The organism is Flexivirga aerilata, assembly GCF_013002715.1.
In the GTDB taxonomy this organism is placed as follows: Bacteria; Actinomycetota; Actinomycetes; order Actinomycetales; family Dermatophilaceae; genus Flexivirga; species Flexivirga aerilata.
On sequence record NZ_JABENB010000001.1, the window covers coordinates 168,739 to 225,375 of the forward strand.

The 56,637-nt window shown below is 70.4% G+C and carries 56 protein-coding genes and 1 tRNA gene (2 of these 57 cut by a window edge); 24 read left to right on the forward strand and 33 right to left on the reverse strand.

The window, feature by feature from the left end; translation table 11 throughout:
• Both HJ588_RS00810 and HJ588_RS00815 read right to left on the reverse strand, forming a co-directional pair.
• Window positions 1-1,456 carry the 5' portion of a serine/threonine-protein kinase gene (locus tag HJ588_RS00810; RefSeq protein WP_171151045.1) on the reverse strand. It extends 365 nt beyond the left edge of the window, so 1,456 of the gene's 1,821 nt are visible here — the first part of the coding sequence; it begins with the start codon at window positions 1,454-1,456; its stop codon lies off the left edge, out of view.
• A gap of 60 nt (window positions 1,457-1,516) precedes the next feature.
• Window positions 1,517-1,978, reverse strand: a complete 462-nt coding sequence (locus HJ588_RS00815; protein ID WP_171151047.1) for a CBS domain-containing protein — start codon at window positions 1,976-1,978, stop codon at window positions 1,517-1,519.
• Window positions 1,979-2,086: 108 nt separating this feature from the next.
• On the opposite strand from HJ588_RS00815, the gene HJ588_RS19155 reads away from it, so the two are divergent.
• The 4 genes from HJ588_RS19155 (at window position 2,087) to HJ588_RS00835 (ending at window position 6,988) form a co-directional block, all read left to right on the forward strand.
• Window positions 2,087-3,520, forward strand: a complete 1,434-nt coding sequence (locus tag HJ588_RS19155) for an alpha,alpha-trehalose-phosphate synthase (UDP-forming) (protein ID WP_171151049.1) — start codon at window positions 2,087-2,089, stop codon at window positions 3,518-3,520.
• Window positions 3,520-4,293, forward strand: a complete 774-nt coding sequence (otsB, locus tag HJ588_RS19160; RefSeq protein ID WP_171151051.1) for a trehalose-phosphatase — start codon at window positions 3,520-3,522, stop codon at window positions 4,291-4,293. The genes HJ588_RS19155 and otsB overlap by 1 nt, the downstream gene beginning before the upstream one ends.
• Window positions 4,294-4,476: 183 nt before the next feature.
• A complete protein-coding gene (locus HJ588_RS00830) occupies window positions 4,477-5,562 on the forward strand; it encodes an ABC transporter ATP-binding protein (RefSeq protein ID WP_171151054.1) in 1,086 nt (361 codons plus the stop codon).
• Between the two features lie 184 nt (window positions 5,563-5,746).
• A complete protein-coding gene (locus HJ588_RS00835) occupies window positions 5,747-6,988 on the forward strand; it encodes a DUF4032 domain-containing protein (RefSeq protein ID WP_171151056.1) in 1,242 nt (413 codons plus the stop codon).
• 60 nt (window positions 6,989-7,048) lie between these two features.
• Here HJ588_RS00835 and HJ588_RS00840 read toward each other — a convergent pair whose 3' ends face one another.
• A complete protein-coding gene (locus HJ588_RS00840) occupies window positions 7,049-7,489 on the reverse strand; it encodes an NINE protein (RefSeq protein WP_246241732.1) in 441 nt (146 codons plus the stop codon).
• A 186-nt stretch (window positions 7,490-7,675) separates the two neighbouring features.
• On the opposite strand from HJ588_RS00840, the gene HJ588_RS00845 reads away from it, so the two are divergent.
• Complete coding sequence (locus HJ588_RS00845) at window positions 7,676-8,320, forward strand: RDD family protein (protein WP_171151058.1); 645 nt, start codon at window positions 7,676-7,678, stop codon at window positions 8,318-8,320.
• 191 nt (window positions 8,321-8,511) lie between these two features.
• Here the strand turns inward: HJ588_RS00845 and rlmB are convergent, their stop codons facing one another.
• The 10 genes from rlmB to HJ588_RS00895 form a co-directional block, all read right to left on the reverse strand.
• The gene (gene rlmB, locus HJ588_RS00850; RefSeq protein WP_171151059.1) at window positions 8,512-9,474 is read right to left on the reverse strand and encodes a 23S rRNA (guanosine(2251)-2'-O)-methyltransferase RlmB; all 963 of its coding nucleotides are present in this window, start codon (window positions 9,472-9,474) and stop codon (window positions 8,512-8,514) included.
• Between the two features lies 1 nt (window position 9,475).
• Window positions 9,476-10,915 carry a cysteine--tRNA ligase gene (cysS, locus tag HJ588_RS00855; protein WP_171151061.1) on the reverse strand — a complete coding sequence of 480 codons (1,440 nt, stop codon included), beginning with the start codon at window positions 10,913-10,915 and terminating at the stop codon, window positions 9,476-9,478.
• Window positions 10,916-10,957: 42 nt separating this feature from the next.
• Window positions 10,958-11,590 carry an MBL fold metallo-hydrolase gene (locus HJ588_RS00860; protein WP_171151063.1) on the reverse strand — a complete coding sequence of 211 codons (633 nt, stop codon included), beginning with the start codon at window positions 11,588-11,590 and terminating at the stop codon, window positions 10,958-10,960.
• On the reverse strand, window positions 11,587-12,690 hold the full coding sequence (locus tag HJ588_RS00865) for an S-(hydroxymethyl)mycothiol dehydrogenase (RefSeq protein WP_171151065.1): 1,104 nt from the start codon (window positions 12,688-12,690) through the stop codon (window positions 11,587-11,589). Before HJ588_RS00865 ends, HJ588_RS00860 begins: the two co-directional genes overlap by 4 nt.
• 95 nt (window positions 12,691-12,785) lie before the next feature.
• Window positions 12,786-13,637: a hypothetical protein gene (locus HJ588_RS00870; RefSeq protein ID WP_171151068.1), complete on the reverse strand. Its 852-nt coding sequence runs from the start codon at window positions 13,635-13,637 to the stop codon at window positions 12,786-12,788.
• 65 nt (window positions 13,638-13,702) lie between these two features.
• A complete protein-coding gene (locus HJ588_RS00875) occupies window positions 13,703-14,707 on the reverse strand; it encodes a P1 family peptidase (RefSeq protein WP_171151070.1) in 1,005 nt (334 codons plus the stop codon).
• Entirely contained in the window at window positions 14,704-15,186 is a 483-nt protein-coding gene (ispF, locus tag HJ588_RS00880; RefSeq protein WP_171151072.1) for a 2-C-methyl-D-erythritol 2,4-cyclodiphosphate synthase, read from the reverse strand. The genes HJ588_RS00875 and ispF overlap by 4 nt, the downstream gene beginning before the upstream one ends.
• Window positions 15,183-15,686, reverse strand: a complete 504-nt coding sequence (locus tag HJ588_RS00885) for a P-loop nucleotide/nucleoside kinase family protein (protein ID WP_171151075.1) — start codon at window positions 15,684-15,686, stop codon at window positions 15,183-15,185. Before HJ588_RS00885 ends, ispF begins: the two co-directional genes overlap by 4 nt.
• Window positions 15,679-16,527, reverse strand: a complete 849-nt coding sequence (locus HJ588_RS20100) for an IspD/TarI family cytidylyltransferase (protein ID WP_171151077.1) — start codon at window positions 16,525-16,527, stop codon at window positions 15,679-15,681. Before HJ588_RS20100 ends, HJ588_RS00885 begins: the two co-directional genes overlap by 8 nt.
• A gap of 8 nt (window positions 16,528-16,535) precedes the next feature.
• The gene (locus HJ588_RS00895; RefSeq protein ID WP_145225015.1) at window positions 16,536-17,018 is read right to left on the reverse strand and encodes a CarD family transcriptional regulator; all 483 of its coding nucleotides are present in this window, start codon (window positions 17,016-17,018) and stop codon (window positions 16,536-16,538) included.
• Window positions 17,019-17,293: 275 nt separating this feature from the next.
• Here HJ588_RS00895 and HJ588_RS00900 point away from each other — a divergent pair, with 275 nt between their 5' ends.
• Window positions 17,294-17,851 (forward strand): hypothetical protein, encoded by a 558-nt coding sequence (locus HJ588_RS00900; RefSeq protein ID WP_171151079.1) that lies wholly within the window; start codon window positions 17,294-17,296, stop codon window positions 17,849-17,851.
• A 102-nt stretch (window positions 17,852-17,953) separates the two neighbouring features.
• Here the strand turns inward: HJ588_RS00900 and HJ588_RS00905 are convergent, their stop codons facing one another.
• Together HJ588_RS00905 and HJ588_RS00910 are read right to left on the reverse strand one after the other, a co-directional pair.
• On the reverse strand, window positions 17,954-18,637 hold the full coding sequence (locus HJ588_RS00905; protein WP_171151081.1) for a response regulator transcription factor: 684 nt from the start codon (window positions 18,635-18,637) through the stop codon (window positions 17,954-17,956).
• The gene (locus tag HJ588_RS00910; protein ID WP_343036536.1) at window positions 18,634-19,839 is read right to left on the reverse strand and encodes a sensor histidine kinase; all 1,206 of its coding nucleotides are present in this window, start codon (window positions 19,837-19,839) and stop codon (window positions 18,634-18,636) included. The genes HJ588_RS00905 and HJ588_RS00910 overlap by 4 nt, the downstream gene beginning before the upstream one ends.
• A 218-nt stretch (window positions 19,840-20,057) precedes the next feature.
• Here HJ588_RS00910 and phoU point away from each other — a divergent pair, with 218 nt between their 5' ends.
• Window positions 20,058-20,723 (forward strand): phosphate signaling complex protein PhoU, encoded by a 666-nt coding sequence (gene phoU / locus HJ588_RS00915; RefSeq protein ID WP_171151083.1) that lies wholly within the window; start codon window positions 20,058-20,060, stop codon window positions 20,721-20,723.
• Between the two features lie 241 nt (window positions 20,724-20,964).
• Here phoU and HJ588_RS00920 read toward each other — a convergent pair whose 3' ends face one another.
• From HJ588_RS00920 to mshA, 4 genes are all read right to left on the reverse strand, one after another.
• On the reverse strand, window positions 20,965-21,900 hold the full coding sequence (locus HJ588_RS00920; RefSeq protein WP_171151085.1) for a hypothetical protein: 936 nt from the start codon (window positions 21,898-21,900) through the stop codon (window positions 20,965-20,967).
• A 348-nt stretch (window positions 21,901-22,248) separates the two neighbouring features.
• A complete protein-coding gene (locus tag HJ588_RS00925; protein ID WP_171151086.1) occupies window positions 22,249-22,992 on the reverse strand; it encodes a phosphoglyceromutase in 744 nt (247 codons plus the stop codon).
• Window positions 22,993-23,001: 9 nt separating this feature from the next.
• Complete coding sequence (locus HJ588_RS00930) at window positions 23,002-23,511, reverse strand: YbjN domain-containing protein (RefSeq protein WP_171151088.1); 510 nt, start codon at window positions 23,509-23,511, stop codon at window positions 23,002-23,004.
• Window positions 23,512-24,777 carry a D-inositol-3-phosphate glycosyltransferase gene (gene mshA, locus HJ588_RS00935; RefSeq protein ID WP_246241834.1) on the reverse strand — a complete coding sequence of 422 codons (1,266 nt, stop codon included), beginning with the start codon at window positions 24,775-24,777 and terminating at the stop codon, window positions 23,512-23,514.
• A 154-nt stretch (window positions 24,778-24,931) separates the two neighbouring features.
• On the opposite strand from mshA, the gene HJ588_RS00940 reads away from it, so the two are divergent.
• Window positions 24,932-28,006 (forward strand): AfsR/SARP family transcriptional regulator, encoded by a 3,075-nt coding sequence (locus HJ588_RS00940; RefSeq protein WP_171151092.1) that lies wholly within the window; start codon window positions 24,932-24,934, stop codon window positions 28,004-28,006.
• A 10-nt stretch (window positions 28,007-28,016) separates the two neighbouring features.
• Here HJ588_RS00940 and manA read toward each other — a convergent pair whose 3' ends face one another.
• The 7 genes from manA to ygfZ form a co-directional block, all read right to left on the reverse strand.
• Complete coding sequence (gene manA, locus HJ588_RS00945; RefSeq protein ID WP_171151094.1) at window positions 28,017-29,153, reverse strand: mannose-6-phosphate isomerase, class I; 1,137 nt, start codon at window positions 29,151-29,153, stop codon at window positions 28,017-28,019.
• Complete coding sequence (locus HJ588_RS00950) at window positions 29,150-29,980, reverse strand: alpha/beta fold hydrolase (protein WP_343036537.1); 831 nt, start codon at window positions 29,978-29,980, stop codon at window positions 29,150-29,152. Before HJ588_RS00950 ends, manA begins: the two co-directional genes overlap by 4 nt.
• Window positions 29,974-30,300: a DUF2516 family protein gene (locus HJ588_RS00955; RefSeq protein WP_171151096.1), complete on the reverse strand. Its 327-nt coding sequence runs from the start codon at window positions 30,298-30,300 to the stop codon at window positions 29,974-29,976. The genes HJ588_RS00950 and HJ588_RS00955 overlap by 7 nt, the downstream gene beginning before the upstream one ends.
• 36 nt (window positions 30,301-30,336) lie before the next feature.
• Entirely contained in the window at window positions 30,337-31,308 is a 972-nt protein-coding gene (locus HJ588_RS00960) for an asparaginase (protein WP_343036538.1), read from the reverse strand.
• Window positions 31,309-31,429: 121 nt separating this feature from the next.
• Window positions 31,430-32,167, reverse strand: coding sequence for a hypothetical protein (locus HJ588_RS00965; RefSeq protein WP_171151099.1), 738 nt, complete (start codon window positions 32,165-32,167; stop codon window positions 31,430-31,432).
• A 51-nt stretch (window positions 32,168-32,218) separates the two neighbouring features.
• Complete coding sequence (locus HJ588_RS00970) at window positions 32,219-32,563, reverse strand: helix-turn-helix domain-containing protein (protein ID WP_171151101.1); 345 nt, start codon at window positions 32,561-32,563, stop codon at window positions 32,219-32,221.
• Window positions 32,564-32,643: 80 nt separating this feature from the next.
• Window positions 32,644-33,690 (reverse strand): CAF17-like 4Fe-4S cluster assembly/insertion protein YgfZ, encoded by a 1,047-nt coding sequence (ygfZ, locus tag HJ588_RS00975; RefSeq protein WP_343036539.1) that lies wholly within the window; start codon window positions 33,688-33,690, stop codon window positions 32,644-32,646.
• A 64-nt stretch (window positions 33,691-33,754) separates the two neighbouring features.
• Here ygfZ and HJ588_RS00980 point away from each other — a divergent pair, with 64 nt between their 5' ends.
• A complete protein-coding gene (locus HJ588_RS00980) occupies window positions 33,755-35,146 on the forward strand; it encodes an LCP family protein (RefSeq protein ID WP_171151104.1) in 1,392 nt (463 codons plus the stop codon).
• A gap of 40 nt (window positions 35,147-35,186) precedes the next feature.
• On the forward strand, window positions 35,187-35,765 hold the full coding sequence (locus HJ588_RS00985) for a heme-binding beta-barrel domain-containing protein (protein ID WP_171151106.1): 579 nt from the start codon (window positions 35,187-35,189) through the stop codon (window positions 35,763-35,765).
• 3 nt (window positions 35,766-35,768) lie between these two features.
• On the opposite strand, the gene HJ588_RS00990 is transcribed toward HJ588_RS00985, so the two are convergent.
• Both HJ588_RS00990 and HJ588_RS00995 read right to left on the reverse strand, forming a co-directional pair.
• Complete coding sequence (locus HJ588_RS00990; RefSeq protein WP_171151108.1) at window positions 35,769-36,533, reverse strand: hypothetical protein; 765 nt, start codon at window positions 36,531-36,533, stop codon at window positions 35,769-35,771.
• A gap of 31 nt (window positions 36,534-36,564) precedes the next feature.
• Window positions 36,565-36,804, reverse strand: coding sequence for a MoaD/ThiS family protein (locus HJ588_RS00995; RefSeq protein ID WP_171151110.1), 240 nt, complete (start codon window positions 36,802-36,804; stop codon window positions 36,565-36,567).
• A 130-nt stretch (window positions 36,805-36,934) separates the two neighbouring features.
• Here HJ588_RS00995 and HJ588_RS01000 point away from each other — a divergent pair, with 130 nt between their 5' ends.
• From HJ588_RS01000 to HJ588_RS01040, 9 genes are all read left to right on the forward strand, one after another.
• Window positions 36,935-37,642 carry a winged helix-turn-helix domain-containing protein gene (locus tag HJ588_RS01000; RefSeq protein WP_171151112.1) on the forward strand — a complete coding sequence of 236 codons (708 nt, stop codon included), beginning with the start codon at window positions 36,935-36,937 and terminating at the stop codon, window positions 37,640-37,642.
• Window positions 37,643-37,876: 234 nt separating this feature from the next.
• A complete protein-coding gene (gene mshD, locus HJ588_RS01005) occupies window positions 37,877-38,782 on the forward strand; it encodes a mycothiol synthase (protein WP_343036540.1) in 906 nt (301 codons plus the stop codon).
• A gap of 37 nt (window positions 38,783-38,819) precedes the next feature.
• Complete coding sequence (locus HJ588_RS01010) at window positions 38,820-41,087, forward strand: RNA degradosome polyphosphate kinase (RefSeq protein ID WP_171151116.1); 2,268 nt, start codon at window positions 38,820-38,822, stop codon at window positions 41,085-41,087.
• Entirely contained in the window at window positions 41,084-42,058 is a 975-nt protein-coding gene (locus tag HJ588_RS01015) for an NUDIX domain-containing protein (RefSeq protein ID WP_171151118.1), read from the forward strand. The genes HJ588_RS01010 and HJ588_RS01015 overlap by 4 nt, the downstream gene beginning before the upstream one ends.
• A gap of 119 nt (window positions 42,059-42,177) precedes the next feature.
• Complete coding sequence (gene pstS / locus HJ588_RS01020) at window positions 42,178-43,311, forward strand: phosphate ABC transporter substrate-binding protein PstS (RefSeq protein ID WP_171151120.1); 1,134 nt, start codon at window positions 42,178-42,180, stop codon at window positions 43,309-43,311.
• A 150-nt stretch (window positions 43,312-43,461) separates the two neighbouring features.
• A complete protein-coding gene (pstC, locus tag HJ588_RS01025) occupies window positions 43,462-44,469 on the forward strand; it encodes a phosphate ABC transporter permease subunit PstC (protein WP_171151122.1) in 1,008 nt (335 codons plus the stop codon).
• Entirely contained in the window at window positions 44,466-45,398 is a 933-nt protein-coding gene (gene pstA, locus HJ588_RS01030) for a phosphate ABC transporter permease PstA (protein WP_171151124.1), read from the forward strand. Before pstC ends, pstA begins: the two co-directional genes overlap by 4 nt.
• A gap of 48 nt (window positions 45,399-45,446) precedes the next feature.
• Window positions 45,447-46,223, forward strand: a complete 777-nt coding sequence (gene pstB / locus HJ588_RS01035) for a phosphate ABC transporter ATP-binding protein PstB (RefSeq protein WP_171151127.1) — start codon at window positions 45,447-45,449, stop codon at window positions 46,221-46,223.
• A 105-nt stretch (window positions 46,224-46,328) separates the two neighbouring features.
• Complete coding sequence (locus tag HJ588_RS01040; RefSeq protein ID WP_171150723.1) at window positions 46,329-46,613, forward strand: hypothetical protein; 285 nt, start codon at window positions 46,329-46,331, stop codon at window positions 46,611-46,613.
• Between the two features lie 260 nt (window positions 46,614-46,873).
• Here HJ588_RS01040 and HJ588_RS01045 read toward each other — a convergent pair whose 3' ends face one another.
• From HJ588_RS01045 to HJ588_RS01060, 4 genes are all read right to left on the reverse strand, one after another.
• Window positions 46,874-47,518, reverse strand: coding sequence for a hypothetical protein (locus tag HJ588_RS01045; protein WP_171151128.1), 645 nt, complete (start codon window positions 47,516-47,518; stop codon window positions 46,874-46,876).
• Window positions 47,519-47,616: 98 nt separating this feature from the next.
• On the reverse strand, window positions 47,617-50,175 hold the full coding sequence (locus HJ588_RS01050; RefSeq protein ID WP_171151130.1) for a DEAD/DEAH box helicase: 2,559 nt from the start codon (window positions 50,173-50,175) through the stop codon (window positions 47,617-47,619).
• Entirely contained in the window at window positions 50,172-51,365 is a 1,194-nt protein-coding gene (locus HJ588_RS01055; protein ID WP_171151133.1) for an alpha/beta hydrolase-fold protein, read from the reverse strand. Before HJ588_RS01055 ends, HJ588_RS01050 begins: the two co-directional genes overlap by 4 nt.
• An 85-nt stretch (window positions 51,366-51,450) precedes the next feature.
• A complete protein-coding gene (locus HJ588_RS01060) occupies window positions 51,451-52,653 on the reverse strand; it encodes an alpha/beta hydrolase-fold protein (RefSeq protein ID WP_171151135.1) in 1,203 nt (400 codons plus the stop codon).
• A gap of 178 nt (window positions 52,654-52,831) precedes the next feature.
• Between HJ588_RS01060 and HJ588_RS01065 the strand changes: the two genes are divergently transcribed.
• Both HJ588_RS01065 and HJ588_RS01070 read left to right on the forward strand, forming a co-directional pair.
• Window positions 52,832-52,907: transfer RNA gene (locus HJ588_RS01065), tRNA-Lys, on the forward strand.
• A 36-nt stretch (window positions 52,908-52,943) separates the two neighbouring features.
• A complete protein-coding gene (locus HJ588_RS01070) occupies window positions 52,944-53,597 on the forward strand; it encodes a TetR/AcrR family transcriptional regulator (RefSeq protein WP_171151137.1) in 654 nt (217 codons plus the stop codon).
• Here HJ588_RS01070 and HJ588_RS01075 read toward each other — a convergent pair.
• Entirely contained in the window at window positions 53,581-54,234 is a 654-nt protein-coding gene (locus HJ588_RS01075; protein ID WP_171151139.1) for a glycosyltransferase, read from the reverse strand. The genes HJ588_RS01070 and HJ588_RS01075 overlap by 17 nt on opposite strands.
• A gap of 277 nt (window positions 54,235-54,511) precedes the next feature.
• On the opposite strand from HJ588_RS01075, the gene HJ588_RS01080 reads away from it, so the two are divergent.
• The 3 genes in view from HJ588_RS01080 to HJ588_RS01090 are tightly spaced (at most 13 nt apart) and all read left to right on the forward strand, a layout consistent with a single transcriptional unit that may run on beyond the window.
• Window positions 54,512-55,669: an LLM class flavin-dependent oxidoreductase gene (locus HJ588_RS01080; protein WP_171155237.1), complete on the forward strand. Its 1,158-nt coding sequence runs from the start codon at window positions 54,512-54,514 to the stop codon at window positions 55,667-55,669.
• Window positions 55,666-56,292, forward strand: a complete 627-nt coding sequence (locus HJ588_RS01085) for a CE1759 family FMN reductase (protein WP_171151141.1) — start codon at window positions 55,666-55,668, stop codon at window positions 56,290-56,292. The genes HJ588_RS01080 and HJ588_RS01085 overlap by 4 nt, the downstream gene beginning before the upstream one ends.
• Window positions 56,293-56,305: 13 nt before the next feature.
• On the forward strand, window positions 56,306-56,637 hold the beginning of the coding sequence (locus HJ588_RS01090; protein WP_171151144.1) for a DUF5996 family protein. It continues 628 nt past the right edge of the window; the window shows 332 of its 960 coding nt (coding positions 1-332); it begins with the start codon at window positions 56,306-56,308; its stop codon lies off the right edge, out of view.

The window sequence follows — 56,637 nt, forward strand, 5'->3', positions numbered from 1 at the left end:
GCACGGTGAGCAAGGTGGCGAGCGCCGCGACCAGCCCGTGCCAGGGCGAGGTCACCGCGGCGACGAAGCCGTCGGAGCGGCGCCGCCCCGAGCTGAACCGCCGCAACACCATCGAGGTGACGGCCTTGTCGCACCACCGCGCGGCGATCGCCCACAGCAGCACGACCACGACGCCGAGGGTCGGCCAGAGCGCGGTGACGCCGACGGCCGCGGCAGCGAGCGCGGCCAGGGTGCCGGTGCGGGCCGGCTGGCCGATGCGCGGGTCCGGCGGTGGCACGAACCTGCCGGGCGGCAGCGCGGGCTCCGGGCGGTCGTTCGGCGGCTGCTGCTGCGGGCGGGACTGTCCTCGCGGCCCGAATCCGGCCGGGGAAGAACGTGGTTGGGCTGCTCGCTCGTAGGGCAGCCGCTCCGTCGCGGGCTTGGCGACCGGCGGAGGTGAGGTATGACGGGACGTCGCGGGCCGGGCGATGGCCTCGGTCGGCGGCTTGGCCGAGCGCAGCGGGATGTGCCCGGTCTGCCCGCCGGCGGCGAAGACGTCGAGTTCGGCCAGCACCTCCGGTGCGGAGGGGCGCGCCGCCGGGTCGGGGCTGAGCGCCGCCTGCAGCAACGGCCGCAGGCGTGGCTCGACTCCCGACAGGTCCGCCTGACCGCGGCTGACCCGGTCGAGCACGACGGTCATCGGCCCCCGCCCGAACGGCGGCTGGCCGGACGCGGCATACGCAAGCGTCGCCGCCCAGCCCCACCAGTCGGTGGCCTGACTGACGTCCGCCCCCTCGACGATCTCGGGCGAGAGGTAACCGGGTGTGCCCATCACCAGCCCGGTCGAGGTGAGTCGCGCGTCGTCGGCGACGTGCGCGATGCCGAAGTCGATCAGCACCGGGTCGTCACCGACGAGGAGCACGTTGCCGGGTTTGAGGTCGCGGTGCACGATCCCCGCCGCATGTATGGCGCCGAGGGCGTCCGCGAGGCCGCGGCCCAGCCGGGCCAACCGGGCCGCGCCGAAGGGGCCGTCGTCCTCGACGACCTCGTCGAGGGGTGCGCCCGGCACGAAACTGGTGACCAGATAAGGACGTTCGCCGTCGACCTCGGCGTCGAGGAACGACGCGACGTTGGGAGACTTGACCCGCACGAGGGTGCTGACCTCGCGGCGGAGGCGTTCGCGCGCTCCGGCGTCGTGGGCGATGTGGTCGCGCAGCACCTTCACCGCGACCGGGTCGCCGTGCACGTCGAGGCCCTTGTAGACCACGCCCATGCCGCCCTCGCCGAGGCGGCCGATCAGCCGGTAGTTGCCGAGCATGCGCTGAGTCGGCGGCAGCACGACGGTGGGGTCGCCGTAGTTGCCGTCGGGGCCCCCGTCATACGCGCCGTCATAGGCACCGGCACCGCGCCTCGGCAGCCGGTGCGTGCCGTCACCGGCACCCGGGCGGGCGGCAGCGGAGCGGTGGTCGGCGGTCATGTTGTCCACGGTAAGCGACAACGCCTGAGAACCCGCAGAGACGCCCCGGGCGCCCGGGCCTCACGTGGTGATGTAGGACTCCAGCTGGTCGCGCTCGTCCTGCAACTCCTGCAGCCGGAACTTCACGATGTCGCCGATGCTCACGATGCCGACCAGTTGGTCGTCCTGCACCACCGGCAGGTGCCGGATGCGGTGCTCGGTCATCAGGCCGGCGAGGCTGCGGATCTCGTCGTCCGGCCCGCAGGTGTGCACGGTGGTGGTCATCAGCTCGGACACCGGCCGCTCCAGCAGACCCTCCAAGTCCCCCGAGTCCCCCGAGCGCGCCGAGTGCTCTGACTGCTCGGGCAGCGCGCGCACGACGTCCCGCTCGCTGATGATGCCGCTGATCGCTCCGTCGTCCATCACCACGACCGCGCCGATGCCGTGGTCGGCGAGCGTCTGCACGAGTTGCCGCACGGTGGTGGTCGCGGGGACGGTCACGACCTCGGGTCCCTTGCCCTTGATCAACTCCTGGATGCGCATGACTCACGGTATCCCCGGGTAAGCCTCCGCGACCAGATCTGCCTCGACCCGGGCGGCGGCCGGGCCGGTGCGCCGATAGCCTGTGGTCACCGCGGGGGCCCCGGCCGGATGCGTTCGTCGAAGGAGTTGTGCTCGTTGCCGAAGGAAACGTTCGACCTGGTGATCGCGGCCAACCGGCTGCCCGTCGACCGGGTCGTGCACCCCGACGGCGAGGTCGAGTGGCGTCGCAGCCCGGGCGGTCTGGTGACCGCGATGGAGTCGGTGATGCGGGGCCGGGACGGCGCCTGGATCGGCTGGTCCGGCGACCCCGGTGAGGCGCCGGAGCCGTTCCGCGAGGACGACATGCAACTGCACCCGGTGCCGTTGTCCGCCGACGAGGTCAGCGACTACTACGAGGGTTTCAGCAACGGCTCGCTGTGGCCGCTCTACCACGACGTCATCGTGCAGCCGACGTTCAAGCGGCGCTGGCGGGCGGCCTACGAACGCATCAACAAGCGCTTCGCCGACGCCGCCGCCGACCTGGCGGCCGAGGGTGGCACGGTCTGGGTGCAGGACTACCAGCTGCAGGAGATGCCGGCGATGCTGCGCGCGCAGCGGCCGGACCTGCGCCTCGGCTGGTTCAACCACATCCCGTTCCCGCCGGTCGAGCTGTTCATGCAGTTGCCGGCGCGCGAGAGCCTGCTGCACGGCCTGCTGGGCGCGGATTTCCTTGGTTTCCAACGCAAAGCCGATGCCTACAACTTCCTCAACGCGTGCCGGCAGTTGCTCGCCGCGAGCGTCAAGGGCGACGTCGTGCGCCTGCCGGACGGGCACGCGACCCGCGCGGCGGCGGTGCCGATCTCGATCGACGCGCAGGCGATGGCCGACCTGGCGACGACGCCCGGGGTGAAGGCGCGCGCTGCGGAGATCCGCGAGCAACTCGGCAACCCCGAGCACCTGATGCTCGGCGTCGACCGGCTCGACTACACCAAGGGCATCCGGCACCGGCTCAAGGCGGTCGGCGAGCTCTACCAGGAGGGCGCGCTCGACCCGGCCACCACGAAGTTCATCCAGGTCGCCACCCCGAGCCGGGAGCGGCTGGAGGCCTACCAGCACATTCGCAGTCAGGTCGAGCGCACCGTCGGCCAGATCAACGGCGACCACTCCCCCATCGGCGCGCCCGCGGTGACCTACCTGCACCGCTCCTTCCCGCGCGAGGAGATGGCCGCGCTCTTCCTCGCAGCGGACGTCATGCTGGTGACTCCGTTGCGCGACGGGATGAACCTCGTGGCCAAGGAATACATCGCTGCCCACGACGGCACCGGGGCGCTCGTGCTGAGCGAATTCACCGGCGCCGCATCGGAACTCAAGCAGGCCTACCTCACCAACCCGCACGACATCAGCGCCCTCAAGCAGTCGATCATGAACGCCATCCAGGCGCCGCCCGACGTGCTCGCCCGACGGATGCGTGCCATGCGCCGGCAGGTGATGACCCACGACGTGCAGCGCTGGGCCGAGGACTTCCTGACCAATCTCGCCGCCGCTCCGGAGCGACCCCGCTGATGTCGGAAGCCACTCTCCCGCAAGCGCTTTCGGCGTATGCCGCGCGCAGCCCGATCCTGCTGGCCACCGACTTCGACGGCGTGCTCGCACCGCTGGTGCAGGATCCGTCGACGTCACGCCCGGTCGACGGGTCGATCGACGCACTGCGCGAACTTGCCCGCACACCAGGCGTTTTCGTTGCCATCGTGTCCGGCCGGGATCTCGCGGCGCTTCGACAGCTGACCGGCGTCACACCCGAGGAAGGCATCACCCTGATCGGCTCGCACGGCGCCGAACCCGACCGCGACCTGCCGCTGCGGGTCGACTTCGACGACGCGGCGCGGGAGCGGCTCGCGCGGGCCACCCAGGCACTGGAGCAGGTCGTCGCCGCACAGCCCGGCACGCGGCTGGAGCACAAACCGGCCGGCGTCGTGCTGCACACGCGCGGCCTGTCCCCCGAGGCCGCCGACGCCGCGGCGACGCAGGCGCTGGCGATCGACCTGCCGGGCGTGCACACGATGAGCGGCAAGCAGATCGTCGAGTTCAGCGTGCTGCCGGTCACCAAGGGCATCGCGCTGCAGGCGCTCGCCGCGCAGGACGGCACGGTCGCGACCTGCTACCTCGGCGACGACGTGACCGACGAGACCGCCTTCGCGGTGCTGCCCGCCGACGCCGGCAACGTGACGATCAAGGTCGGGCCGGGGCCGACCGGCGCGGAGTTTCGCATCGCCGGTCCACCGGAGGTCGTGGCGGTGTTCCAGACGGTGTTGCGGGCGGTGCCGCACGACCGCTGAGGCCGCCCACATCGGGACGTGACCAGCCCAACCACGCAAATGCGAACAATTTCGCACGTTTGCGCACAAGGGCCTGCGTCATACGCCAAGATGGTGCTGTGGTCGACGTCACATGCGGCGTCGCCACTTCCATTCACAACGGATCGTCCGGCACGTTCCTGCCGGTGAAGGAGATGCATCAGCATGGCTACTGTCACGTATGACGAGGCAACCCGTGTCTATCCCGGGGCCGACGTCGCATCGGTCGACAAGCTCAACATCGACATCCAGGACGGCGAGTTCCTGGTGCTCGTCGGACCGTCCGGGTCGGGCAAGTCGACCGCGTTGCGCATGCTCGCCGGCCTCGAAGAGGTCAACGAGGGCCGCATCCTGATCGGTGACCGCGACGTCACCAACCTCTCCCCCAAGGACCGCGACGTGGCCATGGTCTTCCAGAACTACGCGCTCTACCCGCACATGACGGTGGCCGACAACATGGGCTTCGCGCTCAAGATCGCCGGCGTGCCCAAGAGCGAGATCCGCAGCCGCGTCGTCGAGGCCGCCAAGATCCTCGACCTGGAGCCGTTCCTCGACCGCAAGCCGAAGGCGCTCTCGGGTGGTCAGCGGCAGCGTGTCGCGATGGGCCGCGCGATCGTCCGGTCGCCCCAGGTCTTCCTGATGGACGAGCCGCTGTCCAACCTCGACGCGAAGCTCCGGGTGCAGACGCGCACCCAGATCGCTTCTCTGCAAAGGCGATTGGGCGTCACGACCGTCTACGTCACGCACGACCAGGTCGAGGCGATGACGATGGGCGACCGGGTCGCGGTGCTCAAGGACGGCCTCCTGCAGCAGCTCGACACCCCGCGCCGCATGTACGACCACCCCAACAACGTCTTCGTCGCCGGCTTCATCGGCTCCCCCGCCATGAACCTCCTCGAGGTGCCGGTCGCCGAGGGCGGCGTGAAGCTCGGGTCGATTGTGCACCCGGTCAAGCGCGACCCGCTCACCAAGACCGGCAACACCGTCATCGTCGGCATCCGCCCCGAGGACCTGACGCCGGCCACCGAGGGCGGCATCCCGGTCGAGGTCGACGTCGTCGAGGAGCTCGGCGCCGACGCCTACGTCTACGGCCGCACCAACGTCGGCGGCGAGGAGGACAAGCAGATCGTCGCCCGCGTCGACGGCCGTCAGGTGCCGGACAAGGGCCAGATGATCCACTTCGTGCCGAAGGGCGAGGGCGACCACCTGCACCTGTTCGACCCGGAGTCCGGCGAGCGTTTGGGCGACTGAGTCCTTTCGGCTCGATCCCGCGCGTCGGGACCCGCTTGCTGCGCTGCGCGGGTCCCGGCTGTCATCTTCGCGGCTCCCCATCGGCTCGATCCCGCGAGCCACAGACCTCTCGGCGGCATACCTCAATGAGGAGGTATGCCGCCGAGTTGCGTCATACGGGAGCACGGGCGAGCACAATGGACGCGTGGCTCTCGACATCACCACCGCCCGACCGTGGCCGGCCCTGCTCGATCTGCCGTGGCGGCTGCCGTTGGAGGACTGGCCCGAGGAGCGGCTGGCCGCGCTGCCGCGGGGCATCTCCCGGCACGTGGTGCGCTTCGTGCGGCTCGAGGGGCGGGTCATCGCGATCAAGGAGATCAAGGCCGACATCGCGCGTCGCGAATACAACATGCTGCGGATGTTGCGGCGGCTCGGGCAGCCGGTGGTCGAGCCGGTCGGCGTGGTCGCGGGCCGGCTCACCAAGGACGGCGAGCCGCTCGATGCGTGCCTGCTGACCCGGCACCTGCAGTTCTCCCTGCCCTACCGGGCGATGCTCAGCCAGAACCTCCGGCCGGACACCGCCGCCCGGCTGATCGACGCGCTCGCCGTGCTCCTCGTGCGACTGCACCTGGTGGGTTTCTGGTGGGGCGACGTGTCGCTGTCCAACACGCTGTTCAAGCGCAGCGCGGGTGAGTTCGCGGCATACCTGGTCGACGCCGAGACCGGTGAGCTGCACGACAAGCTGACCAAGGGCCAGCGGGAGCACGACCTCGACATCGCCCGGGTCAACATCGCCGGCGAGATGATGGACCTGCAGGCCGGCGGCTTCGTCGGCGAGGACATCGACCCGATCGCGATCTCGGATCGCATCATCCAGCGCTACAACGTGCTGTGGCAGGAGCTGACCGCGGTCGAACGCTTCGACGCCGACCAGCGGTGGCGGGTCGACGAACGCATCCGCGTGCTCAACTCGCTCGGGTTCGACGTCGGCGAGCTCGACATCACCACCGACTTCGACGGCACGACGATCCAGATCCAGCCGAAAGTCGTTGATGCCGGCCATCATTCGCGCCGCCTGCTGCGCCTGACCGGGCTCGACGTGGAGGACAACCAGGCACGCAGGTTGCTCAACGACCTCGACGCGTTCCGCGCCGCGCACGAGCGGCAGAACGACGACGAGGAGCAGGTCGCGCACGACTGGCTGATGCAGGTCTACGAGCCGATCACCCGCAGCGCCCCGCCGGAGATGCGCCGCAAGATGGAGCCCGCCGAGCTCTTCCACGAGGTGCTCGAACACCGGTGGTACATGTCGGAGAAGGCCCAGCGCGACTTCACCATCGAGCAGGCCGTGCAGGACTACATCGACACGGTGCTGCCGGACAAGCCCGACGACAGCGCGGTGGTCGGGGTGGACACCGACGCGATACCGGTGCGCGCCAACCGCTGAGCGGTCGCCGCGCCGGCAGCGCAGAGGGCAAAGACAGCACCGACGGCACAGTCAGCGCCGTCAGGCGAGCGGGCGGCCCTCGGCGTCGTCGATCTTGCGCAGCAGCAACAGGATGAAGTCGACCAGCGACCAGATGCCGCAGGCGCCGAGCGTCACCAGCTTGAGCACGCCGAGCCCGACCTGGCCGAGGTAGAACCGGTCGACGCCGAGACCGCCGAGGAAGAACGACAGGAGGACGGCGGTCAGCCAGTCCTTGCTGGAGAAGACACCGGGCACCTGCTTGGCGGGGAAGTAACCGCCGCCGGCCGTGCTGCGCACCGCGGTGTCGCCCTTGATCGCGCCGGTCGAGGCCAACTGCTGCAGCCCGCCGTAGGACACCGGGCCCTGCTCCTGCCCCATGTTCATGATGAAGAAGGAGTCGTTCACCGGTGAACTCCAGCCCGGGCCGGGCTGCTGTGGATAGGCGTCGTTCGGGTGCGGCGCCCCGTCGTACTTGCTCATTGTCGTTCCCCCGTCGGGTGGATTTCGGGTCACCTTACGGGACGTCGCCATCGCGCTTGCGGTTTCATCACGGAACCGGGTGATCATCCCCGACGTCTGCACTGCCGAGCACGAAGCCTGCGAGGCTTCGGCACACCACTCGATCTTTACGACGGGTGCCCCATCGATGCAGGAGGAATCGACAGCATGTCCAACTACGGCAATGGCGGCGGGCAGGGACCGCAGGACCCCTACGGCGCGCCGAGCGGGGGCCAGCAGGGCGGGGCCGGTCAGGGGGCGCAGCCGAGCCTCGGTGGGCAGTATGGCGCGCAGCCCGACTCGGCCGGCCAAGCCAGCCAATACGGCCAGGCGAGCCAGTACGGGCAGTACGGCCAGGCGCCATACGGCGGCCAGCCATATGGCGGCGTCGCGTTCGGCGACCAGCTTCCGCCGGACACCTACGCCAGTTGGGGGCAGCGGGTCGGCGCCTACCTGATCGACCTGCTCGTCGTCCTGCCGGGCCTCATCGTCTACTCCATCGGCGCCTCCGCGCAGAACGTGCTGGTGCTGGTCATCGGCTTCCTGCTGGTGGTCGGCCTCCAGGGATGGAACCGTTGGTACAAGGCCGGCACCACCGGGCAGAGCATCGGCAAGGGCGTCATGCACGTGCGGCTGGTGAGCGCCGACTCCGGCCGGCCGATCGGTCCGCTGATGGCCTTCGTGCGCGATCTGTGCCACTTCGTCGACGGCGTGATCTGCTACATCGGCTACCTGTTCCCGCTGTGGGACCGCAAGCGGCAGACGCTGGCGGACAAGATCGTCGGCACCGTCGTGCCGCACGGTGACAAGTAGGACGCGCAGCGCACGTCGAAGCCGTCTCGCCGAACCGTCATGGGGCCCGGAAGCTGTCGCTTCCGGGCCTTCGGCGACTCCCGCGGCTCTAGCATCGAACTACCGGACAACCGTCGAGGGAGCGATGTCATGTCGAACTACGGTGAATATCCACCACCGGCTGCACTGACCGCGGCGAAAAGCCAAGAACGTCAAGACTTCTCGGCTCGCTGCCGGGCGACTTCGTAGAGCGTGACCGACGCCGCGATGCCGGCGTTGAGCGACTCGATGGTCGAGCTCATCGGCACCGACACGATCTGGTCGCAGGTCTCGCTCACCAGGCGGGACAGGCCCTTGCCCTCGGAGCCGACCACGATGACCAGTGGCTCGCCCGCCAGGTCCAGCGCGGGCAGCTCGACGTCACCGTCCATGTCGAGGCCGATGACGAAGAAGCCGGCCTTCTTGAAGTCGTTCAGCGTGCGAGTCAGGTTGCCCGCCAACGCAACCGGGATGCGGGCAGCAGCTCCGGCGGACGTCTTCCAGGCGGAGGCGGTCATGCCTGCCGACCGGCGTTCGGGCACGATCACGCCATGCCCGCCGAACGCCGCCACCGACCGGACGATCGCGCCGAGATTGCGCGGATCGGTGATCCCGTCGAGGGCGACGACGAGCGGGACACCCGGCGCCTCGGGATTGATCAGGTCGTCGGGGTGGGCATATTCGTATGCCGGCACCTGCAGCGCGAGCCCCTGGTGGGTCGCTCCGTCGGTCATCCGGTCCAGCTCGGTGCGCTGCGCCTCCATGATCGGAATCGTCTGGTCGGCAGCGATCTTCAGTGATTCCTTGACCCGGTCGTCGGAGTCGATGCGGCCTGCGACATACAGGGCGGTGGCGGGGACGCCGACGCGCAGCGCCTCCACGACGGAGTTGCGCCCGGCGATCACCTCACCGCTCTGCTTGGCCGACTTCCCGCCGGAGCGGGCGGGCGCCGATCGTTTGCCGGCTTCGGCCTTGCGGGCGGCCTTGTAGGCCTTGTGGTTCGGGCGGTCGCTCGCCTTCGGCGTGGGGCCCTTGCCCTCCAAGCCGCGGCGACGCTGGCCGCCGCTGCCGACGAGCGGGCCCTTGCGGGAGTTGCCCTTGCGGACTGCTCCTCGGCGGCTCGAATTGCCAGGCATCTCAGCCCTCCTCGTGGGTTGTGGTGTGGGGAGCGGTCACGGTCCACCGTGCGCCGTCGGCGGAGTCCTCGACGGTCACCCCGGCCGCGGTCAGCTGGTCGCGGATGCGGTCAGCGGTGTCGAAGTCGCGGGCCTTGCGGGCCTGGGCGCGTTGCTCGATGAGCCCGTCCACGAGCACCGCGAGCGCGTCCTGGGCGCCGGTGTCGGCCGCCGAATGCCAGTGCGGGTCACGGGGATTGACCCCGATCACGTCGGTCATCGCCACGACCTGGCGGGCGAGCTCGCGGGCTGCCGCCGCGTCTCGCTCGTCGAGCGCGACGTTGCCCTTGCGGATCGTGTCGAAGACCACCGCGAGCGCTCCAGACACCCCGAGATCGTCGTCCATCGCGGTCGCGAAGTCCTTGGGGATCTCCACCTCACCGGGGTCGACGACCTCCCCTGCCGGCAGTGCCCGGTCGAGGAAGCCCTCGATGCGGTCGACCGCGGCGGCGGCTTCGTCGAGCGACGTCTCCTGGTATTCGATCGTCGACCGGTAGTGCACCGTGCTGAGGTAGTAGCGCAGCACGAGCGGTCGCACGGTCTTGGTCAGCTCGAGCACGCCGAGGGTGTTGCCGAGCGACTTGCTCATCTTCTCGCCGCCCATGGTGACCCACCCGTTGTGCATCCAGTAGCGCGCGAATCCCAAGCCAGCAGCACGTGATTGGGCCTGCTCGTTCTCGTGGTGCGGGAAGCGCAGGTCGATGCCGCCGCCGTGGATGTCGAAGGTGTCGCCGAGCCACCGGCGGGCCATCGCCGAGCACTCCAGGTGCCACCCGGGCCGTCCGGCGCCCCACGGGGTCGGCCACGATGCGGTCTCCGGCTCGTCCGGCTTGTGGCCCTTCCACAGCGCGAAGTCGCGCGGGTCGCGCTTGCCGCGCGGGTCGGCGTCGGCGGCCGGCTCCATGTCGTCGATGCTCTGGTGGGTGAGCTCGCCGTACGCCGGCCACGAACGCACGTCGAAGTAGACGTCGCCCGAACCGTCCTGCGCCGGGTAGGCGTGCCCGGCGTCGATCAGCATGCGTATTAACTCGACCATGTCGGTGACGTGACCGGTGGCGCGAGGCTCGTAGGTCGGGCGCTGGACGCCGAGCAGATCGAGCGCGTCATTGGTCTGCCGCTCGAAGAAGTAGGACCAGGCGATCCAGTCGGCGCCGGCTTCGGCCGACTTGGTGAGGATCTTGTCGTCGATGTCGGTCACGTTGCGCACGAGGCGCACGTCATACCCGTGCCCGACGGTGAGCCAGCGCCGCAGGATGTCGAAGGCCACCGCGAAGCGAACGTGCCCGATGTGCGGGGCGCCCTGGGTGGTGAGACCACAGATGTAGAGGCCGACCTCGCCTTCCTGCAGCGGCTCGAACGGCCGCTTGCTGCGGGACTGGGTGTCGTAGATCTGCAGAGTCACCCGGCGAGTTTATCGGTGACGGCGGCTATTCCCGGCCACCGCTCAGTGGCCCCGGGCGATCCATTCGGCCAGGTGCGGTGCCTCGTCGCCGATCGTGGTGTCGTCACCGTGCCCGGTGTGCACCACGGTCTCCGGCGGCAGCGACAACAGCGAGCTGCGGATCGACTCCACGATCGTGCCGAAGTCGCTGAAGGACCGGCCGGTTGCGCCCGGGCCGCCCTGGAAGAGCGTGTCGCCGCTGAAGACGACGCCCTCGTCGGCGATGCGGAAACAGCAGGCGCCCGGGGAGTGACCGGGAGTGTGCAGCACGTCGAGCCGGGCGCCGCCGACGGTGATCTGCTGCCCGTCGGTGAGCGCGCCGGTCGGCGGCTGGTCCATGACGGCGTCCCAGAGCATGCGGTCGTCGGGGTGGATCGACACGGTCGCGTCCGGGTGCGCGGCGAGCACGTCGGTGACGGCACCGAGGTGATCGTCGTGTCCGTGGGTGCACAGGATCTGGGTGAGCGTCCGGTCACCGATCGCATCCAGGATCGGGCGGGCGTCGTGGGCCGCGTCGATGACGACGCACTCGCTGTCGTCGCCGACGATCCAGACGTTGTTGTCGACGTCCCAGGTGCCACCGTCGAGGCTGAACGTGCCTGACGTCACGACTTTTTCGATGCGTATGGCACTCACTGCGCGGCCTCCTCGTCGATCACGACGACCGACCGCAGCACGTCGCCGCGCTCCATCGCGTCGAAGGCGCTCTCGACCGCGTCGAGGCCGATCCGCTCACTGACGAACCCGTCGAGGTCGAACCTGCCCTGACGGTAGAGGTCGACCAGCATCGGGAAGTCGCGTGAGGGGAGGCAGTCGCCATACCAACTGGATTTGAGGGCACCGCCCCGGCCGAAGACGTCGATGAGGGGCAGCTCGACCGTCATGTCCGGGGTGGGCACGCCGACCAGCACGACGGTGCCGGCCAGGTCGCGGGCGTCGAATGCCTGACGGTAGGTCTCCGGCCGTCCGACGGCGTCGACGACGACGTCGGCGCCGTTGCCGCCGGTCAGCTTGCGGATCTGCTCGACCGGGTCGGCGTCCTTGGAGTTGATCGTGTGGGTCGCGCCGAATTCCCTTGCCTTCTCGAGCTTTCGCTCGTCGACGTCGACGGCGATGATCGTCGTCGCGCCGGCGACCGCGGCACCGGCGATCGCGGCGTCGCCGACGCCACCGCAGCCGATGACCGCGATGCTGTCGCCGCGACCGATGCCGCCGGTGTTGACTGCCGCACCGAATCCCGCCATCACTCCGCACCCGAGCAGGCCGGCCGCGACGGCCGAGGCCTCGGGGTCGACCTTGGTGCACTGGCCGGCCGCGACGAGGGTCTTCTCGGCGAATGCACCGATGCCGAGCGCGGGTGTCAGCTCGGTACCGTCGGCCAGCGTCATCTTCTGGGTGGCGTTGTGGGTGTTGAAGCAATACCAGGGTTTGCCCTTGGCGCAGGCGCGGCACTGACCGCAGACCGCGCGCCAGTTGAGGATCACGAAGTCACCGGGCGCGACGTCGGTGACGCCCTCGCCGACGGCCTCGACGGTGCCGGCAGCCTCGTGGCCGAGCAGGAACGGGAACTCGTCGTTGATGCCGCCCTCGCGGTAGTGCAGGTCGGTGTGGCAGACCCCGCACGCCTCGACGTTGACCACGGCCTCACCGGGCCCGGGGTCCGGTATGACGATGTCGACGAGCTCGACCGGCTCACCCTTGCTGCGGGCGATCACACCCTTGACGGTCGACGGCATGCCGGATCAGCTCCTTCGAGTGGACGCAGAGGTACACCGCCGACTCTAGGACGTGCCGCGTTGCGCGCCACAGCGACCGATGTGCGGTGGGCCCGTCAGTAGCGGGTGAGAACCAGGTTGGTCTTCAGGATGTCGGTGTGCAGCAACCAGCCGTGTGCGTCCGCGATCGCCATGGCGTCGGTGCGCAACTGGGCAGCCGTGTCGTAGTCGTCGGCCTTGAAGGACAGTTCGACGACGGTCTGCGCCGGTTGCCCGCCGGATGCCTTGATCGGCAGCACCTCGATCGCTGACTTGCTGCCCTCGAAGGTGCCCTTCCACTCGGTGGCGGTCACCGCACCGTGCACCCGCGATGCCTTCAGCGTGTTGGTGCCCCATCCCTTGGACTTCCAATCGGCAAGTTTCCCAGGCACTTTCGAGACCGCTATGCTGACGGCATCGCTGTTGGACGGCATGCCGATGCCGTCGACGTTGGTGCCCGGGTCCTTGTCGTTGCTGAAGCTGAGCGTCTGCTTGCTGTAGCCCCAGTCGACCTGTGCGCCGTAGTTGGTGTCGCTGGAGTCGAATCCGGCGGCGTTTGCCGTGTCGAGCGCGGCGTTGATGTCGCCGCCGGTCACCGGGAAGCGCTTCTTGTAGGTGAGTTCCAGCGGGTCGCCCTGCTGGTTGCGCAGCCGCACGCTCCAGCCCTCGTTGTTGAGGTCGAGCGCGTCGGTGTCGACATACTCGTAGCTGAGCTGACTGCCGCCACCGGTGATGCCGAACGCCGCCTGCACGGCTTCCGTCGGAGCGCCGCCGCTGAGCGCCGTCGGTCCGAGGTCGAGCTTGATCTCGTAGTTCGGGGTCGCATTGCTCGCGGCGGATGCGGCCGGTGCGCCGGCGATCGTCGCGACCGGTGCGACGGCCAGCGCGGTGAGCGTGGCGAGGTGACGAATGGCATTGCTATTGCTCATGAATCGCGAGTCTGCTGCAGGGCGGGTGAGCCATGAGCGGCGTGGACGTGAACTTCGCGTGACGGTCAGTGCGCTCGGCGCGCGACCTGGTCGAGGGGCACCGCCTGCCGGGTGCGACCGCGGAAGCCGGTCGTCGTGGTCGCCATGAACAGCGAGTTGAGCAGCGCCTCCTCGACCGCGTCCTGCGTCGCCCGGAAGATCGGGTCGAGCGCGGTGTCCGGCAGACCCGACGGTGCGGCCGCGGTGTCGAAAGCGATCGCGTAGTCGCCGCTCCCGCCCGCGTAGTCAGCCCCGACACGGCCCATCGCGAAGACGGCTCGTTTCGCCATACGGCCCAGTTGGCGACTGTCGACGCCTGCGTCGCACGCGACGATGATCATGCACGAGTTGCCTTGCGGTGCTTCGGTTTTCGGTGCCTTCACGGGGACACCGGCGACCGTGAGGGTGCCGCTGAAGTTGGACTGCACGAGCACACCGAGCGTGCAGCCACGACCGTCGGCGAGCGGCACGACGCGGGAGGACGTGCCGATGCCGCCCTTGAAGCCGAGAGCGACCGTGCCGGCTCCCGCGCCGACGCAGCCCTCGGCCACCGGGCCGGGCGCTGCGGAGCGGATGGCATCGCGCACGTGCTGCGCGGTGATCGGCCGGCGACGACCGTCGGACAGGTAGCCGTCGTTGGTCTCGCCGACGACAGGGTTGAGGCTGATGACGCTTTCGTTGCCGGGCAGGTCGAGCACGTAGGAGACCAGCGCATCGGCGACCCGGAAGGCGGAGAGCGTGCCGGTCAGCAGGATCGGTGTTTCGAGCTCCCCCAACTCGGCCAATTGCGTTGCGCCGACGAGCTTTCCGTAACCATTGCCGACGAAGAGTCCGGCGGGCAGACGGCCCCCTGCCCGGTCGAGCGCGTCCGGCACGATCGCGGTGACCCCGGTGTGCAGGTCCCCGTCGTCGAGGGTGGTGTGCCCGACCCGCACTCCCGGCACATCGGTGATCGCATTGTGCTCGCCGGTGCCGAGATCGCCTGGTGCGACTCCGAGGTCGCGTGCGCGGGCTCTGGACGGAGTGCTCATCCGGCCCGGACGACCAGTGCGGTCGCGATCGCCGCGACGCCTTCGCCGCGGCCGGTCAGGCCGAGGCCGTCCGTCGTCGTGCCGGAGAGTGACACCGGCGACCCGCCGAGCGCTGCGGACAGCACGGCCTGCGCCTCGTCGCGGCGCTTGCCGATCTTGGGACGGTTGCCGATCACCTGCACTGCGACGTTGCCGATCCGAAAACCGTTGTCGGTCAGGATCTTTCGCGCCTCGGCAAGCATGGAGACACCCGAGGCTCCCGCCATCTCCGGGCGATCGACGCCGAAGTGGACGCCGAGGTCGCCGAGGCCGGCAGCCGAGAAGAGCGCGTCACACAGCGCGTGCGCGGCGACGTCACCGTCGCTGTGCCCCTCGATGCCGCGCTCCCCCGGCCACTGCAGACCGGCCAGCCACAGGGGACGGTCGTCGGCGGCGTAGGCGTGCACGTCGACGCCGATGCCGGTGCGAGGGATCGTCATGACAACTCCTTGCGAATGCGGGTGACTGCGGCATCGACATCATCGACCGCGGTGTCGACCACCAGGTCGGCGGCCCACGGCTCGTAATGGCGCGCCTCGATCTGCGCCCAGCTCGGCTTGACCAGACCGGGCACGTCGATCGCGCGCGTGGTCGCCCGGCGCCGGTGCTGCTGCCGGTCGCCGCACGTCACCTCGACCTGCAGCGCGCGAGCACCGGCCGATGCCGCGACCTCCAGCCATCCCGCGCGAGACGCCGCGACCGGGTTGACCGAGTCGGCGACGACGCTGACTCCGCCGGCGAGGATGTCGCGGGCGGCGGCCATCGCCGCGGCATACGGGGCAACCTCGTCGGCGTCGAGAGCCCCGACGTCGGCGAGCGCCTGCTGAATCGAATCCACCCGCACGTGCGCGAAACCGGTTGATCGGCAAAGGCTTTCGGCGAGCGTCGTCTTGCCGGCACCCGGCAGGCCACCGAGTATGACGAGCGTCGCGTCAGCCATCGGCGAGCAGTCGGTCGACGGTTTCGAGATCGGCCGGGATCGTCACCTTGATCGCCCGCGGGTCGCCGTCGATGACCAGCACCCGGCCGCCCTGCCGCTCCACCAGCGCCGCGTCGTCGGTCGCGCCGACACCGTCGGCATGGGCCCGTGCCAGCGCCGCCCGGGTGAACCCCTGCGGCGTCTGGATGGCGCGCAGCGTCGCCCGGTCCGGGGTCGCGACGACGTGGCCGGACGCGTCGACCTGCTTGATGGTGTCGGTCACTGGCAGGCCCGGCACCACCGCGTCGGCGCCATCGGCGACCGCGGCCGCCACGGCCGCGAAGAGCGATGCCGGCGCGAGCGCGCGTGCCGCGTCGTGCACCAGCACGATGTCGACCTCGGCCGGCAGCGCCGCCAGGCCGGCCGCGACCGAGTCGGTGCGCTCCGCGCCGCCCGGGACGACGATCGCCTCCGGCGCCAGGGCGCGGAATTCGTCGAGATGGCTGGCGGGGGCGACGACCACGACGGCGTGCCGGGTGGCGGGTGGTCTCGATACGCCGACACCGGCCGGCTCGTCCCTCGCCGTCCGCTGCCGGTTACTCGACCAGCCCGGGTCACCGGAAGACGGTGGTCTCGATACGCCGGCGTCGGCCGGCTCGTCCCTCGCCGGCCGACCCCGGCTACTCGACCACCTAACGTCACCGCTCGACCAGGCCTGCGCGCGGGCGACCGCGTGCTCGACCAGGGTGCGACCACCGATGCGGACGAGGGCCTTCGGCATACCGGCTCCCAGGCGCGTGCCCAGGCCGGCCGCAACGACAACGATCCCGACGGAAACTCCGCCGGGATCGTTGGTCGTCAATGCATCGGTCAGGACGCGAGCACCTCGTCGAGCGTGGCCTCGGCCTTGTCCTCGTTGGTGTGCTCGGCGAGCGCCAGCTCGGAGACCAGGATCTGGCGGGCCTTGGCCAGCATGCGCTTCTCACCGGCGGACAGGCCGCGGTCCTGGTCGCGGCGCCAGAGGTCACGCACGACCTCGGCGACCTTGATCACGTCACCGGACGCGAGCTTCTCGAGGTTGGCCTTGTAGCGGCGCGACCAGTTGGTCGGCTCCTCGGTGTGATCGGCACGCAGCACCTCGAACACGCGGTCGAGGCCCTCCTTGCCGACGACGTCACGCACGCCCACGAGGTCGCAGTTTTCGGCCGGAACTTCGATCGTCAGATCGCCTTGCGCGACCTTCAGGACCAGGTACTGCTTGTCCTCTCCCTTGATCTTGCGGACTTTGATCTCTTCGATGAGGGCCGCTCCGTGATGCGGGTACACGACCGTCTCGCCGACCTTGAAAACCATATGTTGTTTGCCCCTTTCGCGACCTCCAGAATACCACGGGTTGCGCAGGTCACATAAACGTTTCCGCAGGTCAGCGCCCTGCGGAGGGTATGACGGCAGTCTTGACAAGTGCGCCACCACCGTGCAAGGCACGTGGTGCCGAGCCCCGCCGGTGCGCTCCGAAGCCGCTCCCGAGTCGCTCCGCAGCCACCCCGAAGCGACCCCGAAGCCACCCTGAAGCGGCTCCGGAGCCGCCCCGTCGCCCACGCCGGGAGCGGGCCGCTAGGCTGACGCGCGTGACGCAACGACTGCCCCTCAGCCACTCCAAGGCATCCCGTGCGGCGCTCGGTGCGCTGACACTGGCGACCGCGGCGACCACCCTCAGCGGGTGCATGTACCTCTCGCCGGACCAGACCACCAAGAGCTACATCGCCTCCGACGGCACCACCGCCAAGGTCGGCGACGTGCAGCTGCAGAACGTGCTGATCGTCACCAGCGACAAGGGTCAGCCGGGCACGTTGTCCGGCCTCGCGGTCAACAACTCGCAGGCACCGGTCAAACTGACCATCTCCTCCCCCGGCGCCGCCAAGCGCGAGATCACCATCGCCGGCTCGACCGCGGTGCGGCTGGACGGCAAGCCCAACGGCGACGACAAGGCCGCGGTCTCCCCCGCGGTGAGCATCTCCTCGGTCGCCTCCCAGCCGGGCCTCGCCCAGCAGGTGGTCTTCTCCACGCCCGGCTCCGGCCCCACCCAGGTGCAGGTGCCGATCATGCTCGACCAGCCGCCGTACGGCTCGGCCGAACCGTCGCACCCGACGTTCACCCCGCCGCCGACCACCGGCCACGGCGAGTGACCTGAGGGACCACACGCACAACCCACTGAACCCACTGGACCCACTGAATGCACTGAGCGCCGACCGCCCGAGCGGTCGGCGCTCAGTGCATCACTCGGTGGCTCACGGCGCCTCGAACTTGTAGCCCAGCCCCCGCACCGTCACGATGTAGCGCGGGCTCGCCGGGTCCGGCTCGACCTTGGCCCGCAGCCGTTTGATGTGCACGTCGAGCGTCTTGGTGTCGCCGACGTAGTCGCTGCCCCACACCCGGTCGATCAGCTGCCCGCGCGTCAGCACCCGGCCGGTGTTGCGCAGCAGCAACTCCAGCAGCTCGAACTCCTTCAGCGGCAACGCCGTCGGCTCCCCGTCGACGACCACCGTGTGCCGGTCGACGTCCATCCGCACCGGGCCGCTCTGCAGCGTCGCCGGCAGCAGCTCGTCGGCCTCCTGACCACGCCGCAGCACCGCCTTGATGCGGGCCAGCAGCTCACGCGAGGAGTAGGGCTTGGTCACGTAGTCGTCGGCGCCGAGCTCCAGCCCGACCACCTTGTCGACCTCGGAGTCCTTGGCGGTGAGCATGATCACCGGGACGTTCGACTTCTGGCGCAGCGCCCGGCATACGTCGACCCCCGACATACCCGGCAGCATCAGGTCCAGCAGCACCAGGTCCGCACCGCCCCGGTCGAACTCCACCAGAGCGTCCGGCCCGGTCTCGACGAGCGCGACGTCGTAGCCCTCCTTGCCGAGCAGGTAACCGAGCGGGTCGGAGATCGACTCTTCGTCTTCGACCACGAGGATGCGCGTCATGGGGTGACCTTCCTGGGAGTGTTGTGCTCAGGCGTTCGTTCTGCGGGTATGACGGGAGCCGCGGGCGCCGGGCGCGCGGCAGGCAGCCGGATCGTGAAGGTCGAGCCCTGGCCCTCCTCGGACCAGACGCTCACCTCGCCGCCGTGATTGGCGCTCACGTGCTTCACGATCGCCAGGCCGAGGCCGGTGCCGCCGGTGCGGCGCGAGCGCGCCGCGTCCACGCGGTAGAACCGCTCGAAGACGCGGTCGAGGTCGGCCGGCGGGATGCCACGCCCCTGATCCTTCACGACCAGCGTGATCAGGTCCGGCCCGGGCTGCACGGTGACCCCGACGCGGGTGCCGGAGTCGGAGTAGTTGAGGGCGTTCTCGACCAGGTTGCGGACCGCGGTGGTGATCAGGTTGCCGTCGCCGTAGATCAGCGCCGGCTCCGACGGGTCGCCGAGCGCGGTCGAGATCTCGATGTCGCGGTCGGCGGCGACGACCTGCAGGTGCTCGACCGCTTCGCGCACGCAGACTCGCACGTCGACCAGCACCGGCTCGTCGAGGGTGTCGGCGACCTGCAACCGCGAGAGTTCGATGATCTCCTGCACCAGCCGCGCCAGGCGTGAGGTCTCCACGCGCATCCGGCCGGCGAAGCGGTGCACCGCCTCCGGGTCGTCGCGGGCGTCGTCCATCGCCTCGGCGAGCAGGGTCAGGCCGCTCACCGGCGTCTTCAGCTCGTGCGAGACGTTGACCACGAAATCGCGGCGGGTCTCCTCGACCCGGCGGGAGTGGGTGCGGTCCTCGACGAGGACCAGCACGTGCTGCTGCGAGAGCGGCGCCACCCGCACACCGATCGTGAGCCGGCCCTGCCCGAGCGGGCCCCGCGCGACGTCGAGCTCGACCTCGCGCACGTCGGCGTCCCGGCGCACGTCGCGCACCAGCCCGCGCAGTTGCGCGTGCGACAGCTCGGCGTCGCGGACGAGGCCGAGCGCCTGCGCACTCGCGCTGGAGCGGACCACCCGGTCCGATGCGTCGATGACCATCGCCACCGAGCGCAACGCGTCGAGCACGTCGATCGCCGGCGAAGCCAGTGGGGAGAGCGGCTCCGGCGGCGTCATACGGGCTGCGGGGGCGGGGCCGGGGCGGCGGGCACGCAGCGCGTAACCGACGACGGCGCCCACGACCAGGGCCACCACCACGGCGACGACTGCGAGCAACACGGCGCCCAATGTACGCACTCGGCCGGGTCGCTCCGCACCGCCAGTGCGCCGTATGCCGCCGGTCTGCCCGTTGTTCACCTTGCGTCCCGACCGAGTTCACCACGTCCTGCCACGGTCGACCCCGTCAGGCGCTTCGCGCTGCCCGGATGTGGCGCGGGACGACTTTCGACATACAGTGCTTCGGCCAACGGCCCGACGAGCGAGGATCTGAGACCACCATGCGCGATGCATTCCACGACGATCTCGACCGGATCTCCGACGACCTGGTCGAGATGACCTCGATGGTCGACGCCGCGATGAAGCGCGCGACCAGCGCGCTGCTCGACACCGACCTGGCGACGGCCGAGAGCGTCATCGCCGCGGACGACGACATCGACCAGCTGCGCCGGGACGTCGACGACCGCGCGGTGGACCTGCTCGCGCGGCAGCAGCCGGTCGCGACCGACCTGCGCATGGTCGTCACCGCGATGCACATGGCGAGCGACATCGAGCGCATGGGCGACCTGGCCCGCCACGTCGCCAAGGTGGCCCGGATGCGCTACCCCGAGTCGGCGGTGCCGCAGCCGCTACGCGACACCATCGCGGAGATGGCCGTCGTCGCCGAGCGGCTCGCCGCCGCCACCGGCAAGGCGATCGCCGACAAGGACGTGCGCGGCGCCAACGAGATCGAGAAGATCGACGACGAGATGGACCAGCTGCACCGCAAGATCTTCGGCGAGCTGCTCAACCAGCACTGGGAGCACGGCACCGAGGCCGCGGTCGACGCGACCCTGATCAGCCGCTACTACGAGCGCTTCGGTGACCACGCGGTCGCCGTCGCCAACCGGATCGTCTACCTGGTGACCGGTCGCTACGGCACCGAGGACGAGGGCCTGCAGGACTGACGCCCGGCGCGGCCGCGGGCGATCTCGTAAGCGACGGTGACGCCAGCCGCACGCTTCGTCACCAGACGCGCCACCCCAGCGGTCCCGTAAGCGACGGTGACACCAGCCGCACGCTTCCTCACCAGACGCGCACCCCTCCCAGCGGTCCCGTAAGCGAAGGTGACGCCAGCCGCACGCTTCGTCACCAGACGCGCCACCCCAGCGGTCCCGTAAGCAACGGTGACACCAGCCGCACGCTGGCTTACGAGACGCGCGAGACGCCGGCGGCGCGCAGCCGGTATGCCGTGACAACCTGCTGCATGAACGCATCCTCCTGGATCCGCAGGCCCAGCAACGGGATCCGGAGCACGGTCTCACCTCCGACGACGACGGAGTTCTGCCGCAGCGCGTCAGCCAGGACGTTGGCCGGCTCCTGGTGGTGGGCGCCGTCGATCTCCACGAACAGCCGCACTCGGGGCCAACCGGCGTCGAGATAGATGCGGCCGTGCGGACCGCGGCGGATGACCTGCCGGGCCGGTGGTGGCAGACCGTGGCGACGGCAGGCCGCACCGAAGTCGAGCTCGCCAAGCGCCTGCGCACCGTCGATGACGTCGGCGACCACGGTGCGGATGAGCTTGCGGCGGCGATAGAGCCCCGCCTGCGGCAGCGTCCGTGCGAGCAGGTCGGTCGCCACCAGCCGCTGTTGCACCGCCATCGCGATGACGAGCGCCGCCGCCCGGTCGCTGATCGCCCACTGCGCAGCCCGCAGCACCGCCAACTCGCTGCGCACCCACGGAAGGTCTTCCGCGATCACCTGATCGGGGCCGTGCTCCCAGAGATCACCACGGATCGGCACCACGTGCCGGCTCACACCGGTCACGGCGATCGGGCTGCGCCCGTGCGGGACGGAGATGTGGACGGTCGGCTCGTGCCAGCCGGTCAGCCCGGCGTGCTGCAGCGCGCTGACACCGTCGAGCGCACTCACCCGGCCGCTCTCCCAGACGGCACGATGTCGCAACGCCACCTCGTCGAGCTGTGCGGCAGTGAGGCCGATCGTGCGCAGACCGTGCGCCCGCCATACACCGGCGGCGAGGAGTCGGCGCACCTGCCACCGGTCGACCCCGAGGGTCCGCAACTGCGCTCGGGACAGCACCCATCCCTGCTGCTCGGCAGCCGCATGCAGGCGGCGCAACGTCATGGCGTCCACCCGAGCCACGGTGGTCGCAGATCGGCAGCCCGTCATCGCGGGTCGCGAAAGTTGTGGACGGATGCGGCAATTCGCGGGAGATGTGGACGCGCACTAGCCGCGGATCCCGTAAGCGACAGTGCGCCTGACGTCACCCCCGCTTACGAGATGCGCGGGGCCTCGCCGATCCCGTAAGCAACAGTGCGCCCGGCGTCACCCCCGCTTACGAGATGCGCGCAACCGCACGCCCGCTTACGAGATGCGCGGGGGCTTGCCGATCCCGTAAGCAACAGTGCGCCTGACGTCACCCCCGCTTACGAGACGCGCGCAACCGCACGCGGCTTACGAGACGCGCGCGCGTCAGCGGCCCTGGTTGGCGACGGCTTCGGCGGCCGCCTTCGCCGCGACGGGGTCGAGGTATTCGCCGCCGGGGACGGTCGGCTTGAGGTCGTCGTCGAGGCGGTAGACCAGCGGCTGGCCGGTCGGGATGTTGAGGCCGACGATCTCCTCGTCGCCGATGCCGTCGAGGTGCTTGACCAGCGCGCGCAGCGAGTTGCCGTGCGCGGCGACCAGCACGACCTTGCCGTCCTTCAGGTCGGGCACGATCGACTCCTCCCAGTAGGGCAGGAAGCGCTCGATGACGTCCTTCAGGCACTCGGTGCGCGGCATGTCGTCGCCGAGGCCGGCGTAGCGGACGTCACCGTCCTGGCTGAACTCGCTGCCCGGCTCGATCGGCGGCGGCGGCACGTCGAACGACCGCCGCCAGGTCATGAACTGCTCCTCGCCGAACTCCTCCAGCGTGGCCTTCTTGTCCTTGCCCTGCAGCGCGCCGTAGTGCCGCTCGTTGAGCCGCCAGTTGCGCCGCACCGGGATCCAGTGCCGGTCGGCGGCGTCGAGGGCGAGGTTGGCGGTGGTGATCGCCCGGCGCAGCAGCGAGGTGTGCACCACGTCCGGCTGCACGCCGCCGTCCTTGATCAGCGAGCCGCCGTGCTCGGCCTCGGCGCGACCCTTGTCGCTGAGCGGCACGTCGACCCAGCCGGTGAAGAGGTTCTGGGCGTTCCACTCGGACTCGCCATGACGAAGCAGCACCAGGGTGTAGGTCATGGCGCCATCCTAGGAGCGGGCCTCGCCGCCGTCGCCACGGTCCAGCAGGTGGCGGAACGCCTCCAGGTTGCGCGTCGACTCGCCGCGGCTGATGCGCCAGTCCCACTCCCGCTGCATCGAACTGCGGAAGCCGAGCACCAGCAGGTCGTTGAACACCTCGTCGGACGCCTCCAGCACGGTGCCGAGCAACGTGTCGAGGTAGTCGTCGTCGACCGCCGCGACCGGCACCCGGGCCACCACGTAGACGTCGCCGTGCTCGTCGGTCGCGTAGGCGACGCCCGGACGGCGCAGGTTGCGGCGCAACAGGAACTGGGCAAACTCGGCGTGGTTCTCGTCAGGATGCCGTATGACGAAAGCGGTTGCGGTCAAAGCGGTTTCGCCGGCAACCAGGGACACCACGGTCTTCAGCTTGCGCTCCCCCGGGAGGCTGACCACAAACTCTCCGTCGCGGGCGCCGAGCTCCCACTCGACGTCCGTGTCGGTGAGGTAGCGCTCGACGATGTCGGTGGTCCGGGTCATTCAGATCGCTCTCTCGGTGCGGGGAAACTCGGAAATGCCGGTGACGACGCCAGACGCCTCACCGCGGGCACGTGCGTAGACGTGCAGCAGCTGGTCGGCCGTGGCGTCCCACCCGAAAGCTGCGGCGTGCCGGATCGCGTTGGCCGACAAGGCTGCCCGGCCCTCCGGGTCGTCGAGCATCTCGGCGATGGCCGCTGCCCACTCGCCGGGGTCGTGGCCGGCGACCAGGCGGCCGGCGTCGCCTACGGCCATCGGAAGGCCGCCCACGTCAGCGGCGACGACCGGTGTGCCGCACGCCTCCGCCTCGAGTGCGACGAGACCGAAGGACTCCGAATATGAAGGCACCGCAAGCAGATCCGCCGCGCGATACCACTGCGCCAATTCGGCTCGCGAGACCGGTGGCACAAACTGCACCACGTCGGCGATGCCCAGGTCGCGGGCGAGCTGCTGCAGCGCACGGGGCTTGTCGAGACCGCTCCCGCTCGGGCCGCCGAGCACGGCCACGACCAGCCGCGAGCGCCGGTCCGGATCCTGCTCCAGCAACCGGGCGGCCGACCGCAGGAGCACGTCGGGCGCCTTCAGCGGCTGGATGCGCCCGACGAACAGCACCACCTCCGCGTCGTCCGGCAGACAGACCGCGGCGCGGGCCGCCGACCGGTCACCGGGCGTGAAGGTCGCCAGATCGACTCCGGGAGAGACGATTTCGACGCGTGCGGGGTCTGCGTCATACAGCTCGATCAGCTCGCGCGCCTCCCGGCGGGTGTTGGCCACCAGCACGCTCGCGGCGCGCACGACCTGCTCCTCGCCGATCTCCCGGCCGGAGGGTTCGGGACGATCGCCGTCGGCGAGCGAGGAGTTCTTCACCTTCGCCATCGTGTGCATCGTGTGCACCAGCGGCACGTCCCAGCGGTCCGCCGCGAGCCAGCCGACCTGACCGCTCAACCAGTAGTGCGAGTGCACCAGGTCGTAATGACCCTCGGGGTGGCGCGCCACGTGCCGCATCACGCCCGCCGCGAAGGCGCACAACTGGCCGGGCAGGTCGTCCTTCGCCAGCCCCTCGTAGGGGCCGGCGTCGATGTGCCGCACCAACACGCCCGGGCACAGCTGCACCGTGTCGGCGAGCGCAGCCGAGGTGCGGCGGGTGAAGATCTCGACCGCCACTCCCCTGGCCGCCAGCCGCTTCGCGGTCTCCACGACGTAGACGTTGAGCCCACCCGCGTCGCCGGTGCCCGGCTGATCGAGCGGCGACGTGTGCACACTGATCATCGCCACCCGTCGCGCCGGCGCGGCAGCCTCGGTGTCCACAGTCACCCCACCAGTCTCGCACCGCCGCCGATTCGGGTCGCCGGCGCGCACGGCAGGCGAGATCGCCGGTGTCCGGGACCGCCCACGGGCGGTGATCTTCAGTACCTTGATCGACATGCGAGGGGCGAGCGCACACCTGCAGGTGCTGTGCGCGGTCCAGCTCCGCTGCGACACCGACCCGCTCCCCCTGAGCCAGCTGGAGCGGGCGCTGCTCGCACGCGTCGCGGTCGGCACCGGGGCCGCGGCCACCATCGACGCCCTCGTGCCCTGGATCTGGGGCGACGACCGGCCGTCGTCGGCCCGCAACCGGGTGCAGGCGCTCGTCTCCGGGCTGCGCCGCAAGTGCGACCGGCCGCTGCTCGAGACCACCAAGGTCGGCTACCGGCTGGCGGACGGCGTCAGCTGTGACCTCGCGTCCTGGCGCGCACTCGTCGGCGCAGACCCCGACCTCTCCCCGCAGCAACGCTGGCGCGCCCTGGACACAGCGCTGACGGTCTTCGCCGAAGAGCCGCTGCAGAACATCCCGCCCACCGGCGACGTGCGGCTCGCACAGGACGCGCTGCGCGCCGAGCGACTCGCGGTGCTCGAGGAGCGCGGCGACCTCGCGCTGCGGCTGGGCGAGCTGCGTGGTCTCACCACCGCGCTCACCGGGCTGGTGCAGGAGCACCCCTTCCACGAGACGTTCATCGCACAGCTGATGCGGGCACTCGCCGCGACCGGGCGGCAGGAGGAGGCGCTGCGGGTCTACCGGGACACCTACCGGCGGCTCAACGACGAGCTGGGTGTCGGACCGTCGGAGGTGCTGCGCGCTGCCCACCACGACGTGCTGCACGGCACCCCGTCCCACGGCAACCGGTCGCACGGCAACCCGTCGCACGCCACCGCGCTGGCGGCGGCACCCGTCGACGAGCCCGAAACCCTTGTGGCACCGAAACTTCCGGTCCCGCGGATGCTGCCCCGCAACCCGTCCAACTTCGTCGGCCGGGACGCCGACGTCGACCGCATCCGGCACGCCGCGACCGGGGCCCGCCGTGCGCCGACGGTCGTGCACCTCACCGGCACCACCGGCGTCGGCAAGAGCGCACTCGCCATACGGTGCGGACGCCTGGTGCAGGACTCCTTCCCCGACGGCACGCTGTATGCCGATCTCGGCAACCGCGAGGAGGCGCCCGCGCCGGCGGAGGTGCTGGGGTCCTTCCTGCGCCTGCTCGGTCTGCGGGGCGACGCGATACCCGACGACCTGGTGGCGAGGGTCGGGCTCTTCCGGTCGATCCTGGAGCAGCGGCGGGTGCTGATCGTGCTGGACAACGTCGCCGAGATGTCGGCGCAGGTCGCCTCGGCGCTCGAGCTCATGGTGCCGGTCACCGCCGGCTCCATGGCGATCGTCACCTCCCGCACCGTGCACCAGGAGCTGCCCGACGCACTGCCGATTCGCCTGCGGTCGTTGCAGATTGGCGATGCGACCGACCTGCTGTCTGCGATGCTCGGCGAGCAACGGGTGGCCGCGGACCCCGACGGTGCGATCGCGCTGCTCGACGCCACCGGGCGGTTGCCGCTCGCGATCCGCCTGGTCGCCGGCCGCCTGGTCAATCGCCCCGATCGCGGATTTCCCGACATGGCGCGGCGTCTCGTCGCGCCGTCACACCGCGACCGCGATCCCCTCGACAAGCTGCGCGAGAGCGTGCGGATGGTCTGGGAGCGTCGCTCGCCGGCGCAGCAGGACGCCATCGCACTGCTCGCCCGGCTGCCGGTCACCGGCTTCAGCGCGTGGCTGCCCGGGGCACTGCTCGGCGACGAGGACGCCGGCGACGAACTCCTCGAAACCCTCCTTGCCACCAACCTGATCGAACCGGTCACCAGCGACGACGGTATGACGCTCTACCGCCTCCACGACCTGGTCACGCACGTCGCCCGGGCCGCCCGCCCGCTCACCGACGCCGATGTCACCGACGCGACCATGCGGATCGGCCGCGCGCTGCTGCGCCGGGCGACCGCCTGCCACCTCGCCTTTCACCGCCGGCTCGTGCCCGCCCCGCCGGCGCTGGACGACGAGGAGGCACGGCCGGTCGGCGCGCTCGCGGCCGCCGACTTCTTCCGCACCGACGGCGCGGCGCTGCTGACCGTCGCTGACGCCCTCGCCGGCCGGGCGCCCGATCTCGCCTGGCGGCTGGTGCTCTCGGCCGCGAACGCACAGCACACCTTCGGCGGTCACCGCAGCTGGCTGGGTGTCGCGACCCGGGTGCGGGCCGCGCTCTCCGCGCCGAGCGCCGACCAGCAGCTCGGCCGGGCGCTGCTGCAGCTCGCGGAGGCGTGGCACCGGGAGGATCTGCGGTCGCAGTCACTGCGCGCCCTGCTGCTCGCCGAGGCCGCGCGCAAGGCGCTCACCCTCCTCGGCGAGGCGGACACCGCGGCCGCCGCCGACATCGTCGCCGCACGCGCCGCGGTGTCCCTCGGCCGGCGCACCACCGCCGAGCGGGCGCTCGACCGGGCCGAGAGCCTGCTCCGGCAGCACCCGGACGCGACCTATGCCGGGTGGGCCTGCGCGATACGCGGTCTGCTGCACAACGACTACGACGAACTCGATGCCGCCGAGCAGGAGCTGACCCGCGCCCGCGAGATCCTGGCCGACGACGGCGACCGCATCGCCTACGCGGCGGCGACGATCGAGCTGGCCCGCGTGACCTGGCGACAGCACAAGCTCGGCTCGGTGAATGTCCTTCTCAGCGAAGTGATTTCACTGCTGCAGCACTATGACGAGCAGCACCTGCTCTCCTACGCGCTCGATGCCCGCTCCGAGATGAGCTACCAGCTGGGCCGCGACGAGCAGGCACTCCACGAAGCCGATGTCGTATGGCGCAGGGCCGTCGACTCGGCCGACGACTTCCTCGCGGCGCGCGTGCGACGCACCCGCGCCCGCGCACTCGCAGCGCTCGACCGGCTGGACGACGCCGAGGCCGACCTGCGGGCCAGCATCGAGGAGTGCACCGCGCTGGACCGCCCGCTCAGCGTGGCGGCGGCGATGCACGACCTCTCGTCGGTGCTGAGCCGCCAGGGCAAGCACGTCGCGGCAGCCGAGTTGCTCCGGCAGGAGCGCGCCGCGCGTGCGTCGGCGGAGCTGGCGTGCCGCGAGGAGTTCGACGAGGCCTACGGCCGCGAGGTCGGCGACGACGCCGGACCCGTCCGGCGGTGAGTCGCGGGCGTCAGCCGCTCAGGCCGGTGGTGGCCAGGTAGAGCGTGCCCTGGCCCGACGCCTCCGCGTCCGCGACGGATGCGTCGAGGAAGCAGGACTCTCCGGGCGCGAGTTGGACTGTGCCGTCAGGGCATTCGACCCGCACGGTGCCGCCGAGTGCGAGGGCGATGCGCGGGCCACCGTGACCGGGCAGGCCGACGGGGGTGTCGTCCGGCTGCACCACGTGTAGCTGGAAGTGCGGCACGTCGACCGGGAAGGACTGCACCCGGCAGCCGGCTGCCTGCTCCGGCACCATCGCGCGGTGCACGTCGACGATCCGCAGCAGCTCCTCGACGTTGATCTGCTTCGGGGTCAGCCCGGCCCGCACGATGTTGTCGGAGTTGGCGAGGATCTCCACGCACGTGCCGCGCACGTAGGCGTGCAGCACCCCGGCCGGCACGAAGACGTAGTCACCGGGCTGCAGCACGCGGTGCACCATCATCGGCAGCACCACCAGCCCGATGTCGCCGGGGAACTGCTCGGCGATGCGCAGCACCGCCCCGATCGCATCGGCCGCCGGACCGTGATCCCCCACGCGGCACGCCCCCACCACCGAGTCCACGAGGCGGGCGCGTTCGGCGCCCTCGGTGCGGAGCACGGCCGCGAGAAGCGCTGCCATCGGCTCGGATTGGGCCGCTGCGCCGTCGACGAGCCGGGTCAGCTGCGCCACCCGCAGCGACCTCAGCAGCGCGGCCGCCTCGTCATACGGCCGGAGCCCGGCGAAGATCTCGTAGGGCGTGACGGCGACCAGCGCCTCGGGTTTGGGCCAGGCGTCGGCATAGGTGCCGGCTGGCGCGTCGAGCGCTTCCTGCGCGTTGGGATGGGTCTGGATCGACAGCGCGCGCTCCGGAGCAAGCACCTTGAGCAGGAACGGGAAGCGCCCGCCGAACCGCTCCACCACCGCGGCACCCATCGTGCCGACCGGGTCGTCGGCGACGAGCTTGTCGAGCGTGCTGCCGGCGATGCCGGACGGCGCCGCCTCGTGCGCGCCCATCCAGAGCTCGGCCTCGGGCTCGGGGGTCGGGGCGGGACGGCCGGTGAGTTCGGCGAGGACAGTGCGCGAACCCCAGGCGTATGCCTGGATCTGCGGGCTGAGCTTGCCGATCATCTACGGGCCTTTCGGGTGAGGAAGTCACCGATCAGCGACCTGACACGTGACCGGTGCGTCCATAGGATGCCACCCGGCGGGAGCACCTCGAGACGGGCGTCCGGCAGCAGGGCGGCGAGTTCCTCCGCCACGTGCACCGGGTGCGCCGGGTCGTCCTCCTGCGCCAGCACCAGCACCGGGGCGGTGACCTTCCGCAGTGCCTGCCGGTCGGTCATCGCCACCTCGTAGGGGATGGTGCGCAGCGCGCGCGACACGTCGGTGCGCACGATCGTCGCCGCCTGGTCGCGGCACCAGCCGACGACCTCCGGGCGGCCGCGCTGCTGCTCCGGCTGCTCGGCGAGGAGCAGCTCCGCGACACCGTCGACATCTCGCTCCTGCGCCAGCTCGCCCATCTCCACCAGCCGGTCGAGTGCGGCGTCCTGTCGGGGCAGGTCGAGGACGGCGGGTATGACGAGCACGATGCGCTCGAAGCGGTCCGGCTGCGACTCCAGCAGGTGGCACAGCGCGCCGGCGCCCATCGACACACCGAGCGCCTGGGTCGCGCCGACGTGGTCGGCGACCGCCGCGAGCTCACCGGCGAGCGCGGCGTAGGTCCAGGGCGTCTCGGGCGAGGAGGAGGCACCGTGCCCACGGAAGTGGAAGAACGCGCGACTGCCCGGCACGGAGCCGCCGAAGGGCCGGGTCGTGGCGATCGACCCGGCGAGACCGTGCGCGAAAACCGTTGTCGGGTCACCGGATCCGGTGACGAGATATTCGAGCGCGCCGTCCTTGGTGGGCAGCAGCGAGGTGCGCGCGGTGGAGCTGGGAAGGGCGTGCGCGCTCACCACGGGCCGTAGGGCCCGCTGTTGTTGCGCTTGGCGGTGCCGACCACCCGTTGCAGGGCCGGGCGCACGTCGGCGAGGTAGACCGCCGCGCCGACCACGGCGACGATGCCGAAGATGTTGAGCGGGTTGGTGATCACCAGGAAGCCGAGCACGGCGGCGACGGCGGTGATCGCCAGCCACGCGGGCTTGCTCAGCTTGCCGGCCGCGGTGAACGCGTCGGGGCGCCGCCGGATGCAGTCGGCCAGCGCAAAGACCTCCATGGCGAACAGCACGACGCCGAGCACCAGCGCCACGTATCCCTGCAGTTCGAAGAGGTTGCCCATGCCCTCAAGCCTAACCCGGGCGGTGCGCGCGGACGGTCAGACGCCGACCGCGGTGACCGCGCCGACCGGCTCGCCGTGGCCGAGCACGTCCATCCTGGCGAGCGCGTCGACCGCGGGTCCGTCGACGCCCGCGCGCCGCAGCAACGCCGCCATCACGACCGGTCGGGCGCGCTGCCCGCCGTCGGCGATCTTCACCGCGAGACCGCGGCCGTCGGCGAGACCGACCGCGTAGACCGCCTCCGCGCCGTCCTTGGCGATCAGGCCGTCGACGCCGCGGATCAGCGCGGTCACGTCGCGGCGGGTGCCGCCCAGGTATTCGGGGTGCGCGCGGATCGCGTCCCGCACGGTCGCCTCGTGGCTGCCCTCCTTCGCCGCGGCGATCACGCCGAATGCTCGCGCCAGCCCGGCCGGCGAGATCGCCATCACCGGTGCGCCGCAGCCGTCGACCGCGGTCGCGGCGACCTGCTCGCCGGCGAGCTCGCTGATCGTCGCCGCCATCGCCTGTTGGAGGGGGTGCGACGGGTCCCGGTAGGTCGCGGTGTCCCAGCCGTTCACCACGCAGGTGGCGAGCATCGCGGCGTGCTTGCCGGAGCAGTTCTGGGTGATCGAGGTGGGGCCGTTGCCGGCCCGGAGCCACTCGTCGCGGGCCGTCTCGTCATAGGGCAGATCGGGGGTGTTCTGCAGGTCGCCCTCGGTCAGTCCCGCCGCGGCGAGTATGGCGCGCACGCCCTCTAGGTGGAACGCCTCGCCGGAGTGGCTGGCCGCGGACAGGGCGACGAGGCGCGGCTCGGGCAGTGTCAGCCCGGAGCGCAGCATCGCGAGGGTCTGCATCGGCTTGTTCGACGACCGGGGAAAGTGCGGTGCGGTCGCGTCGCCGATCGCGAAGTCCACCTCGCCGCTCGGCGTTGTGATGACGGCCACCCCGCGGTGGACCGACTCGACGAAACCGCCGCGCTCGACCTGCGCGACGACGGGGGCTTCGGACAGTGCGGTGAACGATGCAGACACGACCTTGACGATAGGACCGCACCGTCATACAGCCACGAGCGGGCTGGCCCGGAACGCCGAAGGCGTTGCCCGGGAAGCAGTTTCGCTTTTCCGGGCAACGCCTACGGTAGGTCGCTCGAGGTCAGGCCTTCTTGGCCGGAGCCTTCTTCGCGGTGGTCTTCTTGGCGGTCGTCTTCTTGGCCGTGGTCTTCTTGGCCGGGGCCTTCGAAGCGGTGGTCTTGCGGGTCGTCGCCTTCTTGCTCACGGCGCGACGGGTCGGACGCTTCGCGGTCGGCTTGGCAGCGCCCTCCTTGGCGGCGTTGCTGCGCTGCGCGGTCTTGGCCTCGGCCTCGAGCTCGGCGGCCTCGTCGCCCACGCGGCCGGCAAGCTCGGCGACGCCCTTGGCGGCTTCCTTGCGGGCGGCGAACACGGCGCTCACCGCGGTGTCCTGGGTGTCGGAGACGGTCTTGCGCGCCTGGGCGACGGCAGCCTTGCCGCGGCCGGTCGCGTCCTCGACCTGCTCGGTCAGCTTCTTGGCGGCCGGCTGGTTGCGCAGCTCGCGGGTGACGTTCTCGCCGCGCTCGACCAGGCCGTCCCAGCTCTTGGTGAGCTCGTCGTAGGTGCGCTCGAAACCGTCGGTGACCGACTCGTAACGCTCGGTCGCGACCGAGGGCAGCGCCTCGACCTGCTCGCGAACACCGTTGACAGTGCTGACGATCCGGGTCTGGACGTTCTTCGGCGACAGCTCGGCGCGGAACGCGGCGGCGGCGCCGGCGGCGTTGTCGAGGGTCTCGCGGACGTTCTCGACGGCGTAGTCGGCGGCGCCGACCAGGGCGTAGAACGGAGCGGGGTCGAAGGTCTTCTTCAGGGTGTTGGCCATGAGATGCCTACCTTTCGGTGTTCGAATGCCGCGAAGCGGCGAGGGGTCTGATCAGTCGCCCACGAAGGATTCGTAGACGTCGAGCAGCGCCTTGCGCTGCCGGTCGGTCAGCCTGGGGTCGGCCTTGATCGCGCGACGCACGTCGAGCTCGGTCGCGCCGTCCGGGACGGCATCGAGGATGCCAGCCTGCACGTAGAGCTGCTCGGCCGAGATGCGCAGACCCTTGGCGATGGCCTGCAGGATCTCGGCACTGGGCCGCTTGAGCCCTCTCTCGATCTGCGAGAGATAGGGGTTGGAGATCCCGGTGCGCTCCGCGAGCTGCCGCAGAGAAAGCTCCGCCTGCTGGCGCTGCTCCTTGAGGTAGCTGCCCACATCGCTCACCGGGTTCGGACTCACGCCCCCATCATGCTAACTACAGTTAGCATTTTGCAAGCTGTAGTGAGCGTGAAGCACGTCACACGGGTTGCGAGCCGCGGCTACGGCGCGACGATCGGCGTCTGCGCGGCCGCGACCTCACCGGCATACAGCGCGGCGTCGACGGGGGTGTTGCGCTTCACCACGCCGAGCGCGATCGGACCGTCGTCGACGTGCCGGGCGACGGAGGTGATCCGGCCGACTGGGCGCTCCCCCGGCGCGGTGACGAGGTCGGCTCCCGCGTCCGGCAGCACGTGCCCGGAGCCGTCGAGGTGCAGGAAGACCAGCCGTCGCGGCGGACGGCCGAGGTTGTGCACGCGGGCGATCGTCTCCTGCCCGCGGTAGCAGCCCTTGTGCAGGTGGACGGCGGTGCGCAGCCAGTCGAGCTCGTGCGGGATCGTGCGGTGGTCGGTGTCGACGCCGAGACGCGGACGCCACGCCGCGACCCGCTCGGCCTCGGCGGCCCAGGTGCCGGCGAGCGGCCGGTCGCCGATCTCGGCCACCAGCCGGTCGCGCGGCACGATCAACTCCCGCCAGGCCCGACCGGTCGCCGGGTGCACCTCCACCTCGCTGTATGGCGCAGAGTCGGCGCCCAGCTCCGGCCACGGATCGCGCCAGGCGATCACGCCTCGCGAATCCAGCTCTGCGGGAAGGGATTCGGACCCGATCGGCTCGCCGAGCACCGCGTAGGCGTCGGTCACGTCGGCGACCTCGACGCGCAGCATGAAACGCATCTTGTCCAGCCACTCCACGAGCGCGGGAGCGGTGCCGGGCTCGACGCTCAGCCAGGTGGTGGTGCCGTCGTCGAGGACGTGCAGGGCGTGTTCGACGTGCCCGTGCGGGCTCAGCACGAGCGACTCGGTCGAGGTGTGCGGCGGGAGGTCGGTGAGCGACTGGGTGGTCATCGAGTGCAGCCAGCTGCGCCGGTCCGGCCCGGTGACGGTGACGACGCCGCGGTGGGAGAGGTCGACGGCGGCGAGCCCCTGCTCCAGCAGGCGCTGCTCGCGCATCGGGTCGCCGTAGTGGGCGGCGACGCCTGCGTCGAGTCCCTCGCCGGGCACCGCGCCGTGCCGGTCGAGCAGCGGGCTGTGGTTGGTCGTCGTGGTCACCACTCCAGCGTACGTCCGGCGCGGGTGACCGTCGGCGGCACACCGCCCACCTACACTTTGCGCCATGACTCGGGACGACCGCGGCGCATTCGACGACTTCTCGTTCGATGACGTGGCTGGCCAACGACGCCTACCCCAGCATGGCGAGCATGCCGCCGGCGCCCGCCGGGAGCCCGAGCAGCGGTCCGGGACACCGCGATCCACCGCGCAGGGATCCACCGCGCAGGCAACCGCCGAGACGACCGAACCCGATACGCGCCAGGAGCCCCAGCAGCCCCGGCAGCCGGCAAGCCCCGCCCCGTTCGCCGACGAGGACCTCAGCGCGCTGCCGGGCGCCGCACCGTCGGGTTCCGGCGGCTCCGACGGACCGGGCAGCTCCGGCAGTTCGGGAGGCGGCTCCGGTCGGGGTGGCGACGGCGGCTCCGGTGGCGCGGGCGGCTCCGGCCGCGGCCGCCGCGGCGGGAGGAAGACCAGAAAGAAAGCCGGCTGGCTGAAAGTCACCCTGCTCACCCTGCTGTCGATGGTGCTGGTGATCGCGCTCGCGCTCGGCGGCTTCCTGCTCTACCTCAACCACGTGCTGGGCTCCAACATCAAACACGGCGCCGCACTGCCGAGCAGCACGGTGAAACCCGCTGCGGACGCGGGAGATTCGCAGAACATCCTGCTCATGGGCAGCGACACCCGCTCCACCGACGTGAAGAACACCACCGACGGGCGCTCCGACGTCATACAGCTGGTGCACATCAGCAGCGGCAACAAGGCCGTGCAGGTCATCCACTTCCCCCGCGACATGTACGTCTCGATCCCGGGGCACGGCAAGAACAAGATCAACGCGGCCTACGCCTACGGCGGTCCGGCGCTGCTCGCGCAGACCATCTCGGATCTGCTCGGCGGGGTGGTGATCAACCGCTACGCGATGATCGACTTCAAGGGTTTCGCCGACCTGACCGACGACCTCGGCGGCGTGAACGTCTACGTCGCCCAGCCGTTCAACGAGAAGGGTTACGGCAACTTCAAGCAGGGCTACAACATGATGAACGGCGAGCAGGCGCTCGGCTTCGTGCGCGAGCGCCACCAGCTCGCCCAGGGCGACGTCGACCGCGGCCGCAACCAGCAGGCCTGGATCAGCGCGGTGGTCAAGAAGACGCTCTCGGCCGGCACCCTGCTCAACCCGGTCAAGCTGACCGACACGGTCAAGGACCTCACCAAGTACACGACCGTCGACCAGGGCACCTCGACCGCCGACATCCGCAACCTGGCCTTCGACCTGCGCAACCTGCGCTCGGGCGACATCACCTATTACACGGCGCCGCTCGACGCGAACAACCCGTTCGGCAACGACCCGGTCGCGGGCTCGATCGACAACGTCGACATGGCGCAGATCAAGCGGCTCGGGCAGGCGATCTACCACGACAAGATGACGTCCTACACCTCCGGCAGGAACGACATCCGCTGACGACCGGCTGACCGATCAGCGGCTGACTACGATGGGCCGGGTGCCGATCGAACTCGACCCGACCATGCATCCCGATCTCGCACCGCTCGCCTGGCTGCTCGGCCAGTGGGAGGGCACCGGCATCGCCGGCTACCCCGACCAGGAGGAGGTGCAGTTCGTTCAGCAGGTGAGCTGCACCCACGAGGGCGGGCCGTTCCTGCGCTGGGAGGCGCGTAGCTGGCGCCTCGGCGCCGACGGCGGGCGCGGCGAGCTCTTCGAGACCGAGCTGGGTTTCTGGCGCCCGCTGCCCGACTCCGAGGTCGAGCTGCTGCTCACGCACCCGACCGGCGTCGTCGAGCTCTACTACGGCAAGACCGAGCCGGCCAAGGCCGAGTTGCGCACCGACGGGGTGCTGCGCAGCCCGAGCGCGCGTGAATACACCGCGGGTCACCGTCTCTACGGCTACGTGCAGGGCGGACTGATGTGGGCGGCCGACATCGCCGCGATGGGTCACCCGCTGCAGAGTTACGCCTCCGCGCAGCTGCAGCGCGCCGCCGGGCCGGTCTTCACCGACGACGCGGGCGACGAGCCGCCGGCCGATGCCGGCGCGCCGGACGAGTCGCCCAAGGGCGAGGTATGACGCTCAGCGATTGATCGCCCACTGCGCGGCGTAGGCGACGACGCCCGTCGAGAGCACGGCGGCTGCGCCATACGCCAGGCGGGCGGCGGGCTCGGTCGCCGGCAGCCCCGACAGCACGCGGCGCACCGCGGTGGCGACCGCCGCGGCGACCAGGCCGGCGATGAGCAGGACGTTCCAGTGGCCGTCGGTGCCGATGCCGACCAGCACGCCGACGGCGGCACCGAGCAGCAGGCCCACCGGCAGCACCCACTCCGCGGACGCCCCGCGGCCGAGCAGCGCCTCGGCGACCAGGCCGAGCGCGCTCGCCCCGGCGACCACCGCGACCGCGTGGTCGCCGAAGGGATGGGACGCGGCACCGGCGTAGAAGGCACCGCTGGCGAGCAGCGCCAGCCCGAGTGCGCTGCCGGCGAGCGACACCACCAACTGGTGGCGTCCGTCGGTGCGCAGCAGTTCGTGCAGGAAGGCCAGCACCAGCGCGATCGCGAGCACCACGCTGAGTGCCCGCATGCCGTCCTCTCCGTCACCGGAGAAGGCCACGATGCCGGCCGCGCCGAGGGCGCCGACCGCGAGCACCGCACTGGTGCCGGGTGGTCGCGGCAGATCGAGCAGCACCGGCCAGCCCCAGGCCAGCACCAGGCCGGCGAGCAGTCCGGCATACGCGGTCACGTCGTGCCCGGTGTAGGCGCCGAGGATCAGCAGCGCGGCCGCGATCAGCCCGGCGACCACGCCGAGCGGGGCGGCGGTGAGACGGGCGGTTGACGCGGTCACGCTGGCGGATGGCACAGGGGGCATCCTCCCATCACCCGCCGGCGAACGGCGGCAGCACCTCGACGGTGCTCCCGGCCGCGAACGCCGCGCCGGGCTCGACCCGGCGGCCGTCCACCAGCAGCGAGGCGACCGCGAAGACCGGGGCAAGCTTGGGGTGCGCGGCCACGGCGGCGGCGCGCAGTTCGTCGGTGTTCGCGGCGTCGAGGGTCTCCTCGTGCACGCCGGCGGCCGCCTGGGCGCCGGCCCAATAGCGGACCGTGACCTGCTGCATGAAGGGCCTTTCTGCGTGTGCGGCGCGGTGTGGCGCCGGTCACCGCGGGGGCGAACCCGGTGAGCGACGCCGGCGGATTCTCTATTGTTGCAAGGTATGACGTCATCCCCGGACCACGGATAGCCGTCTCGTGGCCCGCCTCCTGCTGCTCACCGACTCGCCGGGCGCGAGTGTCGAGGTGCTGCCCGCGCTCGGCCTGCTGGGCCACCGGGTGCGCATCCTGCCGCCGGAGCCGCAGGCGCTCGTCGAGCCGCCGGACTGCGACGTGGTGCTGGTCGACGCCCGCCGCGACCTGGCCGGCGCCCGCGGCCTCAGCCGGCTACTGCGCACGAGCGGGCAGTCAGCGCCGCTGCTGGCGGTCTTTACCGAGGGCGGGCTGGCCGCACTCACCGCGGAGTGGCAGATCGACGACGTGATCCTCGAAACCGCGGGCCCGGCCGAGGTGGAGGCCCGCATCCGGCTGGCGACCAGCCGGGCCGCCCCCGAGGAGTCCGACGAACCGGCCCGCATCACCGCCGGCGAACTGACCATCGACGAGGAGGCGTATGCCGCGCGGATCCGCGGCCGCACGCTCGACCTGACCTACAAGGAGTTCGAGCTGCTCAAGCACCTCGCGGCCCACCCGGGGCGGGTCTTCACCCGGGCCCAGCTGCTGCAGGAGGTGTGGGGCTACGACTACTTCGGCGGCACCCGCACGGTCGACGTGCACGTGCGCCGCCTGCGCGCGAAGCTCGGCCCGGAACACGAGGCGCTGATCGGCACCGTCCGCAACGTCGGCTACCGCTTCGTCGGCTCGTCCGAGCAGCGGCAGCAGCAGGAGGCGCCGAGCAACGCGTGACCGGGCGGCGTCATACGCGTGCACAACCCGCGACGGTCGCGCCCTACGCACGCCCCACCACCCGAAACCGTGCACAACCCGCAACGGTCGCGCCCTACGCACGCCCCGCCACCCGAAACCGTGCACAACCCGCAACGGTCGCGACGTCTGCACGCCCCGGCACCCGCAACCGTGCACAACCCGCAACGGTCGCGACCTATGCACGCGCCGCCACCCGTGCGGCAGGATGATCCCGTGACTGCCGCACCCCCACCTGCCGCCGACGAACTCCTCGCCATCGCCGCCCGCGCCACCGCCGCCGACCGCGTCGAACCCTTTTCGGAGGCAACGCGATTGGCGTTGCGGCACACCGAGCCCCAGCACGTGATCCGCACCGACGGAGCCGTCACCGCCGGCGCGTATGTCGCGGACGACGGCTCGGCCGAGATCGTCGTCGACCCCGACCACCGCCGCCGCGGCCACGGCGAGCGCCTCGCCACCGAGGTGCTCGAGCAGCGGCCGGACGCCCGGCTGTGGGCGCACGGCGACCTGCTCGGCGCCCGGGCGATCGCGGACAAGCTCGGGCTGCAGGTGGTGCGCAACCTGTGGCAGATGCGCCGCGCGGTCGACGCCGACCCGCAGATCGCCGCGCCGCAGGTGCCGGAGGGCTTCACCGCGCGCACCTTCCGCCCCGGCGACGAGGATGCCTGGCTCGATCTCAACGCGCGCGCGTTCGTGCACCACCCCGAGCAGGGCCGTATGACGAGGGCCGACCTCGACGAACGGATGTCGGAGGAGTGGTGGGACCCGCAGGGCCTGATCCTGATCGTCGACGACACCACCGGCGACCCCGCCGCCTCGGCTCCTCCTCCAGCCGAAGCTCGCGGGCTCGCCCCGGCTGGCATCGTCGCCTCGCACTGGACCAAGATCGAGCCGGCCGACCCGGCCGAGGGCGAGGTCTACGTCGTCGCGGTCGACCCGGGCCGGCAGGGCCACGGCCTGGGAAAGGTCGTCACCGCGCTCGGCCTGCAGCACCTGAAAAGCCGTGGAGTGCAACGCATTTCCCTCTACGTGGAGGGCGACAACGAGCCGGCGGTCGCGACCTACACCCGGCTCGGTTTCGCCCGGAGCGCCGTCGACGTGATGTACGCGCGGCCTTAGGCTGCGGCCCCGCCCGAGCTTTGCAACGATAGGGACCATGGACGCCACGGAGCCGGCCACTTCTCCCGCCGTCGACCCGGCCACTCAGACGGCAGCCAGCGACGCGTCGCTGGTGCGACTGCAGACCCGCGCGGCCCAGCGCGCCCGCGGCGCGAACGGCCGCTTCATCCGGGTCGCCCCCGAGCTGGAGAAACCGGACGAGCACCTGCCCGACGACCGGTTCCTCGACCGCGAGATCTCGTGGCTGCAGTTCAACGAGCGCGTCCTGCAGCTGGCCGGCGACCCGCTGGTGCCGCTGCTCGAACGCGCCCGCTTCCTCGCGATCTTCGCCAGCAACCTCGACGAGTTCTTCATGGTGCGGGTCGCCGGCCTGAAGCGCCGCATCGCCACCGGCCTCGCCGTCCGCTCCGCATCGGGGCTCGAGCCGCGCGAGGTGCTCGACGAGATCAGCAACGCCGCTCACGAGCTGATGCAGGTGCACGCGCGGATGTTCCAGACCCACATCCGGCCCGCGCTGGCCGACGAGGGCATCCGCATCGTCCGCCCCGGCGAGTGGACCGAGGGCGACCGCGAGCACCTCAACACGCTGTTCCGCAACCAGATCTACCCGGTGCTGACCCCGCTCGCGGTCGACCCGGCCCACCCGTTCCCCTACATCTCCGGCCTGTCGCTCAACCTCGCGGTCGTGCTGATCAACCCCAAGACCGGCCGCGAGCACTTCGCCCGCGTCAAGGTGCCGCCGCTGCTCCCCCGGCTGATCAAACTGCCTGCGGGCGAGCAGGACGACAAGCTGTATGACGCGCGTTTCGTGGCGATCGAGGACGTCATGGCCGAGCACCTGCAATACCTCTTCCCCGGCATGGAGGTGCGCGAGCACTTCACCTTCCGGGTCACCCGCAACGAGGACCTCGAGGTCGAGGAGGACGACGCCGAAAACCTCCTCACCGCGCTGGAGAAGGAGCTCACCCGCCGGCGCTTCGGGCCACCGGTGCGCCTCGAGGTCGCCGACGACATGGACGACCACGTGATGGACCTGCTGGTGCGCGAGCTCGGCGTCCGCGACGACGAGGTCTACCGCCTGCCTGAGCCGCTCGACCTGCGGGGGCTGAACACCGTTGCCGATCTTGACCGTTCGGAGTTGCGCTGGCCACCGTTCGTCGCCAAGGCGCACCCCGACCTCGCACCGGTCGAGCGGTCCGCACAGTCCGACGTGATGGACGCGATGCGGGCCGGCGACATCCTGCTGCACCACCCCTACGACTCGTTCTCGACGTCGGTGCAGGCCTTCATCGAGCAGGCGGCTGCCGACCCGCACGTGCTCGCGATCAAGCAGACGCTCTACCGCACCAGCGGTGACTCGCCGATCATCGACGCCCTCATCGACGCCGCCGAGTCCGGCAAGCAGGTGCTCGCCGTGGTGGAGATCAAGGCCCGCTTCGACGAGGAGAACAACATCACCTGGGCCCGCAAGCTGGAGCGCGCGGGCGTGCACGTGGTCTACGGCATGGTCGGGCTGAAGACCCACGCCAAGCTGTGCCTCGTCGTGCGCGAGGAGGGCGGCGAGATGCGCCGCTACGCGCACGTCGGCACCGGCAACTACAACCCCAAAACCGCTCGCCTCTATGAGGATCTGGGTCTGCTGACCACCGACCGCGAGGTCGGCGAGGACCTGTCGCGGTTGTTCAACCAGCTGTCCGGCATGGCTCCGCGCAGCAAGTTCAAGCGGCTGCTGGTCGCGCCGCGCTCGGTGCGCACCGGCCTGATCGAGCAGATCGAGCGCACCATCGCCGCGGCGCGGGACGGCAAGCAGGCGCGGGTGCAGATCAAGGTCAACTCGATGGTCGACGAGGAGGTCATCGACGCCCTCTACCGCGCGTCGCAGGCCGGGGTCGACGTCGACATCTGGGTGCGCGGCATCTGCGCCATACGGCCCGGGGTGGAGGGACTGTCCGACCGCATCACCGTGCGGTCGATCCTCGGCCGGTTCCTGGAGCACTCGCGGGTGTTCCGCTTCGCGATCGAGGGCGAGGACGACGTCGTCTTCATCGGCAGCGCCGACATGATGCACCGCAACCTGGACCGCCGCGTCGAGGCGCTGGTGCGGCTGCAGTCGCCCAAGCACATCGAGACCCTCAGCCGGCTGCTGGACCAGGCGATGTCACCGGACACCTCCTCCTGGCACCTGCACGGCGACGGCCGCTGGGAGCGGCACCACCTCGACGGCGAGGGCAATCCGCTGCCCGACCTGCAGGCCGGGCTCGTCGAGAGCTACGCCAAACGCAAGCGCAAGGCCCGCCGCCGGTGACGGCGCGCACCGTCACCCGGCGCCCGACCACGGTGCCGGCAGCCGGAGCCGTGCTCTGGCGCCGCAAGAACGACCAGCTGCAGGTCGCGCTGGTCCACCGGCCGAAGTACGACGACTGGTCGTGGGCCAAGGGCAAGCTCGACCCGGGCGAGACCTGGGTGAGCGCGGCGGCGCGAGAAGTGTTGGAGGAGACCGGCTTCCGGCCGCGCATCGGCATCCCCCTGCCGCGCTCGGTCTACTCGATGCAACGCGGCCAGCTCAAGGAGATCCGCTACTGGGCCGCGGAGGTCATGGGCGGCAGCGGCGAGCTGGAGAACGAGATCGACGAGGTCGCGTGGCTGACCCCGGCGCAGGCGCAGACCCGTTTCAGCTACGTGCGCGACGCGCTGCAGCTGCAGGCGGTCGTCGACGCCGATCGCGGCAGGCTGCTGCAGACCTGGCCGCTCGTAGTGATCCGGCACGGCGACGCGGTGGCGCGCAAGGGCTGGTCCGGCGACGACTGGGACCGGCCGCTGGACGACCTCGGCAAGCGCCGCGCGCGGGCCCTCGTGCCGGTGCTTGCGGCATACGGCATCGAGCGGGTGGTGACCTCACCTTCCGCACGCTGTTACGCGACGGTGCAGCCGTATGCCGCAGCGGCCGGCCTGCGTCTGCGCACCAAGCGGGGGTTGTCCGAGGAGGGCTTCGCCGCCGAGCCGGCCAAGGCGACCCGGCACACCGACCGGGTGCTCGAGCACGGGGAGCCCGCGGCGATCTGCACCCACCGCCCGGTGCTGCCCGCCGTCCTCGCCGACCTGCGGCGACGCACGGCCCCGGGGTCCGCTGCCGCGCGGACCCTCGGCGAGGTGACCCGTGCCGGTATGGACAAGGGCGAGGCACTCGTCCTGCAGGTGGTCGGCACCGGCGCGACCGCCCGGGTGGTCAGCGTCGAGCGGCAGCGACCGGCAGGGGCGTTTCTTCCCACGTTGTAACGGCATTCACCCGTTGTTCACCAACTCGGCGGTAGTGCGTCACGCGGCGTCCCTACCGTCGGCGCGACGGGTCAATCGCTCGTCCTCGCTGACCTGGAATCCCTCGAAAGGCACCACTCGTGAAGATCACCCGTATCGGGCGCGCGTCCAGCGTCGCCGTTGTCGCGGCGCTCGCGCTCGCCGCCTGCGGTAGCTCCTCCAACAGCGACTCCTCCGGAAACTCGGCCGGGTCCGGTGGCTCGGGTTCGGGTGCGGCCGCTGGCTCGGCTACCGCTTCCGGCGCGGGGGACTGCTTCTCCGGCAGCCTGAACGCAGAGGGTTCGACCGCGCAGCAGAACGCGATCACCCAGGCGATCTCGAGCTACCAGACCAAGTGCAGCGGCGCCAAGGTGTCCTACAACGGCACCGGCTCGGGCGCGGGCATCACGTCCTTCATCGCCAAGCAGGTCGACTTCGCCGGCTCCGACTCGGCGCTCAACGCCGACAAGGGCGAGCCGGCCAAGGCCAAGGCCGCCTGCGGCTCGGACGCGCTCAACCTGCCGATGGTCACCGGCCCGATCGCGGTCGCCTTCAACGTCAAGGGTGTCGACAAGCTCAACCTCACGCCCGACCTGATCGCCAAGATCTTCTCCGGCAAGATCAAGAAGTGGAACGACCCGGCGATCGCCGCCGCCAACCAGGGCGCGAAGCTGCCCGACACCAACATCTCGGTGTTCTTCCGGTCGGACGAGTCGGGCACCACCGACAACTTCACCAACTACATGAACAAGACCGCCCCCACCGTGTGGACCGAGAAGAAGTCCAAGAAGTGGACCGGCACCGTCGGCCAGGGCAAGTCCAAGACCGCCGGCGTCGCCACCGCGGTCAAGGCCACCGACGGCGGCATCGGCTACATCGAGTGGGGCTACGCGGTCCAGAACAAGCTCCACTTCGCCTCGGTCAACGGCGTGGAGCTGACCGGCGCGTCGGCCGGCAACGCCGTCGAGGCCGCGAAGGTCGTCGGCACGGGCAAGGACCTGTCGCTGAAGCTGGACTACACGACCAAGGAGGCCGGCGCCTACCCGATCGTCCTGGTCACCTACGAGATCGTCTGCTCCAAGTACGCCGACGCCACCAAGGGCAAGAACGTCAAGGCGTTCCTTTCCTACATGGCCTCGCCGGACTTCCAGAAGACGCTCGAGGGCGTCGGCGCGGCCCCGCTGCCCGCCGCGATCCAGACCAAGGTCGTCGACTCGATCAACTCGATCAGCTGACGACCCGAGAGCATCACCTGCGGGGGTATCGCGAACCACGCGATACCCCCGCAGGCACGAGACCTGCATGATGAGAGCGAAACTCCCCGCCCCACGCACCATCAGCCGGCGATCAGGTATGACGCCGCCTGAGCACCTCACGGAGATCAGATGAGTTCATCCACCGGAGCCTCGCTCACGGACGGGCTGCCCGGCCCCGACGGGCAACCGCCACTGCGCGGCGACGACGCAAACACCGGCCGCGCCGGTGACAAGGTCTTCGGCGGCCTCGCCATCGGCAGCGGCATCCTCGTCATCGCAGCGGTCGTGCTCATCGCGCTCTTCCTGCTCTTCCAGGCGATCCCGGCGATCGGCGACGACAAGGTCAACTTCCTCACCAGCCGCGAGTGGAACGTCTCGGGTCGCCGTTTCGGCATCGCGCAGATGCTGTGGACCACCGTCGCGACCTCGATCGTCGCCCTGGTGATCGCGGTGCCGTTCGCCATCGCGATCGCGCTCTTCCTCACCCACTACGCGCCCCGGTGGCTCGCCGGACCGGCCGCCACGCTGATCGACCTGCTGGCCGCGGTGCCGTCGATCGTCTACGGCCTGTGGGGCGTCTTCGTCGTGGCGCCGAAGTACGAACCGGTGCAGAACTGGCTGAGCGACGCGTTCGGCTGGTTCCCGCTCTTCGCCAAGGTGCCCAGCGTCGGCGGCGGCACCACGATGTTCCTCGTCGGCATCGTGCTGGCGATCATGGTGTTGCCGATCGTCACCGCGCTGACCCGCGAGGTCTTCTCGCAGGCCCCGGCCGCCCACCAGGAGGCGGCGCTCGCGCTCGGCGCGACCAAGTGGGAGATGATCCGCACCGCGGTGCTGCCGTTCGGCAAGCCCGGCATCATCAGCGCCTCGATGCTCGGCCTCGGCCGCGCGCTCGGCGAGACGGTCGCCGTGCTCTACATCCTGTCCGCGCTGCCCGACGGGTCGAAGTGGACCTGGTCGCTGTTCAACGGCGGTGAGACCTTCGCCTCCAAGATCGCCAACAGCGCCTCGGAGTTCTCCGGCGGCACCTCGACCGGCGCCTACATCGCGGCGGGTCTGGTCCTCTTCATCCTGACCTTCGTGGTCAACGCGGTGGCGCGAGTCGTCATCGAGCGTAGGAAGGCATTCAGCGAATGAGCCTCGACGTGAAGGACATTCCCGCATCCGAGGCCGGCGACCTGGGCGGCATCGACCACGGCAAGTCCGGCATCCGGGTGCTGAAGAACAACATCGCCACCGTCGTCATCTGGGCGGCGTTCCTCATCGCGCTGATCCCGCTGGTGTGGATCCTCTGGACCGTGCTGTCCAAGGGCCTTTCGACGATGCTCTCGGTCACCTGGTGGCAGAAGGACCAGTCCGGTGTCGGCGCGCCCGGCTTCGACACCAACGTGCGCGGTGCCCGGCACGCGATCGTCGGCACGCTGGAGATCGCCGCGCTGACCTCGGTCATCGCGATCCCGGTCGCGGTGATGACCGCGATCTACCTGGTGGAGTACGGCCGCGGCACACTCGCCCGCGCGGTCAGCTTCATGGTCGACATCCTCTCCGGTGTCCCCTCGATCGTCGCCGGTCTGTTCCTCTACGCCGTGTGGGTGACGTTCTTCGGCTGGCAGCTCAACGCGTTCTGCAGCTCGCTCGCTCTCGTGCTGCTGATGGTGCCGGTCGTCTGTCGCTCGACCGAGGAGATGCTCAAGCTCGTCCCGAACGAGCTGCGGGAGGCGTCATACGCACTCGGGGTGCCGAAGTGGAAGACGATCGTCAAGGTCGTGCTGCCCACGTCGTTCTCCGGCATCGTCACCGGTTCGCTGCTCGGCTTCGCCCGCGTAGCCGGCGAGACCGCGCCGCTGCTGATCCTCGCGCAGTACACGCAGTTCCTCAACCAGAACCCGTTCTCCGGCAACATGGCCGCGCTGCCTACGCTGATCAACACCAACCTGTTGAACATGTCCAGCGACCAGGTCAGCGCCGACCGGGTCTGGGGCGCGGCCTGCACGCTGATCCTGATCGTCCTGGTCATCAACCTGCTCGGCCGGCTCATCGGCCGTCTCACCCGGGTCAAGAGCTGACCCTTCGGGCGACCGACACCCACCACTAGCAGCTAGGAAAGCAACGACATGGGCAAGCGCATCGACGTCAAGGACCTGAACGTCTTCTACGGCGACTTCAAGGCCGTCGAAGGTGTCTCGATGACGGTCGAGCCGCGTTCGGTGACCGCGTTCATCGGTCCGTCGGGCTGCGGGAAGTCGACCTTCCTGCGCACCCTCAACCGGATGCACGAGGTGATCCCCGGCGGTCACGTGCAGGGCAAGGTCATGCTCGACGACGAGGACCTCTACGCGCCGGGCGTCGACCCGGTGGCCGTGCGCCGCACCGTCGGGATGGTCTTCCAGCGCCCGAACCCCTTCCCCACCATGTCGATTCGCGACAACGTCGTCGCCGGGCTGCGGCTCAACGGGGTCAAGAACAAGAAGGTGCTCGACCAGAAGGTCGAGGAGTCGCTGCAGGGCGCGAACCTCTGGAACGAGGTCAAGGACCGGTTGAACAAGCCCGGCGCGGGCCTCTCCGGTGGTCAGCAGCAGCGCCTCTGCATCGCCCGCGCGATCGCGGTCGAGCCGCAGGTGCTGCTCATGGACGAGCCGTGCTCGGCGCTCGATCCGATCTCGACGCTCGCGATCGAGGATCTGATCGGCAAGCTCAAGGAGCAGTACACGATCGTCATCGTGACCCACAACATGCAGCAGGCCGCCCGCGTCTCGGACAAGACCGCGTTCTTCAACCTCGAGGCCACCGGCAAGCCGGGCAACCTGATCGAGATGGACGACACGCAGCAGATCTTCAACAACCCGACCAAGAAGGCCACCGAGGACTACATCTCCGGCCGCTTCGGCTGACCGACGGCACCCGCGGTGCCCGTATGACGTGAGCTTCGTCATACACATCGGATGTTTGGCGGGAACCGGTGACGCGCGCGCCCGCCGGTCCGGCATCATTGCAGGGTGGCCAAGGACAAGGAGTCCAGGCGCCCGAAGTTTCTCGCCCGCAAGGGCGACAAGCTGAAGGTCGCCGATTCCGCAGGGAAGAAACGCACCGCGCAGGTCGTCAGCCTCGACGACGACCTCACCAAGGAGCAGGGCAGCTTCGCCTTCGGCTACTGCAAGAGCTGCGACTGGACCGGGCGTGCCCGCCGGTCACGCGACAAGGCGCGCGACGACGCCCGCGACCATCGGGGCAGCTGCGACGGCAAGGGCAAGGTCGTGCTCGGCGTCACCGACCACCGCTGAAGCGGGCACGAGGTGCCGAGAACGAGCCGGGCCGAGGCCGGTGCCGGCACCGGCGTGGCATGAATCACCCAGTCGATCGGGATCGCCGCCCCCGCGGATGGAACAAACCACCGGGTGGATGCCGTTACGCTTGTCGTTGCGTCGGGCCGCGGCAGCCCCGGGTCCCAAAATTCGCCGCTACGAGCGGCCGTGCGCCGTGAGGCGCTCCCGGCCCGACGCAACCACTTCTTCCCTCGTGTCCAGGTCCTTCAGGCCGTGCTTCAGGTCAGGTCGCCTGCACGCCAGGCGGCCGCCGCCCGGTGCAGATCCTGGGCGGTGCTGAGCAGTTGCGCCGCGCTGCGGGTGGCACCGGACGCCGACTCCTCGTCATACCCGTCGTGCTCGTCGGCACGGTAGGCCCGGCCGATCGACACCACCCGGCAGAACGCCGAGGCGCGCTCCAGCGCCACCGCCAGATCCCCATCGAAGACCCCCGTCAGGATCGCGTCGACGAGCTCGCGCAACGCCTCGGGCGACGGCGGCTCGGCGGCGCCGGCGACCGCGTGCGACACGTCGGCGTGGTGCCGGCCGAGGTCGTAATCGATCGCCACGCCCACCCCGTCGCGGCGCACCCACTCACGGATCGCGTAGAGACGCCACAGCGCGCCCGGCAGGCTCACCGCAGGGCGCCCGGCCCACAACTGCGCGACCGTGGACATCCCGAGCTCGTCGACCAGACTGACCAGCCTCCTGGTCAGGTCCGGGTCGTCGGCGGCCCGTCCCGTGCCGACCAGCACCGCGGCCGTCTCATGGGCGACCTCGGAGACCTCCGCGGGATCGAGCCCGCTCTCCTGTGCGTCGAGGGCGCCGGGGCTGAACATCGCCGGCCGGCGCGGCTTGCGCGGCTCGTCGCCCTGGTCGGTCATGTCGCTCCTTCGCTGCGAGGGATTGATCCGACCGCACGAGCGTAGGCGATCGGCCTGGGAGCGGCGGCTCCGCTCCTCACCGGATCTCTGGGGTGCACTCAGTCCATGCGGTTGAGACCGAGCACGACGATCACCGCCTGACCGGCGGCGTTGCTGGCGGCCAGGTCCACCTCGGCGTCGATGCCCCAGTCCCGGTCGCCCTCGGGGTCGGAGACGACCTGGCGCACCTGCCACTTCTGCGCGCCCTCCTCGATCCGCAGGTAGGACGGGCCCCGCGCGTCCGCGTCGGTGCGCATCTCGTCGTGGTCGGCGAAGTATGCGGAAAGGTCGTCGTGCCAGGCGGATTCGTCCATGACCGTCTCGGTGGGCGGCTCGGTGGACGAGGCGACCGAGCGCTCCAGAGCAGCGAGCGCCACCACGTCCCGGCGAGCAGCAAGCTCCAGCCGGTGGAACATGCCCCGTCGCACCTGCACCCGGAAAGCCTTGGCGTTGGCGGTGATCGGTCGCGGCGTGAGGGGCACCTCGGCGGCGCGCTCCTCGTGCAGCGACGGGTTGGCCAGCTCCTCCCACTCGTCGAGCAGGCTGGAGTCGGTCTGCCGGATCACCTCGCCGAGCCACTCGATGAGGTCGTCGAGCTCGTCGTTCTTGCGCGCGTCGGGCACGGTCTGCCGCAGGGTGCGATAGGCGTCGGTCAGGTAGCGCAGCACGATGCCCTCGGACCGCGCGATGTCGTAGTGGCGCACGAGATCGCCGAAGCTCCAGGCGTTTTCGTACATCTCGCGCACGACGGACTTCGGGGACAGCTCGGTCTCCCTCACCCACGGCTGACTCGCGCGGTAGGTCTCGAAGGCGGCGTCGAGCAGCTCGGCGAGCGGCTGGGGCCAGGTGACGTCCTCCAGCAGCTCCATCCGCTCGTCATACTCGATGCCGTCGGCCTTCATCTGCGCGACGGCCTCGCCGCGCGCCTTGCGGCGCTGAGCCAGCAGCACCGGTCGCGGGTCCTCCAGGATCGACTCGATCACCGACACCACGTCGAGGGCGTCGACCTCACCGTCGGTGCCCTCGACCGCCGGGAGCACGTCGAGAGCGGCGAGCGCGAAGGGCGCGAGCGGCTGGTTGAGCGCGAAGCCGGACTGCAGGTCGGTCACCAGTTGCAGTCCGCGACCGTCGGGCAGCGGCTGCGGCAGGCGCTCCACGACACCGGCGGTGAGCAACTCCCGAGTGAGCGTGATCGCCCGACGGGCAAGGCGCCGGCGGCGCCGCTCGTCCTCGTGATTGCCGCGCACGAGGTCGCGCACCGCGGTATACGGATCGCCTTGTCGCGCAATGAGATTGAGCAGCATCGAGTGGGTGATGCGCATCCGCGACTGCAGCGGCTCCGGGTCGGCGCCGACGAGACGTTCGAAGGTCTCCTCGGTGTAGTTGACGAAGCCCTCGGGCGGCTTCTTGCGTTGCACCTTGCGCAGCTTCTTCGGGTCGTCGCCGGCCTTCGCCAGCGCACGCGCGTTCTCGATCTGATATTCCGGCGCCTGCACCACGACCGAGCCGCTCGTGTCGAAGCCGGCGCGCCCCGCCCGGCCGGCGATCTGGTGAAACTCCCGCGCCTTCAGCAGCCGCTGCCGGCTGCCGTCGAACTTGGTGAGGCCGGTGAAGACCACCGTGCGGATCGGCACGTTGATGCCGACCCCGAGGGTGTCGGTGCCGCAGATGACCTTGAGCAGGCCGTCCTGCGCGAGGGTCTCGACCAGCCGGCGATATTTCGGCAGCATCCCGGCGTGGTGCACCCCGATCCCGTGGCGCACCAGGCGATTGAGCGTGCGGCCGAAACCGGCCGAGAAACGAAAGCCGCCGATGATCTCGCCGATGCGGTCCTTCTCCTCCCGGCTCAGCATGTTGATGCTCATCAGCGCCTGGGCCTGCTCCAGCGCCGCGGCCTGGGTGAAGTGCACGACGTATGCCGGCGCCTCCTTGGCCTGCAGCAGGTCCTCGATCGTCTCGTGCAGCGGCGTCATCGCCCACCGGTAGGCGAGCGGCACGGGACGCTCGGTGGTGGCGACGGTCGCGGTCGGGCGGCCGGTGCGGGCCGTCAGCTCCTCCTCGAAGAGCGTCACGTCACCCAACGTGGCCGACATCAGCAGGAATTGCGCCTGCGGCAGCTCCAGCAGCGGCACCTGCCAGGCCCAGCCGCGTTCGGGCTCGGAGTAGAAGTGGAACTCGTCCATGATCACCAGGCCGACGTCGGCGCCGGCCCCCTCACGGAGCGCGATGTTGGCGAGCACCTCCGCCGTACAACAGATCACGGGGGCGTCCGGGTTGACCGAGGCGTCGCCGGTGAGCATCCCGACGTTGTCGGCGCCGAAGATCTCGCAGAGCGCGAAGAACTTCTCCGAGACCAGGGCCTTGATCGGCCCGGTGTAGAAGCTCACCCGGTCGCCGGCGAGCGCCGCGAAGTGCCCGGCGGTGGCGACCAGTGACTTCCCCGAGCCGGTGGGGGTGGCGAGGATGACGTTGGCGCCGGCGAGCAGCTCGATGATCGCCTCGTCCTGGTGCGGGTAGAGCCGGAGGCCACGATCGTTCGCCCAGGCGACGAAGCGCGCGTAGATCTCGTCGGCGTCGTCGGTCGCGGGCAGGTGGTCGGTGAGGTTCTTCTCGGTCATGGCGCGCCCATGATCGCAGGCGCGCCTCCCTCCGGGGCGTATGCACTGTGGGTGCGGGCCAGCCACTGCAGTGCGTCGGGTATGGCGGAGATCCACACACTCATCCGGTGACCGACCCGGCGCCACGTCATCGAGGTGACCGACATCGGCGGCCGGGCGTCGTGCGCGAAGCGCTGGCTGACCCGCCCCGAGACCGGGTCCTGCAGGGCGACCTGCACCCACGCGGTCAGTCGCGGCGGCGCCTCACGCTCCATGCGCAGCAGGTCGTAACGGGCCGGGAGTGACCTGCCGAAAGGCTTCCAGGAGTTGAAGATCGGCTTGAAGTAGCCGCCGAGCACGATCATCGAACCGAACCGGTCGGGGTGGTTCATCGCGGTCACCGCGGCGCACCAGCCGCCGGCGCTGTAGCCGAGCGTGGTCCACGACGCCGGGTCGGGGCGCACCCGCAGATTGCGGATCACCCACTGCGGCACGTCCTTGCTCAGCCAGGTGTTCATCGGCAGGCCCGGGGCGTCGACACACTCGGTGTCGAGCGCGCCGGGGGTGTAGTCCGGGGCGACGACGACCGTCGGCGCAATAAGGCGTTCGGCGACCAGCTCGGAGATGGTGGCGCCCAGCCCGATCGGCCGGCGCAGGTCACCGGGGCCGCCGGGGACGCCGTGGAAGGCCTCGATGACCGGGAAGGTCCGCGACGCCTGTGCGGGGTCGGTGTATGCCGCGGGCAGCCAGATCAGCAGGCGCGCCGGTTTGCCGGTCGGTCCCGGGATGCGCACCTTGACGTACTGCCCGCCGGCGCCGGGGTTCGGCCGCAGCCGGAGACTTCCTTCGGTGCGCTCGCGGCTCGCGGCATACGACGAACGGGCCTGCTCGTCCGCAGTCACAGCGGACGGCACCGGACCGAGCGGCGGAGGGCTCGCGCCGTGCGTTGCTTCGACCCCGTGCGGCGTCGCCTGCCCGAGCAGGTCGCCGCGCAGGTCACTCCAGTCGGCATACCAGCCGTTCTGCTCGTTCAGCGTCGCGCCGACGGCGAGCACGACCAATAACGTTGTCAGCGCTTGCATTCCGACACGGCCGGCGACGGCGCGCACGGTCCGCCCGGCAAGCTTCGGCCACAGCAGCACGACGCCGACGAAGGCGCCTGCGGCGAGCAGCCAGCAGATCAGCACCGTCCCGGTGCCATTGGGTTCCACGACGACAAATCCCCCGATTTCCGCCCACACCGTGGGCGCCCCGATGCGCCCAGCCTCCACATCATGCCTGGTCAGGCTGAACGTTTCACGAGGAGGCACCCTTGGCGGGCGCGAAGGACGGGAGCGTCCTGCCCAGCCAGTCGAGCCCGACGGGCAGCGCCGCCATGAAGACCGAGATCCGGTGGCCGACGCCGGGCTGGTTGAAGGTGGTGACCGACAAGGGTGGTCGCGCGACGCGCGCGAGCTGCGCCGACGCCTTGCCGGAGGTGGGGTCGTCGGCGGCCACTTGGAGCCAGAGGTTGGTGCGTGGCGCGTGGTCCGCGGCGAGTTGCAGCAGGTCGTAGCGCGCAGGGGGGCCGGCCGTGCCGAACGGGTTCCAGTTGGTGAGCTCCGGTGTGAAGTAGCCGCCGATGACGATGCTCGCGGCATACCGGTCGGGGTGCAGCAGGCCGGCCATGGCCGAGCACCAGCCGCCGGCGCTGTAGCCCATCGTCGCCCACGAGTCCGCGCTGGTGCGCACGCGGAAGTGCTCGGTGATCCACTGCGGCACCGTCCGGGTCAGCCAGGTCTCCATCTGCACGGCACCGCCGTTGAGGCATTCGGTGTCGACCGCGCCGGGCATGTAGTCGGGGAAGACGAGGATCGGCTCGCCGACCGACTTGTCGGCGACCGCCTTGGCGATCACGCCCTCGACGTGGTCGACGCGTGCCCAGTCCAGCGGCCCGCCGGGGGCGCCGTGGAAACCTTCGATGACCGGGTAGAGGCGATCCTGCTGCGTCGGGTCGGTGTATGACGCAGGCAGCCACACGATCACCCGCCCGAGGCGTTTGCTCTGCGGCAGTCCGGTCAGGCCCGGCACGGTCACCCGCACGTACTGCCCGGTCGCGCCGGGCTTCGGGGCGAGCCGGAGGTCGCGCTGGGTCGCGTCGCGCGTCGCGCGGTATTTGACGACCGCCGAATTGTCCTGCTGCTTCTCCTGTTTGGCGTCGATGCGCGGTTGCGCCTTCGCACCGGCGACCTTGGTCTCCCCCTTCGCCGCCGACGCCTGCACGCCGAACACCGCGTCGCGCACCTCGCCCCAGCCGACGTACCAGTCGTACTGGTGGTTGAGGGTCGCGGTGGCCGCGGCGAGCGCGCAGACGATGACCACCACCTGGCTGGCGATCCGGGCGGCGATGCCGCGGATGCTGCGCTCCCCGATGAAATGCCAGAACCAGACCGTCGCGCCGACCACGGCCGTGGTCAGCAGCCACAGCACGATCACGGTGCCCAGACCGTTGGGACCCACGACCCACCCACTTTCCCCCGCTACGCATCCGCCCGCGATCCTCATCGTCATCGGTCAAACTGGACGGACGGTGGCAGCCCCCTGCACGTAGGGCGCAGGCTACGTGACAGCCCGGGTGTGCGGTCGGGCGGATGTGACGGGCGCGCGGGCGCCGACTACGCTTGACCAGCGCACGCCGGGGCCTTTAGCTCAATTGGTAGAGCTGCGGACTTTTAATCCGTAGGTTGTGGGTTCGAGCCCCACAGGGCCCACCAGTCTCACGGCCAACCGATTCGTCCTAGTGTGGTCGGATGGTCAGTCCGCGCAACACGTCACCCAGATCTGCCTCACGAGGCGGGGCGAGAGCCGGTGGCGAGAGAGCTGCTGTCCTGGAGGCAGCCGCGAAACTCTTCGAGTCCCAAGGGTATTCGAGGACGACGATGGATGAGATCGCCCGTTCCGCGGGCGTCAGCGCGCAGGCGATCCGCGCCCACGGCCCGAAGGTGGCACTGCTCGGGGCGGCCTTCTTCGCTCGTTTCATGGGCCGGGAGCAGGAACGAGCACTCGCATCGTTCGAGATGGCACCCTTCGATTGCTTCGACGAGCCCTCCATCGCGCGCATCCTTCGTCCGCTGATCGACGGCATCGCGGCGTCCGTCGGCGTCTTCCGGGCGATCGAGGTCGCCGCTGCGAGCGATCCGGAGGTCGCCGCGCTGCTGACCGACCTCCGCTTCGCCCACCGCACCGACATGCTGCTCATGCTCGCGCAGCACCCGGCGCTGTCGGCCCGGCGCCGGCAAGGCGTCGCGGACGTGCTGATCCTGACGGTCTCGCACGCCGGCTACGACCACCTGGTGTTGCGCTGCGGGTGGTCCCGCGACCGCTTCCGCCGGTGGTCCGCCGCCCAGATCGTCACGTCCGTCGAGGCGGTGCTGCCGCAGCCGACAGTCAAGGACGGCCGCTGACCGCCGCGACGATGCTGTCGAGTCCGGGCGCTTCGGCTGCCTGCCGCTGCAAGCGGGCCGCGGCCTGACGATATGCCGGCTGCATCAGCAACCGGCCCAGTTCCCGCCCCGCACGAGCAGGCGGGATCCGGTTTCGCCGGATCCCGATGCCGAGACCGCTCCAGCGCACTCGTGCCGCGACCTCACCCTTGTCCTCGGACGCCCCGACCGAGAGCACCGGGACGCCGTGCCGGATCGCGAAGCCGACTCCGCCATACCCGCCGTTGGTGACGAACGCCGACAGCCGGGGAAACACAGCGTCATACGGAAGGAACGGGCTGCGGCGTGCGTATGACGGCAGCCGCCCGAGCTCCATGACATCCGGGGCCGAGACGACCAGATTGAGCGCCATTCCCTCGGCCGCCTCGACGACGGGCAGGATCAGGTTGTGCGGATCGGGGACGGCCGAGCCCTGCGTCACCAGCACGGTCGGCCGATTCGGATCGAGGCCCGCCCACCAGTCCGGCAGCGGATGGTCGCTGTCGCCGCTGCGCGAGAGCGGCCCGGCAAAGCGCACCGGCACCGTACTTTCCCGCGGGTACTCGAACCCGGGGACGGTCAGTTGCACGATCTCGTCGACCCACGACAGCCAGTCCATGACGGGCCCGGCAGTCGAACGCCTGCGCCGGCTGCTGCCTCACCCGCCGCCGACTGCAACGAACCGAGGACGAGGCGCTCGATCGCCCAGCGCGCCGCCGCGTTGCGGACTCGGCCGGCAACGCCGGTGGTAGGCGCCCACCCCGCGCCGACCGGCGGCACGCCGGCGGTGGGCAGGTTGAGTGGGTTGCAGCCGAGCACAACGTCGGGCAACCGTCTGAAAGACTGATCATCCACTGGCCACGACACGTGCAGGGGTGATGCGTCGCATGAGCGAAATGCAGTTCGGGATCTTCACAGTCGGGGACATCACCCGCGATCCGACCACCCTCAAGACGCCGAGCGAGCACGAGCGCATCAAGGCGACGGTGGCGATCGCCAAGAAGGCCGAGGAGGTCGGCCTCGACGTCTTCGCGACCGGCGAGCACCACAACCCGCCCTTCGTGCCGTCGTCGCCGACGACCCTGCTCGCCTACATCGCCGCGCAGACCGAACGCCTCCTGCTGTCGACCTCGACCACGCTGATCACCACCAACGACCCGGTGAAGATCGCCGAGGACTTCAGCGTGCTGCAACACCTCTGCGACGGCCGCACCGACGTCATGCTCGGGCGCGGCAACACCGGCCCGGTCTACCCGTGGTTCGGCAAGGACATCCGCGCCGCCATACCGCTGACGGTCGAGAACTACCAGCTGCTGCGCTCGGTCTGGGACGACGAGGTCGTCAACTGGAGCGGCAAGTTCCGCGCCGCACTCCAGGGCTTCACGCTCGCACCGCGCCCCCTGGACGACGTGCCGCCGTTCGTTTGGCACGCCTCGATCAGGTCACCCGAAATTGCAGAGTTGGCAGGCTATTTCGGCGACGGCTTCTTCGCCAACCACATCTTCTGGCCACCGTCGCACACCCAGCAGCAGGTCGAGCTCTACCGGCAACGGTTCTCCGACTACGGCCACGGCACGCCGCAGCAGGCGATCGTCGGACTCGGCGGCCAGGTGTTCATGCGGCCCAACAGCCAGGACGCGGTGCGCGAGTTCCGGCCCTACTTCAACGAGGCGCCGGTCTACGGCCACGGCCCGTCCCTGGAGGAGTTCACCCGCGAGACGCCGCTGACCGTGGGGTCGCCGCAGGAGGTCATCGAGCGCACGCTCGGCTTCCGCGACTATGTCGGCGACTACCAGCGGCAGCTCTTCCTGCTCGACCACGCCGGGCTGCCGTTGAAGACCGTGCTGGAGCAGCTCGACCTGCTCGGCGAGGAGGTCGTGCCGGTGTTGCGGGAGGAGTTTGCCAAGGGGCGCCCGGCGGACGTGCCCGACGCACCGACGCACGCGTCGCTGGTCGCGGCCAAGGAAGCCAAGGAAGCCAAGGAAGCAGCCGACGCGACCCCCGCGGCCGAAAAACCAGACACAGCAACAACATCGGAGGGTGACCAGGCATGACGACGATCGCGGTCGTGACCGCCGGGCTTCGCGAGCCGTCCAGCACGCGCCTGCTCGCCGACCGGCTCGCCGAGGCGGTCCGCAAGGACCTGCCGGCCGGCAGCGTCGAGCTCCCGATGATCGATCTGCGGCTCTACGGCAAGGCGCTGATGGACGCCACGCTCACCGGCTTCATCAGCCCGGAGCTGCAGGCGGCGTTCGACACCCTGACCTCGGCCGACGGGCTGATCGCCGTGACTCCCGCCTTCAACGCCTCCTACAGCGGGCTCTTCAAGTTGTTCTTCGACGTGCTGCCACTGCCCAGCCTCGACGGCATGCCGGTACTCATCGCCGCGACCGGCGGCACCGAGCGCCACTCTCTGGTGCTCGAGCACTCCCTGCGGCCGATGTTCTCCTACCTGCACGCGATCGTCGCGCCGACCGCCGTGTATGCCGCCACCGGTGACTTCGGCGGCGACGGCAACAGCGGGCTCAGCTCCCGGATCGACCGCGCCGCAGAGGGATTCGTCCGGTTGCTGACAGCCTGCGGGCCGCGCTCCGCACCGGCACCGTCCGGCGGCGACGAGCTCGACCAGATGCGGGCGCTGCTCGGCGGCATACCCAAAGGCAACAACCCCAACTGAACGGAGACCACCGATGAGCGACACCGAGACCTGGCCGGCCCTGGCGGTCGACAGTTGGACCGACACCCGCAAGACGCTGCACCTGTGGCTGCAGATCGTCGGCAAGATGGAGATGGTCTCCACCCCGCTGGTCAATCACTGGTGGAATGTCACCTTCCAGGTGAGCGCCCGCGGGTTCCGCACCGGGATGATGTTCTTCGAGGGTCATCCCTTCGACGCCGAGTTCGACTTCATCGACCACAAGTTCTACCTGCGCCGCGCCGACGGCCGGCAGGTCTCCATCGCGCTGGAGGCCAAGTCGGTCGCGACCTTCTACGACGAGGTGCAGGAGGCGCTGCAAGAGCT

Coding starts and splice junctions, on each gene's coding strand:
- HJ588_RS00885 (WP_171151075.1), bottom strand. CDS start 15,686: ATGGCTGACGCGACGCTCGTCATACTCGGTGGCCTGCCGGGTGCCGGC.
- HJ588_RS00865 (WP_171151065.1), bottom strand. CDS start 12,690: ATGCCGTCGACCGTCAAGGGTGTGATCGCCCGCAGCAAGGGTGAGCCG.
- HJ588_RS00955 (WP_171151096.1), bottom strand. CDS start 30,300: ATGGGCAACCTCTTCGAACTGCAGGGATACGTGGCGCTGGTGCTCGGC.
- HJ588_RS01010 (WP_171151116.1), top strand. CDS start 38,820: ATGGACGCCACGGAGCCGGCCACTTCTCCCGCCGTCGACCCGGCCACT.
- ispF (WP_171151072.1), bottom strand. CDS start 15,186: ATGACGATCCCTCGCACCGGCATCGGCGTCGACGTGCACGCCTACGCC.
- HJ588_RS00920 (WP_171151085.1), bottom strand. CDS start 21,900: ATGACGTTGCGCCGCCTGCATGCGGCTGCCGAGCAGCAGGGATGGGTG.
- HJ588_RS00815 (WP_171151047.1), bottom strand. CDS start 1,978: ATGCGCATCCAGGAGTTGATCAAGGGCAAGGGACCCGAGGTCGTGACC.
- HJ588_RS00930 (WP_171151088.1), bottom strand. CDS start 23,511: ATGACCCGGACCACCGACATCGTCGAGCGCTACCTCACCGACACGGAC.
- HJ588_RS00870 (WP_171151068.1), bottom strand. CDS start 13,637: ATGAGCAATAGCAATGCCATTCGTCACCTCGCCACGCTCACCGCGCTG.
- HJ588_RS00995 (WP_171151110.1), bottom strand. CDS start 36,804: ATGCAGCAGGTCACGGTCCGCTATTGGGCCGGCGCCCAGGCGGCCGCC.
- pstB (WP_171151127.1), top strand. CDS start 45,447: ATGGGCAAGCGCATCGACGTCAAGGACCTGAACGTCTTCTACGGCGAC.
- HJ588_RS00965 (WP_171151099.1), bottom strand. CDS start 32,167: ATGGCCAACACCCTGAAGAAGACCTTCGACCCCGCTCCGTTCTACGCC.
- HJ588_RS00830 (WP_171151054.1), top strand. CDS start 4,477: ATGGCTACTGTCACGTATGACGAGGCAACCCGTGTCTATCCCGGGGCC.
- manA (WP_171151094.1), bottom strand. CDS start 29,153: ATGATCGGCAAGCTCAGCCCGCAGATCCAGGCATACGCCTGGGGTTCG.
- phoU (WP_171151083.1), top strand. CDS start 20,058: ATGCGCGATGCATTCCACGACGATCTCGACCGGATCTCCGACGACCTG.
- HJ588_RS00845 (WP_171151058.1), top strand. CDS start 7,676: ATGTCCAACTACGGCAATGGCGGCGGGCAGGGACCGCAGGACCCCTAC.
- HJ588_RS00925 (WP_171151086.1), bottom strand. CDS start 22,992: ATGACCTACACCCTGGTGCTGCTTCGTCATGGCGAGTCCGAGTGGAAC.
- rlmB (WP_171151059.1), bottom strand. CDS start 9,474: ATGCCTGGCAATTCGAGCCGCCGAGGAGCAGTCCGCAAGGGCAACTCC.
- HJ588_RS01070 (WP_171151137.1), top strand. CDS start 52,944: ATGGTCAGTCCGCGCAACACGTCACCCAGATCTGCCTCACGAGGCGGG.
- HJ588_RS01075 (WP_171151139.1), bottom strand. CDS start 54,234: ATGGACTGGCTGTCGTGGGTCGACGAGATCGTGCAACTGACCGTCCCC.
- HJ588_RS00840 (WP_246241732.1), bottom strand. CDS start 7,489: ATGAGCAAGTACGACGGGGCGCCGCACCCGAACGACGCCTATCCACAG.
- HJ588_RS00875 (WP_171151070.1), bottom strand. CDS start 14,707: ATGAGCACTCCGTCCAGAGCCCGCGCACGCGACCTCGGAGTCGCACCA.
- HJ588_RS01080 (WP_171155237.1), top strand. CDS start 54,512: ATGCAGTTCGGGATCTTCACAGTCGGGGACATCACCCGCGATCCGACC.
- HJ588_RS01085 (WP_171151141.1), top strand. CDS start 55,666: ATGACGACGATCGCGGTCGTGACCGCCGGGCTTCGCGAGCCGTCCAGC.
- pstC (WP_171151122.1), top strand. CDS start 43,462: ATGAGTTCATCCACCGGAGCCTCGCTCACGGACGGGCTGCCCGGCCCC.
- HJ588_RS00980 (WP_171151104.1), top strand. CDS start 33,755: ATGACTCGGGACGACCGCGGCGCATTCGACGACTTCTCGTTCGATGAC.
- mshA (WP_246241834.1), bottom strand. CDS start 24,777: ATGATCAGTGTGCACACGTCGCCGCTCGATCAGCCGGGCACCGGCGAC.
- pstA (WP_171151124.1), top strand. CDS start 44,466: ATGAGCCTCGACGTGAAGGACATTCCCGCATCCGAGGCCGGCGACCTG.
- HJ588_RS00895 (WP_145225015.1), bottom strand. CDS start 17,018: ATGGTTTTCAAGGTCGGCGAGACGGTCGTGTACCCGCATCACGGAGCG.
- otsB (WP_171151051.1), top strand. CDS start 3,520: ATGTCGGAAGCCACTCTCCCGCAAGCGCTTTCGGCGTATGCCGCGCGC.
- HJ588_RS00940 (WP_171151092.1), top strand. CDS start 24,932: ATGCGAGGGGCGAGCGCACACCTGCAGGTGCTGTGCGCGGTCCAGCTC.
- HJ588_RS01050 (WP_171151130.1), bottom strand. CDS start 50,175: ATGACCGAGAAGAACCTCACCGACCACCTGCCCGCGACCGACGACGCC.
- HJ588_RS00905 (WP_171151081.1), bottom strand. CDS start 18,637: ATGACGCGCATCCTCGTGGTCGAAGACGAAGAGTCGATCTCCGACCCG.
- HJ588_RS01045 (WP_171151128.1), bottom strand. CDS start 47,518: ATGACCGACCAGGGCGACGAGCCGCGCAAGCCGCGCCGGCCGGCGATG.
- HJ588_RS19155 (WP_171151049.1), top strand. CDS start 2,087: ATGCGTTCGTCGAAGGAGTTGTGCTCGTTGCCGAAGGAAACGTTCGAC.